Consider the following 55,659-nt stretch of genomic DNA (forward strand, 5'->3'; position numbering starts at 1 on the left):
GCGGGTTTTTGCCCGGGTCAGGATATCCTCCTGCTTTTCCGAGACCAGCAGATACTCCTCGTCACCACGGTCGTTCGTCTCTGTCAGCACCTTCCGATCCTCAAGGAGATCAAACAGCGCCGACTCCACGTCGTCCCGAACGGACTCGAACGACTCGTCAGTCGACTTGACCATCAACCGGGCGAGGTTCGCTGGCGTCGACGGCACTTCAGAACGAACCTGATTGAGGAGGTACAGCGCCTTCGCGACGCGGACAGAGAACGCATCCTCGTTGCCACTAGCCGAGGGGATGAGTTTGTTCTCGACCATTTCCTGCACCCACAGCGGGATATAGGTCGTCTCCTCAACGAGCAGATCGTACAGCTCGTCCCACGTGACGAGAGCACCGACTGGCTTCTCTCCCCATCCGAATCGGGTGAATAGTGACCGGACGAGGATGAGCAACGCCCGGCCCTGTACGTACTCCTCTTCAGTCACACGTCCTCGGGGCATTAACTGCTGAATCACCGTTCGTAAGAGCCCGAGATCGTATTCGCGGAAGGGGTACGACTCGACTGCGTCGGGATCGTCACCGGCAATGTCGGAGTATGTGTCGAGCGTCAGGTTGGGCATTACCTGGAGAGCAGACTCGACATCCTGTTCGCCATCGGTGTCCTTTTGCAGCCACCGTTTACGGACGATGATCTCGGTGTCCGCCCCCTCTAGCGGCTCTTGTGCTCCGTACCATGGCTGTTCTGTTACTTCCGTATCTTCGAACTCACCGTGAATACGTTCGATCGGGTACTGGCCAGTGCCAATTACGGGGGGATTTGGCCCAATTCCCAACTCAGTCAACGCCTCCATCGTCTCTTGGAACTCTCTGTAGCGATGTCGCCCATCCCCGATGAACAGCGCCACCTCGTCGAGCCCTATCAGCAATTCCGTCTCAGTCTCAGGGGAACTCAATGCCTCTTGAGCCGTCTCGATCCGATCGACCAGTTCGTCGGGATTGAACTCGTCTGGTTCGACATCATCGATGGCGTCGTCGATCGACTGTTTGACCTCCTCGCGGGATGCAAATGGGGAGTTATCGAGTGTCGGAACAACATCGTAGAGCCAACTTCGTAGCAAGGCCCGCTCGTCATACACCTCCTGAAACGTCTGTCCGTCGTGCTCGACATCCTGTAATTGCTCCCAACAGTCGTCGTGGTTCATATCGAGCTGCCACGCCCACTCCAGCAGCCAGTTCGGGTCAGTCGGATAGCCCAGCTCGCGACCGATGGCCTCGTAGATGAGGTACGGAAGCGGGGGCTCCTGCGACGCGTCACGGTTGAGGAGGTTCAGGAAAACGGGCTTCAACCGGTCGACGTGTGAGTTCGCGACGCTCTGGCGGAACGATTGGAAGCCCGGCCATCGACTCGCCAGTTCCTCGCCGAGGTCGACGAACTCTGACCCGGTATCGGCGGCAAACCCGATGAGTTTCAGGAGGTGCGTCTTTCCTGACCCGAACGTCGCGGAAATGTAGAGGAAGCGCGGTTCCTCGTGTGGGTACTTGTCGACGAGACTCCCCAGTGTGGTGAGCACGTCGCGAGCGCTATCTGTTTCGTAGAACTCGCGGACGTCGTTCTCCGCCTGCGCCCTGGAATTAACCTTCTGGACTTCCTCGAGTTCGCGGGTCGGTGACTGCTGGAAGATGTCGTGAATGTACGTATCGCTCATTGGAGATGCACCCCTTCAATCCGTCCCTCGATTTGGTGCGCAGGGTAGTAGTTGCGCGATTCCTCACCGAAGAAGCTCAATTTCCCACCGACGATGTCTCCGGGGAACGGGATGCCGATGGTGGACTGTACGTTACGGCGATCGAGTTCATCGAGAAGTTCTGAGGCACGCGTGAATGGATAGAGACTCCCGAGATGCGTGAGAAGGACGACGTGTCTCTGCTGACCAGGTGACTCGATCTCTTCGACCATCACTGCAACGAGTTCCTCTGCTAATCGGTCTTGCATGGTTTCGGTGATCGTCCCTGGTTCGCTGTTCTTTCCGAGATCGACTGCGAGCTCGAAGACATCGGTTTCGACGAACAGTTCGTCAAGTCGAAGCACTTGGACGGTTCCATCCTCCGGGAACCCCTCTGTTTGATTCGGATTTGTCGCCCACTCGGAGAGCCGATCGGCGACACGTCGCTCGTACTTGGGCTGTACGGGAACAATTACGAACGGGTTTCGGATACCGCGTCGACCGTCAGCGAACTGTGCGAGTCGCTCCGTGAAATCGTGGAAGGGACGCTTGCTGGTCATCGAACGATCACCCCCGTCTCAGTTTGCTCGATACTGAGGTCGTATCGCTCGACCAGTCGCTCCAGTTCTGCGTCCAGCGATTCTCTATCTGCCGGGAGAAGCCCGATCGCCGTGACGTCCGTGGGTGACTGTTCACCGACGAGCTCCTGTAACTCCTCGAACGTCTCGCGTAATGCGCCGACGTCGCTGCCGGCAACCACAGAGAGTTGCTCCCTGTCGAGAAGCGTGTTCGTGGCCCGGATGAAGTCGTCGGCGTCGGCGTTCGTCGTCCCACCCGTTACCGTGGAAACCGCTCCTGAGACATCATCGTACCACGACACAGCTCGGCGGAGCGGCATAATGTATTCGCTCTCGAAGGCCGGTCTGACATTCGATTCGAACTCACTCGCGGGCCGAATCCACGGATGCTCCTGTAACTCGTGGACGAACGCACCCACTTCGGTCGAGTCCTGGAACGAGTCCCACGCGTCCTCGATCGCGTCGTCGAGCGCCGGTGAGGTGTTTCGGACGTCGTTGAATCTGTCCCAGCCGTCATGTGTCCACCACTCGTCGTCGTACCCATCGATACTTTCACCGAGTGTCCTGCTTGCCGTCTCGCACTCGTCTGTCAGCCAGTTGAATGACTGCTGGACGAGAGTCTGTTGGGCGTCGAGTTGCGTGAGAGCGGGGAGTCGAAGGTTCCACACCTCTTTGGCGTCTTCGAACCAATCTTGGGTGTCGTTGGTCTTTTCGACGACTTTCTCCCAGTCAGTGTCTCGAGATTTAACTGCCTCTCTTCTATCAATAGCGTTCTGCTGTTCGGCTTCTAGAGTCTCTACGAACGATTCAAGGAGATCACGAACGACCTGCGTTTGGACGTCACTCTCCGAAACCAGTCTAACGTCTTCGACGAGGCTACCGAGTCGACCGGCGAGCGTGTCGTTCGCAGACTGAAGCCTGACGATTCCGTCAGGAATGGTTTCCGTCGAGTCGATGAATCCACCCTTCCGAAGAGTCCCTCGTACACCGCCGCTCCCTGCGATCTTGAGACGCGTTGTCGTTAGTTTGTTCAGGTCGATGACAGCGTCGAGTTCGAGAGAGTCTCCAGTTTCGTCGACGGGCAAGAAGTCTCCCTTCCGGCAGAGACCCCAGATGATCGCACACAGTGCGGGGCGGGCATTCTCGTAGATGGGCTTCTTTCCGACAATTCCGTCGAGGATAGTGGCCATCGCGAGGTTCCCGCCGCGATGCTTCAGTTGCTGACCGGTGAACGCACGGACGTTGTTTTGAATCGAGCCGCCGTGCGTCTCTGGATCTTCCGTGGCGACATCGATCTGCTGAGCCCACGCAGGTAGTGGGTCTTGTGCGGTGAGTCCCCGGAGTTCCTGTAAGTGGTCTTCCCCTACCTGTAGCATTACTGGATGGAAGTCGTCGGGGTAGTTGACGTCGAGATACTCCTCGACTGCTGAAACTAACCCGCCAATCTGATCGCCGCGATCCTTGACATCGAATGTTCCGCTCTTGAGGGCCTCGACGAGTTTACTTCTGACTCGAACTGCTCGGTCGGCAAGATCACGTTCTACAGACTGGGGGAGTGTATGGTCTCCGACGGCAGCTCTGAGCGACCACCATTCGATGAGGGTGTCGCGGAGGTCGTCGAGCCCGTCCTGGCCGATCGTCCATTCGAGCGGGTCTCCATCATAGTCAACGTCTGTCGCTGCGGGTGAAATCCCCTCGACGGCGACCTCGACATCGAGTGCATCCTCCGCATCGACCGTTGTATCGAGGCTGATCCCGTCGATGCTGAATTCGTAACGGACTGGGTATTGCTCGTCGGTATCGCCGTACTCCGCGGACGTCGGAAGTGAGAGGTCACGAAGGATGTCGTCCCACAGATACCCGTCAATAGCCTTGATGACGCCTTTCCAGTCCGGGTCGTTCACGTTCTGCTCGGACGCTTCGATTATCTCGCGCTCCTCTGGATGGGTGAACGCGTACTTCGGGCCAGTTTCGTCGTGCGTCGGGCGGATAAACTTCCGTAGCCGTTGGAGCGAGTCCTCGACGCGATTTTCCATTTGGAACTGGGTGGGGCCGTCGAGATCGCTCAAGACGGCGACAGCGAGGTTCCGCTCAGACATCGGAATGGTGTCGGGGATGTGTTGAAGGAGCAGTACTGCCTTCGCGACGTCCACGTCGATTTCCTCCAGTTCGCCAGCCTCGTGCCGCTCCTCGATCTCGTTGATAACCCCTACGTCTTGTGGGGTGATGTCGTCGAGTTCCGGTTCAATGAGATCATAAAAGTCGACGAGCGAAATGACGTCGGCCTCGTCGGTGGCTGCCATCCACTCCTCCAAGAGTCCGTGAACGAGAGCCAGAATCGCTCGTGCAGTACCCGAGAAGATCGACTTAGCCGGGTCGTGAGCTTCTTGCCGGAGATTCGAGAGGATCTCGAGGAACAGCGGCGGCTGATACGGGAGGAACGGGTAGAAGTCGATGAGCTGTTCGCGATCGATGTCGTCGAGCGGTGGCTCGGTGTTCTGTTCGATGCTTGAATAGACGAGGAGCGTCTCGGGCTCGTTGCTGGTTCGCTCAAAGACGCGTTTCGTATTTATCCGCCCGGTGTCCGTCTTTTTGAGCAATCGCTGTGTGGATATTTCGCCGACGTGCCGGCTCGGGAGGCCAAACCGATGCGGGAATCGATCCTTAACGATGCTAAAGTCGGCACCGCGGGCTGCAAACTGCGGTTGGACGTCTTCGATCTTGGCCTGTGCTGTCGCCACCAATTGGATGTCGCCATCGCCGATCTCGTCGACGCTCTCGGCGAGCGTCTGTAGCTCGGTGAGCCGGTCGAAGTCCGTGCCGATGAAGAGGCTGACCTCGTCGAGCAACAACACGAGTTTGACTGGCTGACCGAGTTCCTTTTCGCGGTCGCTCCGTATCTGTTCGAGCCGCTTGACCATCGCTTCGGGATCGAGGTCGGATGGCGTCAGGTCGTCGAGTCCGTCCGCTGTGCCGGTCTCCTGTTCGAAGAGTGCTGGTAGTACGACATCGGCGAGAGCCTTGTACTGTTGAACGTCCTGCCAGTCGTACTTTCCAGGATTGCCAACCGTCTTCTGTAGTGCTGATTGGATGTTCGTAGTTCGGTCGCTCCACGCGTCAGTCGTCCGGTACCAATCCTCGAAATACGCGACATTGAGTTGCGATGAGAGCCCCCCTTCGACGCCGGTAAGCCGTTCAGACGTATGAGCGCTCTGTAGGACGATCTCGCTGAAGCTCAGTTCCTTTTGACCCTGATGCTTCAGAAGATTCACCGAGATCGGGATGACCTCGTACTCCTCGTGGATCGACGACCACGTCGATTCGAGCGCCTCGAGCTCACGACCATCAGTAAGCTGTTCCCAGACAGCGTCTCGCTGTCGAAGCCACTCGCTGTCCATTAGGCCACGAAGCACGCTGAGGAGGTGGCTCTTTCCGCTGCCGTAGTAGCCGTATAGCCAGTAGTTCGCTCCCGACCGCATATCCTCAGAGCGCCCCAGTAGCCGCGAGAAGAAGTCGGATATGAAGTCCTCGGATTCCTCGGTTACGTGGTAGGTGTCGATCGATTCGAGCCGGTGATCGCGCCCATCGTCTTCTCGATCGATCCGCACCGACTCCTCGAAGTCGCTCCCGACGTCGGCAGCGAACCAGCTCTCGTCAGTCATAGCTCTCCCTCCCACGGTTCGGCCCAGTCGTACGTGTCGTCGACCGGTTGGAGTCTCACTTCACCGTGAATTCCGCTCGCTTCCCAATTCGGATGGTCGCTTAAACGTTCGGCCAAGGAGTCCCAGTACTGCTCCGGCTGGAAGAGGTAGAGCCAGCCGGTCGGCTGGGAGTGCCATTCATCGCCGTGGGTCTCCCACGAATAACCTGACGCAACGAGCAGCGGTGTTGTTCCGATATTGGGTATCTGTCCTTGTAGTGCCTGCTGTGTATCGAGAACGTCGATCTCTCGCATCACGGAGCGGAGTCCTTCTCCCCACCGACGCGTCGTCGATTCCGCGTAGTCAAACTCGCTTCCATCGTCGTAATGGAATTCGTCCAGAAGGCGTTCAACTGTGTCCTGCTCGAAGTCCAGCCCGTCGACGCCGGACTCCTGAAGCCGATTGACGTATCGGTGGACAGTATACTTCACGAGAGCATCGTCCTCCACTAAGTAGAAGTACAGTACCTGCGCCTTGTCGCGTTTCGTCTCGCATCGATCGAATACGGTAGGAAGTTGGACGATCGACGGGAGTTCGCTTCCAGCAGTCTTGAATCGCGAGCTGAGAGCGCGATAGATGCCCTTCGAACTACCGCGCGTACTACGCTCGTCAAACCGTTCTTCGAGCCACTGCTCTTCGACGACTGTCCAGTCCCGATGTCGGGCGTACAGCCGAGCGAGCGTCTCTGCCCGTTCCACGAGAAGCCCGCATCTAGTGAGCGCCATCGACACCTCTTCGCGAGAGAATGCCGAGTCAAGCGACGGTAGAGAAATCCCCCTCCCGTCAGTGCGGAGAGTCATACTAAATCCCGAACCATCCACACCACTTAGTTGATATGGATGGGATTGGGGAATTGAGGTGGCCGTAGAAAGTCTGAGGTGGAACGACAAACAGAGCCTCAAACACGTCGATGAGGAGCAGCACGCGAAAAAGCCGTACTATACTGCCGCCGAGGATTAGTCAATTTCATTTTTAAACGTTGTATGAGCCTGATACAGCAGATGCAGTTCGGGACGCACTATAGCTGTTTTCGCTCTCTCGTTGTACTCGATGACCCCCTCACAATCCTTACCATCAAGCTGAATGAGGTGGCTCTGAATTAGCGCTACGTAACATGCTGTACGGTCACCTCCACCGGTTGAGAGGTGATCTGCGATGTCTCGAACATCGACTTCTTGCCCGACATCGTATTGAGAGAGAAACTCGATGGTGCGTCGCCTACGAGTGTTTTTGAGGATGTCGTAGGCATAGTTAGGGTCAATCGTCACGCTAGACGAACGGTCGGTCGCTGGTGGCGATACTGTGTCTCGAATCGTTTTGAGCAGACGCATCAATTGCTTCTATACGCGTCTGCTCATGCGTCTAGTATAAGTGCTGAGACCAGCCCCGCTCTTACCAGTCGGACTCGACCATCGAGTCTGTCGCGCACACCGAACACACCGGTGCATCGACTGTGTCGACTTCACCATCATACCGAGGAGTTTGACCGCCAAGATGTGCCCAACCTTCTTGGGTTATATGTATGAATTCGTGTGCCATACCTGGCTGCACGACCATACTCAGCTCTTTCAAGTTTTTCAGCACGGTGCGATGTCTCTCGGTGTCATACTCTTCATCAAGACGCTCGTCGACGAGACGCTTGAGCTTATGATAGTCGACTGGATCGTAGTGGGCGACGATCTTGAGCATCACTAGTTCTGCCGGTTGAGGAGTCGAAGGCATAAACGCAGATTGTATCGATAGCGCATCTATACGATGGGTCTAAGCGTTAAACACAGATGGATTTCAATGTATAGAGTTGGTCTAAACATAGCGATCTATTGTTTTGTTCGAGTCTAGTTATACGGGAGGAGAGCAATACTCGATAGGATGTCCTCCGTAGTCGATATCCACCCAATACTACAGTTGGATCATACTGTCGAACGGAAAAACGAATCACAACAGCACTGGGCAATCAAAGCTGCAATCAGCGACAAACTTCATTCAGATCCTGCTTGCGTGGGGGCTATCGAGACCGAGAAGAAAACATCCGATTTGATTGGAGATATTCGCTGTCAACTTTCGGAGTCCCCTCCCGAAATGCCGCAGCAATTTGTCATCGAGATCGAGACTGCCGCGTCGGACAAGGATCGGCTGCGAGCTACTATTGACCATCTCCGATTTGGCTACGCCGTTTTCTGGATATTTACTGTGGATGCTCACAGAGGACGGCGGGAAACAGAGAATCTGTTGGACGAATTTATGACTTCGACGCCATCACTGGGAGTTGCTTCCCTTACCGACGGCGAACTTTCTTTAGGCAATCCAATTGTCTGGGATGAATTCTCTCCTCCAGACCCCTGGCTGGGGCAGCATGAATTGTATATTCCGACCTACAACCGATGGGTCGACTGCTTTGATCATGGCGACTTCGCGGTCGATGGTGACCGTGTGGCGGTCTTTCGCCAGCCGGGCAGCGGAGAACTGTATATGAGTCGGTATCTTGAAAACGGTCAGCAGACGCTTCCCGGATCTGCCCCCTGGAAAAAAGAACAATTCCAAGAGAGTATTCGAGAGGGCAAGACTGAACGGGTATCCCCGGTACGAGGCCCTCCATAAATCGCATCTCCTGCTTCATTGAGCGTTGTGTCTCAATTACTCAAAGAATTCCGGGTGAGTGAGGCGAACCTGCCTCCTCGGACGGTAGCGGGGCAACATTTGAGTCGGTGGGCTGCATACACCTGTATGCAGATGTCTAAAAGTATCAGGCTCTCCGAGGAGGCCTACGAGCGGTTGGAGGCCCACAAGAAGGAGGAAGAGACGTTCACTGACGTGGTTCTCCGACTCGCCGGCGAGCGCTCCCTCCTCGAACTAGCCGGGATCTTCACCGACGAGGAGACCGCGGCCCTAGAAGAGGCGATCGAGGAGCGACGAGAACGGCGCCGCGGCGAGTTAGAAGACGTCGCCGACGATATGCAGGGTGCATAGAGTGTTGCTGGACACGTCTTTTCTCATCGACCTGATGAACGGCGACGAAGACGCCATTGAGAAGGCTCGTGAGCTGGAGGCAAACCTCATCCAGCAGCGGCTGTCCTCAATGACGCTGTTCGAGCTCTACTACGGCATAGAGCGGTCGAATCAGTCCAAAGCGGAGCGAGAGAAGGTCGAGAACGTTCTCTCCTCGAAGCCAGTCCATCCAGCCGACACAGCAGTTATGCGGAAGGCCGGGCGACTGTCAGGGAAACTCGTGAACGAGGGCAACACCGTCGACGATGGTGACGTCATTATTGGTGCGACTGCCGATGTCGTCGATGAACCCGTGCTCACTCGGAACGTCGACGACTTCGACCGCCTCGGCGTCGACGTCGAAACCTACTAACTCTCAAAACTACTGAACTGCTCGTAACGTGACGGCCATCTTTCCCGCTCGAACCGCGAAAGAACGTCGAAACCACCGTCGCTCACCTGGTGGACTTGATGCCCGGCTCCTCGATTTCATACCATATTTCATATATTATTCTCCCGATGAAAGTCGGCCCCCGTTTTTTCTGTATAGTACCCATTACCTTGGTTCCATTTCGGCTATCATGCATCGCCGTTGAAGGAATATATTCGCTCTCTCGATGGTCTACAGCGAATATGTTGCTTGAACACCGTTATACGGAAATCGGAAACAAATGTAGCGGGCCGGGTCTCCGACCAAATGGGGGTTAGAGACAAAATGCAGCCAATATATGTTTTGTTTCGGGTGTTACTCTAGCGTCAGAACAACAGAGATTACGAATGTAGCGACGGATCTCCCGAGAAAGACCCTGAAACAGTCGTATCTGGAAGGATAACACCTCGAAAACCTCCTCACTTTGGTAGTGGCGAGAATCGGCTAATGACGAGAAGATACTGATACTAAACTATGCTGTCATATGCGCCACAGAAGGTGGCAACTCTCAGTTGCCATTGACGAAGCACAGTCGCCGACTCACAGTTCGCCGAGGTCACTCTCAGTCGGCGGTGTCCTCTGACTGCTGCTGGACGTGGCGGATGATCTCGATCAACTCTACCACCGCTTCTGTTGGGCGCACGAGGCCGTCGCCAGGGTTCCACTCAACCAACGCCGTGCTTCTCCAGAGCCGGCAGGTGCGACTGGTAGACCTCAACGAATACTGGTTTATAGCCGGCTGCGGACTCGCCGTCCGGCCCGGTGCTGTTCTCCTGGGTGGCGAGTCGGTCGGCCAGTTCGCTACGGTGAACCTCGTCGGCCTCGTGTTCGTCTAGAACGACCAGCAGCTGCCGCCGCCGGCGCGCTGCGAGGATGCGATAGATTTTCTCTGCTGCGAGGGACTGGGCGTGGGGAACGGTGCTGTTGCTTCGAAGAAGGTGTTGTAGGCCCATCAGAGGGCCACGAACGGAGCTGAGACGCCGCCGTTCTCCCCAGTTATATGCTTCTCAGACCGGTTTGCAGCCGTCTTCGGCCTCCATAATCGCCCCTTATCGCTGACAACGTGCTTGAGAGCGTTCTCGTTCTCGTCCATCGCGACGCCACGCTGCTCGAGCAGCTCAACCATGCGGCGAGCGTAGGCGAGCATACCTTCGGCGTCCGTCGGGACACTACCACCGCCAGTCGGAGGCTCACCGACGTCTGTAGTGGCCTCCTCGTCAGCTGTGTGCTGCCGTCCAGCGAAGTGTTGCCGCCGCCGTCGGCGGGCTCTGTGTGACTGACGTCCTGTCCGATGGATTCGAACTTGGTGTCCTCCTGGACGGGGAGTTCAAGTCTGCCATCGAACTCAGAGATGTCGACGTTCGTGAGTCTATAGTGGTCTCCGTCCTTGAGGGAAACGTCGCAGCCACTCGACTCCCAGACCACGAAGTGCAACTCGCCAGTCTCGTCGGCAGCGGTCGCCTTAACACGGCTGCGCAAATGTGGAGAAACAGCTCAAAAACTGCACGTCTCGAGGGTGAGGTCTCTTCGGCTGACTTCGCCTGCATCATTAGCTCGTTTCATGATTGCTTCCACTGTCCTTTGGAGACCGCTTGATTCCCCAGCCATTCCGTTAGAGACGATTTCATCGAATGCTTCGATAAGGAGCGCGGCGTTGACCTCCAGGTCGAACGTGTTTTGATTGCCTGACTTCTGGGTAGGCGTGAGACTGATGAGGTTTTGCTGTTCAAGACCTTTGAGCCGGTCGCTGAACCGGTTATATGACCGTGCAGAATGACCGTGTCTCGTTGCGATGGTTTCGTATGCTTCAAAGAGGTCGGAAGTTGGTACTTTATTCGACGAGTTCGACGGATCGATACTTTTGATGGCAACGGAGAGTAACGCCAGTCGCTCTTGGGTCGTAAGGCCTTTCAGAGAATTTTTCACGTTATCTTTGTCTATCTGGGTGTCGGCTTCACGGACATGCTCAACTGAGACGTTGTCGGCATTTTCATCATCCGCAATTTCACCCGATTTCTCCAAGAGTTTGAGGGCTTGCCGTGCACTGCCGCTGTCTCGAGCGGTGATGGCGGAGCAGAGTGGAATAACGTCATCGTTGAGGATACCGTCTACGAATGCTTCGTCTTTGCGGGCACCCAGGATGGCTTCGAGTTCAGTAGCTTTGTATGGGCTAAATTCGATGAATTCCTCGCAGAGACTGTCTTTGACAGTTGGGGAGAAATTTTTGATGCAGCTTGGGTCGTTAGTGATCCCGATGAGTCCGACGTCGGTGTCCATCGAGAGGTCTCCATTCGTGGTTGCACGCGAGATTTTATAGAGAATCTCGTCTTCACCGAGGCCATCGAGTTCGTCAAGAACGATGATGGTGGAATCCCCGGCGCTTTCGAGTTCGTCGAACATTTCCTCGTATAGTTCGCCTTGACTATAGCCGCCCCTGATTTTGTCGTAGCTGGACGGATTTCGTATTTTCCGGAGGGAGTTCGTGATTTCTCGGGTGGTATCGTAGCTGCTTTTGTCGTTGTGGGAGTCAGAACAGTTGACGTAGACAGTAGTGACGTTGATGCCCTTTTCGGCGCAATCCTCGGTAAGGGTCTCCAGGATGGATTTTGTTAGCGAGGTTTTGCCGGTGCCGTTCTTGCCGCGGAGAACGATGTTTTTGGGCGGTGAGCCTCGGTATACGCTTTTGAGGGCACTGACGAGTTCTTGTTCTTGAGTTTCACGTGCAAGGAATTCGTCTGGTGTGTATGAGTCGTGGCGGAGTACTTGGTCATTGTCGAAGATTCCGTTTGATTCGAATATAGACATGGTCGGGAAGTGTTTTGTTTGCGCCTGCGCATTCCAGTTGGTTGGTTGGTTGCATAAGTGTTTGGGTGAATGTGGGTAGTGTGGTGAGTGCCCCTGTTTGCTTTTATACTCGGGGACACCGTACAGTGAGTGCATCGTAAGAAAACGGGGGGAGGGATGGAGTTGGAGAAATTTTGTTAGTTGGTTGTATTTGAGAAAGATTTATTAGTATATGCATCATAGAACTCCGTAGTAGACCCAAGGGTAAATTGAGAGAGTACTGTGTACTCCGAGATAGACCCGCGCGACCCCCACCCCTCCTCTACTGGTTCCGCACTCACCGTGCGGTGTGCCGGGGGTATATATGAGATACTGAAAAGCAGCCTGCACATACCGCACCAACCGCACTTACCGCGGTGGTGGTAGCGGTACTGTCGCAGTCATTTCTGATGTCTTCTGCTGTGTTGGTGCGGTCTTGTTCCTGTTACTGTAGGTGCGCGCCAGCGTTTCATGAGATCGAGACCGAGAACATCCAGTCGGTGAGACACCCGTACGTTTACTGTGGGCAACTTAGATAATGCACCGATAGAAGTGTATACAGCTGGACACAGTCTGATGTGAACGTCGTATTCTAAACAGTTCTTCCGTCGCGTGAGCAAGGAATCCAGCCGGTCGAGAGAAGATGAAGAGATTCGAGTTGGGACAACTGAGGGCAACTATTATAAGTGTTGCAACTAAAGTTGTTCATAAGCAACGCCTGGAGGAGCAAAGACGGGCGTCACACCCTGGGTGTTGCACCGGAGAGACCATGAGCAACAACCCTCTAACTGCCGCGTCAGAAAACAGCGATATACAGGAGTGGCAATGTCCGTACTGTGACCAGACACGTCAGTCCCTCCAAGATATTCGAGAGCACATCACTGAATCTACTAAAGGGGAGCACCGTGGAATTGATGGGCTAAAACCAACGAGTGACATCATCGCCTACGGTACTGATGGTGAGGAAGTCGAGCGTGTCGAGGGAGTATCGACTGAGCCTGCCGACCCCCTCAGTTCCTACTCAAAACAGGAACTAATCATTAACAGTTGGTTGGCTGCCGACCGCGATCCAGACCGAGACGTTATTGAAGCGATTTCCGGTGCCAGCCAACAGTACGTCACTAGACTGTTGGACGAACTGGAGTCGGGTGAAATCCCGCGAGAAACATGGGTAGAAGCAATTGATTACGGCCTACGTGATGAGCTTGAGGAACGACTTGAAGAGCAAGAAGACGAGGATGGCCAAACCATGAGCACAGAACCACTTACTGCGAAAGACATCATCGAAGAGACGCCGAAAAAAGAGCTGATTATCGCTGCACACCACGTTGTTAGCGATAGTGCAGCAAAGAAGGACATCGCTGAAGCCTTAGATGCAAGCTACGAGTATGTCCGGCAAATTTTTAACGATATTGAAGATCGAGACCCTGAGAACTGGGCGAAGCTTCGTGTGGGAGATCTTGAAGAAGAGTCGTCAGAGAGTGTGAAGAACGCAGTTCGTGAGCGGCTTCGTCAGGCCGGTGTAGCCACAACAGACAGTGGGATGGACGAATTACGGGAAGCGGCTGTGTCGGAATCGCACTCGCCGACTAGCGGGACGGTGCCCGCGTCCGAGATCGAGAACGTCCTCGAGAAGCTCGAACTACTCGAAGAGCAAGCAGAGTACACCGGGCAGGGAGATGCCGAATTCGTAGCGAGGAAGACTATCGAGTGGCTGGACGACCTGCTTGAGCAAGCCGAGTAGCCCAGCTCTCTGAATCAGTTGTGAAGTAGTTGTGATTGTACAATCCTAGTCCATAGTTTTAATATAATTGGTTGTTTTTGGAGAAGTGGAGCAACCAACGAGGTTGCAGAGGCTGCTCGGAAGCGACGGTTACGTCCGTTGTGACGGTTGTTTCCGAATACGCAGTACAACGAGTAACAACCATAGATGACTATCTACCGCTCTCGCCGCCCCCGCGCCCACGGAGGTATCGACTACGAATGAGTACCGACACACCGACCACGCCCACGCACGCACCCGAACAAGACTCCAACGGTCACGATGACGAAGTCCACAGGGAGTCTGACAGAGAGCCTGCAACCATTGCAAGCGACCCGAACGGCGAGCGGCGGGGTGTGGCTATCTACTTGACTGCTGACGATCTTCGCCGGCTCGGCATCGCGCACGATGTCGATGCCGTTGTACCGTCTATTCTCAACGGTGCCGTGCTGATCAAGCCCGCCACGTAACCTTCAAAATCTATCGATGAGTGAACAAGTCGCGACGTACATTCCCGACGAAGAATACGAGGACTGGGTCGAACAGGCCGAGGAGATGGGAATGTCAACAAGCGACTGGATCAAATCCATGGTGCGCGCTGGCCAGAAAAAGTTCAACCGAGACGTGGAGCCCACCGAGTCACGCGACGACCTCCGGAGGCGACGGAACGACCTCCGCAGAGAACTTCAGCGCGCACGCGACCGCATCGAGGAATTAGAAGGGCAAGTTCACAGAAGCGAACGAGAAGAAGTTATTGATTACATCGACGAGAATCCCGGTGCAGAATACGAAGACATCGTACAGCACGTTGTTAACACCGCCAATTCCCGCGTGACGCGGATTTTGGACGACGTGGAGGGTGACAAGATCGAGATTGATGAACAAGGAAGAATGTATACACGATGATTGAAACGAACTACGACTACGACTCCGGATACCACGATGGATCGATTGTTGAACAGGATGCACTCGCGTTTCTGGGTGTTTTCAAAACGATTGAGGACGTGCCAGCACGGTACTACCTCGAAAACCACACATCCGAAGTGACCTCTGAAGGTGCCTGGAATGAGTATGATGCAGAAGAATTGGCGGGTTTGAGCGCGCACACGAGACGGTACGTGTACGGCAAAGCGTACCGTGAATGGCAGAGTTATTGCGACGAACACGACGTGCACCCGGCGCTCGCCGACCCGCAGGACATCGAAGAGCACCTGGCGGAGCAGAGAGACGACCTGGAGAAACTGAAGACAGTGCATGATGCCCGGTTCCGTCCGCTTTTCCGCTGGTATCGGTGGATGCAGTTCCACGCCGATTATCCACACCGGTACAATCCGGTCGTGATGGCTGTGCTGCTGCGTGGTGCGGTGCACGACATTTGGCAAACGCGGTTGTTCGACCGGAAGAACGTTCCACAAACACAGGAGGAGAATTAATGCAAAACCCAGAAGACGCAGTTGCTGAAGAGTTTGGCCTCGAGGGCGACCCGCTTGCGGAACTCAATCCGCAGATGAAGGCTATTGACGTGGATTGGTTTGAGTACTACTACAGCGAGTTTATCGACAACCAGGGCATCAAGGAGAAAACGAAAGGTCACTACCAAGTGTCGTTTCGGGACTGGACGCAGCATATGAGCCAGTACGATCGCCACCCGACACTGCCGACTGAGCGTCAAATTGAAGCGTTCGTTGATGCCTGTCTGCCCCGGATGAAGGGCACGCAAGTGCGGAAGAAGATCAACCATGTGAAGAAGGTGTATGAGTGGATGCAGCAGAATCCGAGGTTCCCACATCCGACGAGCTACAATCCGTTCCTCCGTGTCAAATCGAAGCGCGAGGATGCTCTGGAAAACGAAAGCCCGAACGATCATCCGAAAGTTGAACTTGAAGAGCTGAGTGAATTGGTGAAGAGCATCAAGCACGTCGGGGAGCGCGCAGTTACTGTCTTCCAACTAAAATCTGGGATTCGCTCCTCTGAGCTGGCGAACATTCGGATGGAAGATATCCACATTACAAATCCTGACGTGTTGAGTCACTACGAGGCGATGGGAACGCACGACCAGTTGGATGATGTCGCGAATGCGGTGTACATTCCGCCTGAAGATTCTAGGGATGGGAACAAGCGTGAGCGCCCTACGGTCATTCCCTTGGACGATGAGACGCGTCGCGTGCTTATTGACTGGTTATTGATTCGGCCAGACAACGATACTCCGTGGCTGTTTTTGACGCAGAAGGGGAAGCAGATGAAGAAGTCGAGTCTTGGTCACGTGTGGCGGAAGCACTGGTGGCCCGAGTACGAGTTCGATGCAGAAGAGGAGTTCCGGTCAATTACACCGCACTGGTCACGCCACTGGATGTCTACCTGGTTTCGGGCAAAGGCTGGGATGGCGGAACCGAAGGTACAGTATCTTCGTGGTGACACCATGGGCGGGGAACTTGATCACAGTCGGTCGGCATTCCATCGCTATGTGCACATGTACTATGATGACGTCGAGTCGGAGTATCGAGAAGGCGTGTTCAAGCTCGGTATTTGAACGCGCGATTCTGTTGGGGTTCTGCTTCGCTGACTTATACCCTATTTAAAGGACTTTCTGCAAGAACCACCATCACCGCTCCGTCTTGCGATTTACCGGTTTTGTCTTTGTTCTACCTTGTTCAGTTCGATCAACAGCCGGAAGATCGCTTTTACGAGGTTCGCGTCGACGTCGAACTGTTCGGCGTTCCGTCCGGCACGGTCCATCACCTGCTGTTCCTGCTGTTCGTCCGTCGTCGGGAGATCGCGCTCGTCTTTGACCTGCGCGATCGTATCCGCCACGTAGGTGCGCTGGGCGATCAGTTCGACGATCTCGCGATCGATCGTCTGGATCTCCTCGCGGAGTTCGTCGAGGCTCATTTCCTCAGGGGTGCGATCCGAGTCGCCGGTTCCGTTCGGTTGTGGGTCAGTCATGTCGTTCTCGTTCCGTCGGTTCGAGTGCGAAGTAATCGTGTCGTTCCGTCCCGGTCGTCCCAGCGATCGGCGACGGTCTCGAGCGTCGATCGATCGCCGACTGCGACGTAACTCGGACCGGTCCCCGACAGCGAAACGCCCGCGACGTCGGGGAGGGCGTCGATCATCGGCCCCGTCGAGAACCCGAGCGCCCCACAGAAGGCGAAGCCGTTGACGGTCATCGCCTCGCCGAACCGGCCGTCGAGCGCGAGTTCCGCGACCAGGTCGGCCATCGGGGCGATCCGTTCGCAGGCGGCGACGTCGGCGTCGGCGCTGAACGACTGCTCCGGGGGCGTGTAGACGAGCGCGTGCCAGTCGATCGGCTCGCGAGCGAGCAGTTCGTCGCTCGTGTTGTCGGTGACCGTGACGCCGCCGAGCATGCTCGCGCTGGCGTCGTCGAACGCGCCGGTCACCGTCACGCCGGCCTCGCGGGCCGCCCGGACGCCGAGTTTGCAGGCCGCTACGCGATCGACGTCGTCGGCGACGCCGAGCGCGTCGAGCGTCGCGAGCACGGTCGCGTTGGCCGCGGCGCTGGAACTCTTCAGGCCGGACGCCATCGGCACTTCGCTGTCCGTTCGAACCCGTGCGCCCGTCACGGCGGGGTCGACGCCTGCGGCGTCGGCGTACTCGGCGATCGTCAGCGCGGCACAGCGCTCGATGAGCGTCGCGTCTGCCGCGGGCCGATCGGCGATTTCGCCGGCGACCGCACCGGTGTCGGTGAGGTCGACCGTGGCTGTCGTCTCGAGGTCGATCGCGAACGCAGAACCGGTGCCGGTCGCGAGCGCGTTGAGGACCGTTCCGGCTGCGGGGGCGACGGCGCGGCCGTCCATATCGGAACGACTCAGGGCGCGTATTTACGGCTGACGGTCGCCGCGTATCTGGCCGGTGGCGTCCGGTTGGACGCGCCGAAACGGGTTCCTTTTCCCCGATCCGATCGAACGACGGCGTATGAGCGCGCGCAACAACGTCGCACCCAGTACGATCGGCGTCGACCTCGTCGAGGGCGGCGTCGTCGTCCAGTATCTCGACGGACGGGAGGTCTTCTACCACGGGCCGCCCGAACCCGTCGAGGGGGCGATCACGACGCCACCCGGCAAGGAGGTCCACGTCCTCGTCACCGATCCCGACGGCGTTGAGGGCGTCATGACCTACGTGAACGATCGGAACACCCACGACAACATCCTCGAGTCGACGGGGGTCGGCCGAGTGATGCTCGAACGCGAGGACGAGGAGGAACTGTTCCCGGGTGTCACGGTCGCGACCGAGGCCTATTCGATCCGCGTCGAGGCGGACCTGTCGGCCGTCGACGGGCGAGTCTTCGTCTTCGCCGAGGACGAGATGAGCGAGCACGCGTACGAACTCGTCGCATTGACGGCCGACGGGGACGCGAACTGAACCGATGCCGCTCCAGAAACCGTGGCGCGACCTCGATCGGGAGACCGTCGCGAGCGCGCCCGATCGGCCCGGCGTCTACGAACTCGGCGACGGCAGTGGCTCGGTGCAGTCGATCGGCCACGGGGTGTTGCGCGACGAACTCAAGACGGCGCTGGCCTACGGCGACGGCGAGCGGGTCCGTTGGACCGAAACGCACACCCTCGATCGGGCGCGGGAACTCGCCGCCGACCACCGCGATCGAATCGACTGACTTACTGGATGTACGACGGATCGGACCCGTCGCAGTGGGACTCGTGTTCGGCCGCGTCCGACCGGTCGTCGAACAGCAGGCCACAGGTTTCACACTCGTACCAGGTGGCGTCGTCGCGTTCGGTCTGGACCACCATACGGGCGCGTCCACACGGACACCCAAAGGCGTTTCTCCGGCACCGGCCGCCGGCCGCCCGGAACTCCGTGCGGGCCGGACGTGGCACGATCGGGCCGGCGCGACGGTTGCGACGGTCGTACAGCTACTGTAAAACACGCAAACATTCATTGCCGGCGACGTAGAAAGGAAGAACGCACACTGCAGTGTGACTGCGCGAGGGGCCACGCCACCACCGCCCTTCGCCTCTACGCCGACCCATCCACCGAACGGTGACCACGCTACCCGGATCGTCCAGCGGAAAGGGCTCACACCGATTGACAGGCGACGAGCTACTGCTCGTCGCTTTCGCGTTTCGCGTTCCGCGTTCAGTTCTCGAGCGAGCAGCATACGCTCCGAGCCGGCGGGGCAGGACAATTCTCAAGGCGACAGGGCGGCAATAACGCCCATATGAGTCAGTCGGACTCGGACGGCGTGACGCTCTCGGTCCGTGCGGCCGAGAAACGGGACGCCGGCCGTGGAGTCGCCCGCATCCCGGAACTCGTGCGACGGCAGCTGGGCGTGTTGAGCGGCGATACGATCGTCATCGAGGGGGAGCAACGAACGGTCGCCAAGATGTGGCCGGCGGACTCGTCCGTGCCCGAGAACGTCGTCCAGATCGACGCCGATACGCGCGCGAACGCGGGCGTTCACGTCGGAGACACCGTCACCGTCCGCGCGGCAGAACAGTCGGCTATCCGCGAGGCCGATCGCGTGACGCTGTCACCACCCCCATCGCTTCCCGAGGGCCAGCGGAAGGTCGCGGAACGCGAGGCGTCGAAACACCTCCGGAACCGCCCGGTTCGAGCCGGCGAACAGATCCGCGTCGACGGCGTCGGACAGGGGCCGTTCAGAGTCGTCGACACGACGCCCACCGGCGACGTCCGGATCACGAGTGCGACGACGGTGCGCGTCGTCGGCGTCGACTCGGCGACGGACTCGGCGTCGGGTTCAGCTTCGAGCGACGGCGACTCCGCCGACCAGTCGAGCGGGCGGACGGCGTCGGAGACGAGCGCCGATCGAACGCCTGCGTCGGGACCGACTTACGAGGACATCGGCGGACTGGACGAGGAACTGGAACTCGTCCGGGAGATGATCGAACTCCCGCTGTCGGAGCCGGAACTATTCCAGCGGCTGGGCGTCGAGCCACCCTCGGGCGTCCTGCTGTACGGCCCGCCCGGGACCGGCAAGACGTTGATCGCGCGCGCCGTCGCCAACGAGGTCGACGCCTACTTCGAGACGATCTCGGGGCCGGAGATCATGTCGAAGTACAAGGGCGAGTCCGAAGAACAGCTCCGGGAGACGTTCGAGCGGGCCCACGAGAACGCGCCGTCGATCGTCTTCTTCGACGAAATCGATTCGATCGCGGGGACCCGCGACGACGACGGCGACGCCGAGAACCGGATCGTCGGACAACTGCTGACCCTGATGGACGGGCTCGATCCCCGCGGCGAGGTGATCGTCATCGGCGCGACGAACCGCGTCGACGCGATCGATACCGCGCTCCGCCGGGGCGGCCGGTTCGATCGCGAGATCCAGATCGGCGTCCCCGACGAGGCCGGCCGGAAGGAGATCCTCGAGGTCCACACCCGCGGGATGCCGCTGGCGGAGGACGTCAGCATCGACGGGATCGCGAGGCGGACCCACGGATTCGTCGGTGCGGACCTGGACGCGGTCGCCAGCGAGGCCGCGATGGCCGCGATCCGGTCCCGGCCGACCGACGCGGACGAACGCGAGGCGTGGGACCGCGATCCGACGGTCACGAAAGCGCACTTCGACAGCGCGCTCGCGTCGGTCGAACCCTCCGCGATGCGCGAGTACGTCGCGGAGTCGCCGACGACCGACTTCTCCGACGTCGGCGGACTCGAGGACGCCAAGGCGACCCTCCAGGAGTCGGTCGAGTGGCCGCTGACCTACGATCGACTCTTCGAGGAGACCAACACCGATCCGCCCTCTGGCGTCCTCCTGTACGGCCCGCCCGGGACCGGCAAGACGTTGCTCGCGCGCGCACTCGCCGGCGAGACGGACGTCAACTTCGTTCGCGTCGACGGCCCGGAGATCGTCGATCGGTACGTCGGCGAGAGCGAGAAGGCCATTCGGAAGGTGTTCGAACGCGCCAGACAGGCCGCGCCGTCGATCGTCTTCTTCGACGAGATCGACGCCATCACGGCCGCCCGCGGCGAGGGTCACGAGGTGACCGAGCGCGTCGTCTCGCAGCTGCTGACGGAACTGGACGGGATGCGGGAGAACCCGAACCTCGTCGTGCTGGCCGCGACGAATCGCAAGGACCAGATCGATCCCGCCCTCTTGCGGCCCGGTCGCCTCGACACCCACGTGCTCGTCGGCGAACCCGATCGCGAGGCCCGCGAGAAGATCCTCGAGGTCCACACCCGCGGGAAGCCCCTCGCCGACGACGTCGAACTCGACTGGCTAGCCGCCGAACTCGAGGGCTACACGGGGGCCGACCTCGAGGCGCTCGTCAGGACCGCCTCGATGAACGCGATCCGCGAGGTCGCGACCGCATACGACCCCGAAGCGGCCAACGAGAAGGCCGACGAGGTGGTGATCGAGCGCCGTCACCTCGAGGACGCGCGAGAAGAGACGGGACGCGCGTAGTCTCGCGCGAAGACGGCGTTTTCCCGCCGACGTACTCCCGCATATCCGGCTCTGTTGAAATGCTTCAATCTTGCTAGGAACAGGGTGCTGAATACAGAGCGCAAATCGTTCATCGACTGGTCGTCTCGTGGCACGTCACACTTCTGTTCAACCGTTGCAGATTTTTCATGAGATGACTCTATGCGATTGCGTCACACAGAGTAAACGGGGAAAATCAATGGCCACCAGCTCAGACAGACAGGGATACGTAATCGCTGTTGATAAAGTAACTAACCTAGACCGATTTACGGAAGAATATCTTCCGATCGCCGCAGAGACCATCGATGCACACAATGGCGAGGTCCTCGTGGGTTCGTTTCGTCCGGACGTGATAGAAGGTGAGTGGGACCCCACCGGGACATTCGTCGTGGAATTCCCGTCGATCGAAGCTGCGAACGGATGGTATAACGATGACAGCTATCAAGACGCCGTGCCGGTTCGACACGAGACCTGCAGTTACACAAATTTGATAATCACGCCTGAATTCCGTCCCGAAGACCTCTAATAATCGATTTTCGTCGAAATCATCGATAATAATAACACAATAATACTTCCGTCTCGGAGAGATGGTAGTTATGCAGAGTAGCAGCTATCAGTGATTGATAAGTCAAAAAACGTGACACAGAGATACAAGGTTGGCCTGGTTGTGTCCATTTGCTGAATACCCTCTCTATTCAGCACAGTGGTCCGAATTTATCACTCTCCGAGGATTTCAACAGAGTCGCATGTCCCGCGTTCTACGGAATCTGAGCTACTCTTCCTGCCGGGCCGATCGCTCGAGACGTTCTGTGGCGCAAAAGGGCTCGCGTTGTTCGTTCACCGGCGGGCCCAGAGCGGCGTCCTATCTGCACAGAAACGGCATCGCTGTGGCGCTACAGAACGCCGTCACCGGCACTTCTACAGGCTGAGCAGGGCGAGTTCCTCGGGGTCGTTCGGAAGGTCTTCGATCTTCCGTGATGACGAGACGCCGAAGGCGTCTCGAACCACTTGACCCAGGGGTAAATCCGTCAAAGAATTCGTCAAATTACGTGACATAGCGAAATATAACGACCGCGAGGAATATTGAAGACCTCAATACGAAGCGGTCGTTCGGAGGTTTGGAAGTGCGGTTCTTCTCAAAACCTTCCACTGGCGGTAAGACGGGAGTCGTCGGGTCGTGGTGGAGCGACCGACCCTCACGGACACAACGCGGGTGTTCGGGCGTTAATTCCAACCGACCCCGACAGAAGAAGGTCGAGGGGAAGTAAATTCGCCTGCGGCCGTCCGCCCGTTTCTGGGCGACACGGACAAAACGGTGAAGCCTCGGGGACTGCCCCCGAGGTACTTTACGCGGCTTCGCTCCCTTCGGAACTGTCGTCCGCCCGATCGTCTTCAGCGTCGAGGTCGAGTTCGATGCCCGAAACGGTCGGCGACTCGAGAATTACCGACTCGCCGGCAGTCATCGAGTCGCCGACGTCCACCGCGACGTCCTCGAGTTCCACCGACGGCGGGAACAGCACGTCGACGCGGCTGCCGAACGCGATGTGGCCGATTCGCTGCCCTCGATCGAGTTGCTCCTCGGCCTCGACGTAGGGATGGATGCGCCGGGCGAACGCGCCCGCGATGAGCGTGACCGTTGCGTCGTGCGGCGGGATCGCCCCCGCCGGCGACTCGGACTCCGCTGTAGGTTCGCCGTCGTCGAGCGCGCCGGCCTCGGTCGCCACGCGAACGTGGACCCGCTCGTTCCGATCGGATTCCTTCGAGAACGCCGGCTTGTTCGCGCCCGAGACGTGTTCGACGTCGGCCACGGTTCCGTCGAACGGCGCCCGGACGACGTGGACGTGCCAGACGTTCATGAAGATGCCCAGTCGAACCCGGCCGTCCTCCTCACGGAGGACCGAGACGTTCCCGTCGCAGGGTGCGACGACGCCCGTCGGCGGCGGGGTCCGATCGGGGTCGCGGAAGAACGCGAGCGTGGCGGCACCGATCGCGGCCGTCACGAGACCGGCAGTCGCGCTGATGAACAGCGCGAAGGGTGCGGCGAGCAGAGGGACGCTGGCGTACTTCCAGGCCCCCGGCGCGAAGTTCATGTCCAAAACGACGACGAGGAATCGTATGGCCGTTACGGTGCTCGGATCGGGCCAGCGGGCGCCCCATCACCGATCCGTCACGACGCATCGATACCGATAGCGACAGCGCCGAAGGGGAGTGACGTGACGAAACGGGCCGCGGTGGCCCGAAAGAGGGTGAACGGTACGGAAGAGGTGAATACGTGGAACCGCACGTGATCGTCGGATCGCCGTCCGCGTAAGCGTGCTGGTACAGTGCTCGAACGCGGGAATTCGAGACAGGCTTATTAGGGGATCGGTTCAGTCCCAGAACGACTGGGTCCGCGCGTACTCGCGTTCCTGCGAGAGGATGTCCCGGTAGAAGTCGTCCTCGTTCTCCCGGAGTTTGCTGATGATCCGGGCGGCGTTGTGCGGGCCGACGCCGCGGGCGGCCATCGCGATCACCGCCTGCTTGCCGTGGCTCTGGACCAGGCTCGCGGCCCGGAAGGCGCGCTCGGTCATCCGCTCTTGCTCCTCGTCTTTCTCCTCGGCGCGAACCGCCTGGACCACCTCGTCTGCCCACGGGTTCAGCGACGCGATCCGGGTCGAACCGCACTCGGGACACTCCGGCTGGTCGGCCACGCGCTTGACCTTCGTCCGGGCCTTCCACTCCGTGCAGTGCGTACAGAGCAGGATGACCCGATCGTTCTGCAGGCGCTCCTTGACCGTCTCGATGACGCTCGCGTCGGCGTTCTCCGGCGCGAGCAGTTCCTTGCCCGAGGAACGGCCGCCCGTGCCGATCGGGGTTCGACCGCGCTCGGTGACCAGTTCCAGATCGCCGGACTGGAGCCGCTGGAGCACCCGCCGCGCGCCGTCGACGTCCAGATCCTCGTGGAACACCTCGCGGACGGCCTCCGCGTACATCGGGGTGTCCTCCAGCGCCGCGAGCAGGCGCTCGTTCGACATGCGACCCGACCCCTGCCAGCGTTTGAGCGCGCCGAACTTCACCGAGACCTGGGCGAGGCGAAAGGCGAGCGCGTCCGATCGCTTCAGCCCGAGTTCGACGATCGTCTCGACGTGGTCGGGGTCGGTGTCCTCGAGCACCTCGAGCACGTCGCTCGTGGCGATCGACGTCGGCACCTCGAGTTCGATCCGGTAGGGGTCGATCTCGAGGCCGACGGAACTGCCGGCGCGCTGGCCGAGAAGCGCCGAGAGGACCCGCCCGAGCGTCTCGTTGATCTTGTGGCCGAAGGGGGCGTTCAGGACCACCGATCGGCCCTGTCGCTCGAGGACGAGGCGATCCGCCGTCGGCATCGCGAGGTCGCCATCGACCTGGCGCTCGAGTTGCTCGCAGGCGTCGGTGATCGTGTACTCGTCGGCGGGGTACCGGCCCGAAAGTTCACGCCCGACGGCCGCGGCGTCGGCACCGGCCCGTAACTGCGGTTCCGCGACACCCCGGATCTCGCCGACTTCACCCGCGACCGCGGCCGGGACCGGGATCTCCTGACCGATCCAGGACGGTACCTCGCCGCCGGGATCCTCGATCGGGCTGACCTTCACCGTGGCTTCGTCGTCGTCGATCTCCGCGATCCGCCACATCTCGCCGCGCTGGATGAACACCTCGCCAGGCTGGGCGAAGTTGACGACGAACCGCTCGTCCAAGGTCCCGATCTGGGTGCTCGAGGCGATATCGTGGACCTCGTAGGTCTCCTCGTCGGGGATCATCGAGAGGTTCGCGTAGACGTACTGCCAGGTCCCGCCGGTGGTCTCGAACCGATCGGCGTCCTCGTCGACCCAGACGATCCGGTTGCGGTGCAGTTCCGAGCAGATCTCGCGGATCGTCTCCTCGGGAACGTCCCGGAAGGGATACGCTCGGGTGATCGTCTCCACGGCCTCGCGCACGTGCGTCGCGCCGCGGCTCTGGACGATCGCGGGCAACTGGTTCGCGACGACGTCGAGGCTGCCCTCGTGGATCGACGCGGGTTCGACCTCGCCGGCGCGAGCGCGGCGGGCGATCGCGACCGCCTCGAACGTATCGTCGGGGCGGGTGGTGACGATCGTTCCGCTCGAGACCGCGTCCTGGCGGTGGCCCGCACGGCCGATCCGCTGGAGCAGGCGCGTCACCTGTCGGGGACTCTGGTACTGCACCACGTGATCGACGCGCCCGACGTCGATCCCCAGTTCCATCGAGGACGTACAGAGCAGTCCGTCGAGTTCGCCCGCCTTGAAGCGGTCCTCGACGTCGATCCGGGCCGCCTTGGAAAGCGAGCCGTGGTGGACTCCGATCGGGAGGTCGAGTTCCGTGAACCGGGACCCGAGCGCTTCGGCGGTCTGGCGGGTGTTGACGAAGATCAGGGTCGACTCGTGCTCGGCCACGAGGTCCCGGATCAAGCGGACGTGGCTCGCCGTCGAGGCGTCCGTCACGAGTTTCCCGGACAGGGTCTGGTCCTCCTCGGTGATCTCGGGCCGACGAACCGTGACGTCGACGTTGCTCCCGACGTCGATCTCGCGAATCTCGCACGCACGCCCGCCGGTGAGGAAGTTCGCGACCTCCCGTGGCTCGCCGACGGTCGCCGAGAGGCCGATCCGCTGGAACTCGCCGGCGAGGTCGCGCAGGCGCTCGAGACCGATCGAGAGCTGGGCCCCGCGTTTCGACGCCGCGAGTTCGTGGACCTCGTCGATCACGACGTGGGAGACGTCCTGGAGGGCCTCGCGCAGTCGCTCGCCGGTGAGCATCGCCTGCAGGGTCTCCGGCGTCGTCACGAGGACGTCCGGCGGATCCTCGGCCTGTTTGCCCCGCTGGTACTGGGTCGTGTCGCCGTGGCGGACGTCGACCTCGAGGTCGAGATACTCGCCCCACCACTCGAGGCGTTCCCGCATATCGCGGTTGAGCGCCCGCAGCGGCGTCACGTAAAGCGCGCCGAACCCCTCGGGCGGGCCGTCGCCTGCGACGAGATGGTCGAAGACGGGCAGCATCGCCGTCTCGGTCTTGCCGCTCCCGGTGGGCGCGATCACGAGGGTGTTCTCGCCCGCGGCGAGCGGCGGAATCGCCAGTCGCTGTGGCGCGGTCGGCGTCGAAAACCCGCGTTCGGAGAGCGCCCCGCGAACCGTCGATCCGAGGTGCGTGAAGGCCGCGGCGTCCCCGTCGGTCATCGACGGCTCTAGGATCGAACGGCGGATAAGGGCCACGTTCCCGGCACGATCGCTCGGGATCGTCGAGGGCTCTCGCTCGCTGTTACGATCACGCGTCGTTCGATTCGTCGGTTTCCCCGTCCTCGGGGCCGTCGACCAGTTCGTCGGTAATCTCCTCGTCGACGGTCATCTCCCCCGGTTCCGCGGGCTCTTCCCCCACGTCGGACGCGGATCGGCCCTCGATTTCCTCGCTCGATCGCTCGTCCTCGGTCAGGTCGACGGCCGTCCCGTCGTCGTCGACGACCGCGTCTTCGGACGCGTCGGAATCCTCCGCCCGTGTGTCGTCCGATTCCGCACCCGATTCGTCCGCTTGCGAATCGTCCGGTTCCGACGGCACATCGTCGGGGCCGTCGCCGGTGGCGGGAACGTCGATCTGGATCGGTTCGCCGTCCGCCAGTTCGACGTCGTCAGGAACAGTTTCCTCGACGCGATCGGAGATCGCATCGGGGAGCGGGCGGCCGTTTTCGCGGGATTCGAGGTACCGGAGCACGACGTACGCGACGCCAGCGAGACCGGCGACCACTGCGGCGTCCCGAAGGTGCCGCCGGATCGAGGGTGCTGTCGACTCCCGGTTCGACGACGGCCGCTCATCACCACCTGTCAGAAGGGGCATTGCCGATGGTACGGTCGGCCGGGGGAAGTCGGTTCGGCGTGTGAAAGCAAGCCCTACCTCGATCTTCGCGGAGTGGTCAGCGGGTGGACACCGGTCTCGGCGCCGTTTTGCGTTCGACGGCGAAGCCGCACGAGTCCGCGGTCCCTACCGAGACATAGAGTGCCACTAAAGTGCCGTATTCGGCAGTTAGATGGTTTTTACGGTCCGGTACGCCGCTCATAGTATATATCGGTGCTCACGGACGTTCGGCCAGATGACCAGTCCACACGCACGACAGTCATCGTCACCGAACGATCGGACGGCGGTGACGCGAATCGAATCGCTCGCGGACGCAGACACGAGACGGTTACCCCCGATCTCGGCCGAATCGACTACCCGACTCGACGATCGGCGAGCGCCGCCCCGTGATGCCACGGGCGGGGAGGCGTAACCGTGGTGTGTTCGCCGCGTTTCGGGCCGACCGCCGGGCGCGCTCTCGCCGCTCTCGGCGCGGTTCTGCTCGGTGCGATCGTCGTCATGGGCGTCGTCTCGGGAACCGCGATCGTCGGTGCCGAGACGACCGCGACGATGCAGGAGAACGTCACCGAGGAGGAGTACGTCGAACCCGCACCCGAGGAGGGTGACGAATACTTCGAGGCAGTCGCGAACGACGACACCTGGATCAGCTACGTCAACCCCCGCGACGAGTACCGGGACCCCTACCTCGGAGACGGCTCCGGGAAAATCTGCGTGACGTTGCTCAACGAGGCCGGCGAGCCGATCGCCGGCGAGACCGTCCCGAACACGACCGTGACGATTCCGACAGGCGAGGAACTCGAGTGGCACCCCCACGCCGATCCGATGACCGTCGAGTACCCGGTGACCGACGGCTACGAGCAGCCGCTCGACGCCGACCAGTTCGGGACCAGCGACCTCCCGCAGGGCGACGGCTACATGGACACCCACTGCATCGAGATGCACGGCCAGCCCGAAAACGCCACGATCGAGTACGGCGAGGCCCAGATCGAGGGCGACCACGCCGACGACATCGAGGTCGTCGGCTACATCCAGCAGCAACCGGCCGGCGATGGCTGGGACAGCGACATCGATCCGATCGAGGCCGCCGAGCCCTACGAGGAAGTCGGCGGCGAGTGGACCTACCAGAGCGAAGACACCCACGGCCAGGTCGTGGTCGTCCTCCAGCTCGATCGCGATCCGTCCGAGTTCGATCCGGCCGACGGCAGTGACGATTCGGACGGCGAGAACGACGAGAACGGGTCGACGGACGACGCCGATGAAAACGGAACCGACGACGCGGACGTCGAGACCGACGGCTCCGATGACGTCGGTAGCGACGGGCTCCCCGGCTTCGGCGCGGTCGTCGCGATCGTCGCCCTGGCGGTCGCGGGACTCCTCGCGATGCGGCGGTGACGGCGCGACGCGTCGATGAAGACCCGCCGTTCGTCCCGGTGTGCGATCGCTGAAGCCGGCTCGACCTCCACGGGCGACCGGCACCGATCGCCCGAACCAGTGAGAATTTGAGGATCGACGCGAGAGGGTCGACCGATGACCCCGCCAGCCGACTCCGACGACAGCGAGCCAGCAGTGCCCATCCACTGTCCCGAGTGTGAGACGACGTCCCGCGTCCCGCTCGCGACGGTCGCCGACGCGGTCGATCGCCACAACGAGCAGCTCCACGACGGGGACGAGGTCGCGCGTGTCGATCCCGACGTCGCGGATCGGATCGCCGATCTGGCCGCCGAGGATCTCGGCCTTCTCGACGGGGCGTAGTCCGGGCGATCGCTGTCGCTGACGGTACCCCCGGGTTACCGTTTCAGGAACGCGATCAGCCGACCGACCAGCGATCGATCCGCCTCGTCGGCGGAAACGCGCGTGATGCGACCCTCCTCGTCCGGTTTCTCGTCCATCCGCACGTCCGGTCGTTTCGGATCCATACCCGCCGTCTTCCGCACGTCGGGGAACGAGCGTTACCCCCGCGATCGCACCCGATCGGGCGACGGCGCCTCCTCACCGAACGGGATCGTGGCCAGCCCGTTCGATTCGTCGAAGCCGCCTCGAGTCGATACACACACGGTTCTACGCACGAATGGCACCCACATGGAGGACGAAGTCGAGTGGATGAACTACGGGGACGATCAGATACTCGAACTGCTACAGTCGGAGGACGTCTTCGCCCCCGACCACGTCGCCGAAGAGGTCCCCCTGCGGGGCCCGGAAGTCGCCGTCCGGTGTCGCGAACTCGCCAAACACGGGCTGTTGACCAAACGCATGGCCGGGATGTACGAGGTCACCGACCTGGGCGATCGGTTCCTCGCGGGCGAGGTCGATCCGGAGGAACTGGCCGCCGATAGAGACGACGAAGACACGGAAACAGCGGACTAGGAGATCGAAGCCGGCGGTCGACGCCGCTCCGTTTCGGAGTCGTCGGCTCCGGAATCGTCCACGTCCGGGTCGGACGACCCGGAGACCGCCGACCACGCCGACCCCGACCCGATCGTTGCGGCGTCGCGTTCGTCCAGCAGCGCGTCGATCACGTCCGTCGCGGCGGGTGCGTACAGCGGCCGGTTGTCGTTGCCACAGCGATCGCTCATTAGGCACGCCGGACAGCCCTCGTCGCGCCCGCAGGGGCAGTCGACTATCAACTCGCGAGCGCGGCGGGCGACGGCCTCGTACTCGTCGTAGATACTCCGGGCGAAGCCGACGCCGCCCTCGATCGCGTCGTAGATGAACCAGCCGCTCGTGTCCGACGCGTCCGGGAGCCGGTTGGTCGCGAGACCGCCCAGGTCGGCCGCGTCGACGTTCAACTCGAGCGGCGCGACGGCGATCATCGCGTGCTCGATCGCGTGGATCCCGCCGAGGTAGCCGTGCAGTCGCGGCGGGATCTCCTCGCACTCGTCGTTGTGGTAGTCGCTGTGGGCGGTCCGGACCGCGCGTTCGACGTCGTCGGGAACTTCGGCCCAGCACAGTTGCGTACGCATCTCAAGCGGCGGGACGCCGGTCTCGAGTCCGACGGCGCGGACATCACCCGAGTCGATCTCCCGGCGCATGAACGTGCTGTAGTGGACCGTCACCGTCCCGTAGCCGTAGTTGAGCCGAAACGGGCCGACCGCGCGGGACTCGCGGACCTCGGTGTCGTAGATCCGGACCTGGCCCTGCGACTGGGTGTAGTAGTCCACGTCCACCCGTTCGAGTTCGACGACCGGCTGTGGCCGATCTTCACGGAGCGCGACGACCTCGTACTGGTCGCCCCGGAACCGGACGATCGCGCCCTCGTGATAGTCCCGGTAGGCGCGGTCGCGCCCGATCGGTTCGTGATCGATCGATCCCTCGCCGACGAGGCGGATCTCGAACGTGTTTCCGCCCGAGGCGTAGAGGCTCACCTCGTCCTGGGGCCGGTCGCGGTGCGCGTAGGTGACGCCGCCGTCGAGCGATCCCTCCAGATCGCCCAGCCGCCGACCGAACTCGACCGCGCGTTCGAGTCGCTCGCGCCCGCCGAACCGATCGGCGTCGGCCGCCGTGAGCGGGAGTTCCTGGGCGGCGCAGTTGACGTGTCGCCGGTAGACGGGATTGTTCTCGAGGTCAACCACGGCGTTCTCGTGATCCGCCTCGAGGACGTACTCGGGATGGTCCAGAATGTACCGATCGAGCGTCGCGTGACTCGGGACGAACACGGAGAGGGCGTCGCGCTCGTCGCGCCCGGAGCGACCGATCCGCTGCCAGAACGACTGCCGGGAGCCGGGATACCCCTGCAGGACGGTGCCGTCGACGCCTCCGACGTTGATCCCGACCTCGAGCGCGCTCGTCGTCGCCACCCCGTCGAGACGACCGTCTTTCAGGCGGTTCTCGGTCGCCCGCCGCGACTGCTTGCCGTGGCCGGCGTTGTACGGCGCGAGCGCGGCGGTTCCCTGGTAGGGCAAGCCGGCGTCCCCGAGGAACGACTCGGCCCGATCGACGGCCAGTTCGGTCCCCTTCCGGGAGCCACAGAACAGCAACGAGGGCACGTCGTGGTAGCAGAGGTGGGCCCACACCTCCGGCGCCTCGACGGTCGCGGGCCGTTTCGAGAGCGGTTCCCAGCCGCCGGGTTCCTCGGCCGGTCCGCCTGCGCCACTGCCGCCCGTCCCGCCGGTGGCCCCGCTTCCGCCCCCGTTCTTCGCGGGCGGATCCCAGAAGACGAGGTCGCGTTCGCCCCGCGGCGATCCGTCCTCGTCGACCACCGTCGCCGGTTCACCCGTGAGTGCCCGGACGTGGTCGGCGGGGTTGCCGATCGTCGCCGAGGTCAGGACGTACTGGGGGTCGCCGCCGTACCAGTCGACGATCCGCCGGGTGCGCCGGAGGATCCACGCGGCGTGCATCCCGCCGAGTCCCGTCCACGAGTGGGCCTCGTCGACCACGATCAGGTCGCAGTTGGCGTGGAACGTCGCCCAGCGGTGATGACCCTCGAGGTACTGGTTCAGCCCCGCGAAGTTAGTGATGACCGCGTTCGCCTCCTCGCGAATGCGGCGCTTCTCGTCGCTTCTCGTGTCGCCGTCGTAGACGCCGACCGTGACGTCCAGGTCGAGCGTCCCCCGGAGCAGGTCGTTCAGTTCGCGTTCCTGGTCCCGGCTGAGCGCCTTCGTGGGGTAGACGATCAGCGCCCGCGTCTCGGGATCCTCGAGGTAGCGCCGCGCGATCTGGAGAGCGTACACGTACGTCTTCCCGGACGAAGTCGAGGTCGCCACGCAGACGTTCTCGCCGTCCCCAAGCGCGTCCAGCGCCTCGGCCTGGTGGCTCCAGAGGTCGGCCCCGAACCGCGAGGCGAGGTCCGGGGGTAGCACCTCCGCGGCCGGGACGTGACTGGCCGCTCGCGCCGGGATCGTGATCCGCTCCTCGACCTGGCCACGATACCGCCGCGAGGGGTACGTCTCCCGCAACTCCTCGGCGGTCAGCGCGAGTCCGTCGTCAGCGGTCGATTCGTTCCGTCCGCGAGTCCAGTTCTCGTTGCCCATCGTCAGAAGTCACCCAGTCCGGTCTGTGTCGACTCGTCGCCGTTTGGCGAGTCGATCGACTCGTCGGCCGCCGGCTCGGCGGCCACGATCGCGTCGTAGACCGCCGCCAGTTCGCGCACGTCGCCCTCGCAGTACCGTCTAACCGCCTCCCAGTCGATCGCGATCGGGTCCGGCGACTCGATCGATCGGCGGAGTCGCCGGGCGAACGTCGCCCCGTCGATCGCGCCGGCGGCGGCCCCGCGGTCACACCCGATCGCCCTCGCGACGTCCTCGAGCCGGTTCGTTCGACCGGGCAGGTGCGCGTGGTCCTGCCGGACGGCCCAGTCGTACGGATCGTACCTGCGCACGTCCTCGCGCCAGAACTCGGCGAACGCCGGCGCGTAGCGGCTCACGAACCGATCGAGGTGTTTGTAGTCGAACTTGTACCCGTTCCAGGCGGCGATCGCGGGTCGATCGTACTCGGCGGCCAGCCACTCGAGGAACGCCCGCGTCGCCGCGCCGGGATACTCGCGGGACGGCTCCGTATCGACGAAGTCAACGTACGCGTCGCGGTCCGGGTCGTAGACGCCGATCAGCGGGATCACCGTCGGCGAGAGGCCGTCGGTCTCGATGTCGACAAACAGCGGCTCTCGCTCCGCCGGCGGAACGGGCTCCGACGAGCGGCGAACGACCCGTCCGTCGGCGAGCGCGCGGGCACTGGCCCGCATCGTTCGCGCCGTCGCGTCGCCGACGCCCCGGACCGATCGCAACTCTACTGGCGACGCGTCGGCCACGGCCGTCCGGGAGTCGAACCCCTCATCGCGGAGGCGGCGCGCCGTCGTCGGCCCGACCCCGTCGAGAGCCCGCAGACCGAACCGATCCGCCGGGACGGACGAGACCGAGACGGCACCGTCCGTGGCGCATCTGAGACAGGCCAGTTCCGGCGCGCCCGATCGCCGAATCGGCCCGAGCCCCCGAACGGGGAGTCGAACGTCCCGGCCGTCGGCGGTCGCCGTCCACACGTGCGCGTAATTCGCCGGGAGCGAACCGGTGAGGAACGTCGTCTCGGTCGCCGATCGGGCCTGGTAGCGGGCGATCGCGTCGCGACCCTCGAGGGTGGCTTCCATGGCGACCTCGTCGGCCCGCGTCTCGACGTCGTCACAGACGACGTAGTCGGCGTCCGCGGGGACCTCGGACTCCGTCGCAGTGGCCCCGTCCGGATCGGCGTCCGAGAGCGCGGCGAGTCGCGACGCGAACCCGATCGTGACGCCGCCGACGGTCGCCGATCGAACCGACGCGGCGCCGCCGGGATCGAGCACCGGGCCGTCGAACGCCCGGCGCAGTCGGCTGACCGTCCGGACGTCCATCCCCTCGCGGACGACGGCGACGATATCGGGGTCGAACACGGCGAGGACGTCGGCCAGTCGCTCCGCCGTGGGTGCGTCGCCGGACGGGCCGGCGAGCGCGTCACAGCGCACCGCGAGCACCGCCGCGCCCGCGTCGTGTTCGACGGTCATACTCCTACGGTGAGAGCGATCGCAGAAAAGCGTTTGCGGACCGGGCGACCGTGACTGACCGACGAACTCGCTCCGGGGCCGACGATCGTCACACGGGACGCAGGTCCCGGTCGTCGTCACTCCGGGATCGGTCGCCGCGTATCCACCACGCGCGCACCCCGTTCGGCGACGCGAATCTCCGCCCAGCCCGGCAGTTCGTCCGGGTCGATCGGGACGAGCATGAGCAGGGCACCGTCGCCGGTCCCGACGAGCCGTCGCTCCGGCGATCGCTGTCGAATGCACTCGGTCCAGTCCCCGGTTCTGAGTCGTCTCCGAACCTGCCACTCGGTATAGTATCGGCCGTTCGACCCCGCGAAGAGCGCGTCGACCGGCACGTTCACTGACACGCGCCGGACACCTCCAGCCGTTCCGTGGGCCGTCGCCTGCGTCGAAACACCATTCTCGGTCGAACGATGCGCGGTCGATCGGATCGGTGCTCGGGTTCACATACGTGACTTTTAAGATTCCGTGACTATCACGAGTGTCTGAACGGCACCCTTCTTCGGCATCCTGATCGGCGGCGTAAGCGTCGTCGGCTACACGGCCGTTCTCCCGTTCGACAGTGCGCTCCTCGGCGGCGTCGGCGTCGGGGGCGCGTATCTCGTCGCGATCGCGATTGGCGGCGCGTTGTACTCGACGTACTCAGTCGCGTTCTACCTGAATATCCCGTCCGACGACGGAGGCCCGGGGACTGACGGAATCCGGCCGGATATTCAGTCTCGCCGGTAGTACGCGACGACGGCGTCGAACAGTTTGGCCTCCGCGCGGCGTCGGTGCTCCTCCGCCGTCCGCCGATCGATCCCGACAGCGGCGGCCAGTTCCACCATCGACGTCTCCCGTGGCGACTGGTAGTACCCGCGCTCGACGGCCAGCGTGAACACCTCCCGTTGCCGGCGGGTGAGCGACGGCAGGACCCGTTCGAGGCCGAGGGGAGACTCGGCCGCGGCCCCGTCGACGCCCGGTTCGAGCGATCGCTTCTCGGCGACGGTCACGTCGAACTCGTCCTGGAGCGATCGGTAGAGGGCCGTGAGTCGATCGGCCGACAGCGCGAGGACGCGACACCACCGCGTTCCGTCCTCGTACCGCAACGGCGGGAGGAGGACGCAGCCGCTCGCGGCGAGGTGGGCGTCGACCGTCGGTTCGTCGGACCCGCGAACGCAGTCGTCCGTGACGACGACGGCGCGTCCCCCGTCGATCAGTGCCTCGTCGACGCCGGCGATGCCGTCGATCCGATCGTAGACCCGATCGACGTCGCCTGGCAACCCGCGGACGCGCAACAGGTCGGCGTGATCGTTACACCAGAGCGCGATCTCGACGGCGAGTCCATCGGTTATCGCGGCGTAGCCGTCCGTCCCGGACAGGCGAAACGTGGCCTCGTACACGGCCATAGATCGTCGTCCAGTTATAAAAGCACAGGCGTGCGCCCACCACACGGCCTTGGAAGTGAGTGACGAACACGAACGCATGCAGGAGTCCGATTCCCGCGACGCGGCGATCGGTGAACCGAGCGACCGGTGGCGCGAGCACCGGGGAGCACCGACCGGAACCGACCTGACGTGTCGCGATTGGCGACAGGAGGCCGCATTCCGGCTACTGAACAACAACCTCGATCCCGAGGTGGCCGAACGGCCCGAGGACCTGGTCGTCTACGGCGGCACCGGCCGGGCAGCCCGATCGTGGGACGCCTACGACGCGATTTGTGCGGAACTGCGCGACCTAGAGGACGAGGAGACACTGCTCGTCCAGTCCGGCAAGCCCGTTGGCCGGTTCGAAACCCACGAGCGCGCCCCGCGCGTGTTGATCGCCAACTCCAACCTCGTGGGCAAGTGGGACGACTGGGAGCACTTCCACGAACTCGAATCGAAGGGGCTGATCATGTACGGCCAGATGACCGCCGGTTCGTGGGCCTACATCGGTACGCAAGGGATCATCCAGGGGACCTACGAGACGCTCGCGGAGCTATCGACCCAGCACTACCCCGACACGGAGGGGTTGCAGGGCAAGATCGTCGTCACCGGTGGCCTCGGCGGCATGGGCGGCGCGCAACCGCTCGCGGTGACGATGAACGGTGGCGTCTGCATCGCCGCCGAGGTCGACGAAGCGCGGATCGATCGCCGCCTGGAGACGGACTACTGCCAGGAGAAGACCGACGACCTGGACGCGGCGATCGAGCGCGCCGAAGCCGCGGCCGCGGCCGGGGAACCCTACAGCGTCGGCGTCCACACGAACGCCGCGGACATGCTCGAAGCCATGCTCGATCGGGGGTTCGTCCCGGACGTGGTGACCGACCAGACGAGCGCTCACGACGAACTCGAAGGGTACTACCCGTCCGGCTACACCGTCCCGGAAGCCGATCGGCTCCGAGAGGACGATCCCGACGAGTACGTCGCGGAGAGTCTCGCGACGATGGAACGGCACGTCGACGCGATCCTCGAGATGCAGGACGCGGGCGCGATCGCGTTCGAGTACGGGAACAACATCCGGGGACAGGTCGCCGACCATTGCGATCACGACGCGGCGTTCGACTATCCCGGGTTCGTCCCCGCGTACATCCGGCCGCTGTTCTGCCGCGGGAAGGGGCCGTTCCGCTGGGTCGCACTGTCGGGCGATCCGGTCGACATCCACCGGACCGACGAGGCGGTCAAAGCGCTGTTCCCGGAGAAAGAGCACCTGCACCGCTGGATCGACCTCGCACAGGAACGCGTCGCGTTCCAGGGGCTGCCGGCGCGGGTGTGCTGGCTGGGATACCAGTCGGGTGATGATCGAGACGGCCTCACCGAGCGCGCACGCTTCGCGCTCCGGATCAACGACCTCGTCGCCGACGGGGAGATCTCCGCGCCGATCGTCGTCACGCGGGACCACCTCGACGCGGGGTCGGTCGCGAGTCCGAACCGGGAGACGGAAGCCATGCAAGACGGTTCCGACGCGGTGGCCGACTGGCCGATCCTGAACGCCCTGCTCAACTGTGCGGCGGGGGCGGACATCGTGAGCGTCCACGACGGCGGTGGGGTCGGGATCGGCAATGCGATCCACGCGAACAACCACGTGGTCCTCGACGGGAGCGACCTCGCCGCCGAGAAAGCCCGCCGCGTGTTCACGACGGACCCGGGGATGGGCGTCGTCCGCCACGCCGACGCCGGCTACGAGGACGCGATCAACGAGGCCCGCGAGTCGGTCGTCCACGTCCCGATGGAGGACCGCGAATGACGGCGGACGGGGCGACGTTCGCCACCAATCCCGACTGGGCCGACGCCGGCGGGTGGAACGGCGCGGCGCGATCGGCCGATCCGACCGACGAACTGTTCGGCCACGTCGTCGCGGAGGTGACGCTCGATCGACTCTCGGGGTCCGGCGTCGCGGCGGTGCTCGTCGGCGAACCCTACGACGGCGCCGTCATCGGCCGCCGGGGGGCCCGCGAGGCCCCCGTCGAGATCCGTCGCTCGCTCGCGCGGACGAAGACCCACCACGTCGACGGCGGGCCGGTCCGATCGATCGGCGACCTCGGGGACCTCCGTTCGCTGATCGCGGCTGGCGATCACGAACGCGGTGACGACGACCGGCCCGTCGACGCGGTCCAGACCGACGTACGAGAGGCGACCGATCGCGTCCACGACGCCGACTCGCTCCCGGTCTTCCTCGGCGGCGACAACTCGCTCACGTATCCCAACGTCGCGCCCCTGCTCGATCGAGGGTCGGTCGGCGTGGTCAGCCTCGACGCCCACTTCGACGTACGCGAGGTCAGGGACGACGCGGGCCCCACGAGCGGCACCCCCTACCGCCAGCTGTTCGAGGCGGGGCTCGATCGCTACGCCTGTCTCGGCGCGCGACACTTCGAGAATTCCACGGCGTACCACGAGTTCGTTCGCGACCGCGGCGGCGAAATCGTCACCGCCGAGGAAGTCGAAGACGATCCCGTAGCCGCCACAATACGGGCACTCGACGCGATGGCGGACGTCGATCGGCTCTACGTCAGCGTCGACTGCGACGTGCTCGACGCGAGCGCCGCGCCAGGGGTGAGCGCGCCGACGCCGGGCGGGATCACGTCCCGAGAACTGTTCCGCTGTCTCCGGGTCCTCGCCGGGGACGATCGGCTCGCCGGCATCGAGGTCGTCGAGTGCGCCCCGGCGCTCGATCGGGACGGACTGACCGTCGACGCCGCGGCGCGGGCAGTGGCCCACACCCTGGCCGGCTACGTGGAGGGACGACGATGAGCGGGGCCGACACGCCGTCGGGTGACGATTCGGCCGGCGACGGGACCTGCGTCGTCTACGATGCCGGCGAACTCGTCGTCGGTCCCGCCGCGGGCACCGACGAATCGCGGACGGGCGACAGTTCACGAGCGATCGGCGACCGGTCAGCCGACGGACCGCTGGAGATCCGCGAGGACGCCGCGTTCGCCGCGATCGACGGCGAGGTCGTCGCCGTCGGCCCGACCGACGAGATCACGCGCGAGTACCCGCCCGAGAGCGCCGCGACGGCGATCGACGCCGGCGGGAACGCGGTCGTCCCGGGGTTCGTCGACCCGCACACCCACGCCGTCTTCGCTGGCGATCGATCGGACGAGTTCGCGGCCAAACTCCGGGGGAAGAGCTACCAGGAGATCCTCGCGGAGGGCGGCGGCATCCTCCGGACGGTCCGTGCGACCCGGGCGGCCAGCGACGCGACTCTGCGCGAGAACCTGCGCGAACACCTCGAGGTCATGCTCGCCCACGGGACCACCACCGTCGAGGTCAAGTCGGGGTACGGCCTCGACACCGAGACCGAACTGCGGCTGCTCGAGGCGATCGATCGCGTCGCCGACGCGCACCCGATCGACGTCGTCCCGACCTTCATGGGTGCCCACGCGGTGCCGGCGGATCGGGAGCCCGACGCGTACGTCGATCGGGTGATCGAGGAACAGCTCCCGGCCGTCGCCGAGCAGGGGATCGCCGAGTTCTGCGACGTCTTCTGCGAGGCGGACGTCTTCGACGTCGCCCAGTCGCGGCGCGTGCTGGAGGCGGGCGAAGCGGCTGGCCTCACGCCCAAGATCCACGCCGAGGAGTTCACCCGGCTCGGCGGGTCGCAGCTGGCCGCCGACCTCGGGGCCGCGAGCGCGGATCACCTGCTTCACGCGACCGAGGAAGACGCGGCGGCGCTCGCGGCGGCCGACGTCGTTCCCGTGCTCCTGCCCGCGACGGCGTTCGGCCTCGGCGAGGCGTACGCCGACGCCCGGACCTTCCTCGATGCGGGCGCACCCGTCGCGCTCGCGACGGACTTCAACCCGAACTGTCACGCCCGTACGATGGAATTCGTCCAGACGCTCGCCACCGTCGGGATGGGGCTCACGCCGGCCGAGGCGCTCCGCGGGGCGACTCACGACGCGGCGCTCGCGATCGATCGCGAGGACGGGACCGGGACGCTCCGCGAGGGCGCGCCGGCGGACGCCGTGGTGCTCGAGGCCCCGTCGATCGTACACCTCGCGTACCGGTTCGATACCTCCGCCGTCGACACGGTCATCAAAGCGGGCGTGGAGGTGGACCCATGACCACCGTCACGCGATCGGCAGGACCCGTCCGACCGGACTGCCGGCAGAACGAGCGGACGAACCGAATTCCAGCAGGAGCGATCGGACGGCGAGGCGGAGCGGGTTCGGGACGGTCAGAACGTGATGATCTCGTAGCCGTCGCCGACGAGCGATCGGATGCTCGGATGGCCCTCGAACTCGTCGATCGGGGCGGCCTCGCTCGCGTCGACCTCGTCCTCGACCCCGTACGCGCCGGCACAGTAGTCACAGACCTGCGCGTGGTCGGCGACGGCCGCGTACAGCGCGTGGTAGTCGTGGTCCTCGTCCTCGAGTTCGCCGACCCACTGGGTCCCGGCGCCGTCGAAAATCAATTGGACGTCGTCGCCCGCCTCGTCGAACTCCTTCGTGACCTGGAGGGCGTTGACGACGCGTCCGAGGTCGGACGGCGCTTCGGTACCTGCGAGCACGACTATTGCTGCGTCTGGCATGTGGACGTCCCTTTCGAGACGATGAGTATGACCCTTCTGCGGTCGTGTGCGTGGAAGCCACGATCGACCACGACGCCACCTCGGACGGACGACGCGCGTGAATCGTCGCGGGGTGACGATCGATGACGACCGTCGAACTCGACGGCGAGAGCCTCACGCCGGACGCCCTCGTCGCCGTCGCTCGCGAAGACGCGACGGTCAGCGTCCCCGAGTCGGCCCGTGATCGGGTGCGCGAATCTCGGGAGCGAGTCGAATCGGTGATCGAGAGCGGCGACGCCGTCTACGGTCTCAACACCGGGTTCGGCGAACTGGTCGACGAACGAATCTCGCCGGCGGACCTCGAGCGGCTGCAGGTCAACCTGCTCCGGAGCCACGCCGCCGGCGCGGGGAGAGAACTCACGCGCGAGGAGGTCCGCGCGATGATGGTCGCCCGGATCAACGCCCTCGTCAAGGGCTACTCTGGCGTTCGCGAGCGGGTCGTCGACTCGCTCGTGGCGATGTGCAACGAAGGCGTCCATCCCGTCGTCAAGTCCCGCGGGAGCCTCGGCGCCAGCGGCGATCTCGCCCCGCTGGCGCACATGTCGCTGGTGCTGATCGGCGAGGGCGAGGCGATCGTCGACGCCGAAACCGCCGGGGACGGCGACGGGACGACACAGCGGGTTTCCGGTGACGAAGCGCTCGCGGCGATCGATCGGGACCCGCTCGAACTCGCGCCGAAGGAGGGACTGGCGCTTATCAACGGCACCCAGTTGACGACCGGCCTCGCCGCCATGGTCGTCGTGGACGGCGAACGGCTCGTCCGCGCCGCCGACGCCGCCGGCGCGCTGACGACCGAGACGACGCTGGCGACGACGGCGACGTCGGCCGCGGCGATCCAGGACGTGCGCCCACACGCCGGCCAGCGCGAGAGCGCCGAACTGATCCGACGGCTCACCGCGGGCAGCGAAGTCGTCGAGGCCCACCGCAACTGCGATCGGGTCCAGGACGCCTACGCGCTCCGGTGTCTGCCGCAGGTCCACGGCGCGGTCCGGGACGCACTGGCGCACCTCCGCGCCGGCGTCGAGACCGAACTGAACAGTGCGACCGACAACCCGCTCGTCTTTCCCGCGGACGCGGTCGACGATCGCGCCTCCGGCACCGATCGCGGCGCGATCCTCTCGGGTGGCAACTTCCACGGCGCGCCGCTCGCCCTGCGACTCGAGTACGCCCGCCTCGCGCTGACCGACCTCGCCGCGATCGCGGAGCGCCGGATCGATCGGCTCCTCAATCCGAATCTCCAGGAGGACCACCTCCCGTCGTTTCTCGCCGCGGACAGCGGCCTCGAATCGGGGTACATGATCGCCCAGTACACGGCCGCGGCGTTGCTCAACGAGATGCGATCGATCGGGGCCGCGTCGACGGACAACACGCCCGTCAGCGGAAACCAGGAGGACCACGTCAGCATGAGCGCACAGGCGGCACTCAACGCCCGAACCGCCGTCGAGAACGCCAGGACGATCGTCGCCGCCGAACTCGTCTGCGGGACGGAGGCGACCGAATACGTCGACGACGCCTTCGCGGCGGACGACCTCTCGCTCGGCGCCGGCACGAGCGCGGTCCGGGACCTGGTCCGGGACGTCGTTCCCCCACTGACGACGGACCGGCCGATCCACACGGACCTCGAGGCGGTCGCGGCGCTGGTCGATGCGGGCTGTCTCGACGATGCGTTCGATCGGGCGCTCGCGGGATTCGAAGCTACGTGACGCCAATCTGGTAGGTATGGGATAACTGCGTCCGGTGCGACCGCGAGCAGTCCTCCACTCCTCGAGTACCGACGTACGCCGATCGTATCAGTAGGTAACGTTTTCCGTGTCGAGTTCGTAGCCCGCTGTGCCTTCGACCGGACGAAGGCTGTCCGACGGCAGGGACGCCATTCGAACACACCACCTACCGTTCCCGCTCCCGTCGGACCTGCGATTTCTGGTGTTACAACGCCGCCGAGTCGTGCGACCGGCCGCTACTCGGTCCCGCTGCCTGTCTCGAAGAACTCCCCGAGCACCGTCTTCAGTCCCTTCCGGAGGTGCTGGTGCATCGTCGGCGGCGAGACGTCCATCGCATCGGCGATCTCCTCGCCGGTACTCTCGCGCGGCCAGTCGAAGAAGCCGCTGTAGTACGCCAGCCGCAACGTGGTCAACTGGCGATCGGTCAACTCGTCGAGGATCCGGGTTCGGCGCTCGGCGGCGGTCCGGACCGGGCGATCGACCTCCCGTCTGGCGACCAGATCGGTGTTCTCGTAGACGGCGGTCAGCGCCTCGGCGATCTCCCGGACGTCGGCGTCCTGTGAGACCTCGATCAGGAGGGAGCCGACGCCGTCCTCGACCGTCACGTCCCGGATCGTCGCCCCGTGATTCGCGAGGGTTCGGACGCCCGAGCGGGACAGTCGAAGTTCGATCGTACAGCGACGGGCCCCGTCGTGGATCAGTCGACACGACTCGACCGAGTCGTGATCGGTCGCCTCCTCGAGCACCGTCTCGCCGTCGAGTCCCTCGATCGTCACGAATTGGAACGAGCGGCCCCCCGCCGTCGTCCCGGCCCACTCGAGCGAACAGGTGCAGTCGTACGACTCGGAGAGATCGAACGAGAGCGTGTCGCCGCCGTGGATGTGAAATTCGAGTTCGACGACGGTGTCCGCGAAGAGCAGCTGGCGGTTCTTGACCGCCTGGATGGCGAACCCGATCGTCTCCCCGAGCAGGCGGAACTCGGCCTGTTCGCGCTCGCTGAAGGCGTCGTCCCTGCTCGCGAGGACGGTGAGGACCCCGTAGGTCGCGTCCTCGTGACTGATCGGGACGGCGATCAGGGACGCCACGTCGTCCTCGGCTGCAGCCTCTCGGAGCGGGTCGGCGAGTTCGTCGACCTCCGAGAGCCCGTTCGCCGTCTGGACCTCGCCGGTCGCGAGCGCCCGCTGGACCGGCGGCTGGCGATCGGCCGAGAGTTCGCGGGCCGTCTCGAGGACCGCGTCTGCACTCCCCGACCCGGTCCGGTAGGCGAGTTGCCGATCGGCGGTCCGTTCGGCGATCCACGAGCCACAGTACAGTTCCGAGTCGACGAGTTGATCGCAGACCTCGCGTTCGATCGCCTCCCGCGAGGGAGCCTCGACGAGCGTCTCGATCACCTCCCGGATCACCGCGTTGATTCGGTTGAGCGTCTCCAGCCGATCGCGCCGCGACTGCAGTTCGCGGACGCGACGGGCGCGTTCGGTAACGTCCTGTGCCAACCAGAGGACCGCGCTGGATTCGGAAATCTCGTCGCCGATCGGAACGACCTGCGCTTCGTAGCGGCGTCTCCCGTCGCTCGTATCGACGTCGTACTCGATCGATTGCGCTTCTCCGGAGCGAATCGTCCGATCGATACACGACTGAAGTCGTGCGGCGGTGGGACCGGAAAACGCCTCGTCGATGTTGCTCCCGACGAGTTCGTCGTGAGACAGCGTACACAACTTGGCGGCCTGTCGACGGACGCTCACGTCGAGATAGGTCCCGTCCTCGGCGATGATGAAGGCCTCGTCCGGAAGTTCGTCGGCGATACTGCGAAGGACCCGCCACCCGTCGGTCGATTCCGGTTCCGCGTCGTTCTCCCGGTCGGCGTCGCGCTCCGACCGGATCGTCTCGACGATCCGATCGAGCGTCTCCGTGCCGCTCTCGGCGGGGACGTATTCGGTTGCGCCGGCCCGAAGTGCGGCGGCCGCGACCCGTTCGGACCCGTTTCGTGGCGCGACGATCGTCGGGGCCGACGGGGACGCCTCGTGGACGCGTTCGAGCGCGGTCCGGAGCGACGCCGGCGAATCGATCGAGACGACGACGCCGGCCGGTTCCGCGGCGGTCGTTGCCACACCCGCACGAGAGGCCGACCCGACGGTGCGATCCCGATCGGGGCCGTCCGGATCGTCCGGGGGCGGATCGAGACAGGATTCGAAGTCGGCGTCGGGCGCCAGTGCAGTGACGGTCATCGATGTCTCGTCTCGAAGCGCCGACGCGAGTTGTCGCCGCCGCTCGTCCGATCCCGTAATCACGACGATCCAGTCGTCCCGGTTCGTGCCTGCCATAGAGTCCGCTCGATCGGGGGGTCGATGCAGTGATTCGACGGTCCGCTGGCCCACCGATCCCAGCGGACTCTCACTCTTTTATATTATCTATAGTAAAAAATAAAAACCTGATGGTACGACTCGACGTCTGTCGCTCGGTTCGCCCGTCGATGCCAGTGCGCCGCTATCCGGGCGGTAGACGGTGGTCGAGCGCCCCGGGTCGCGGGTCGACGACCGCAGAAGCGGTGCCTAGATTTCGCCCTGTTCTTTCAGGTCCTCGATGATGTCGTCGACGAACGTCTCGGGGTCGTCGTACGGGAAGTCGCCACCGGACGTCTTGGTGTTGAGTTCCATCGCGGTGATCGAGTAATCACCGGATTCGAACTTCGTTCCCGGCCCGTTCGGCAGTGCCGGAACGAGGTCCATCGGACTCGAGATGGGGTAGTCTGCGCCTTCGAACGCGTCGATCATCTGCTCGCGGAGTTCGGATTCGTCTGGCATTGCGTGTCACCGTTGTGCCCGATAAATAATAAATTTGCAGGTAGTTGCGGTCCCGTGCGCAGTTAGCCGGATGGGGACTCTAACCGGTTTCGAGTCCGTTATTCGTCATCTCGGCGACCAGTTCGCCGGTCGATTCGCGACGGGAAGAGACGAGGAATGACACGTCGCCGAAACAATAATGTGCCAGTAGCGTCAATTTGGATGACATGGCGAAGGATACCGTCCGGTACCCGGACGACGTCGTCGAGCAGATCGACGCGCTCGTCGAAGACGGTATGTTCGAGAGCAAATCCGAGTTCTATCGGTTCTCCGCGGAGTACGTACTGACGCTGATCAACTCCGATCACGAGGTCAAGACTTTCAACTTCGACGAGATTAAGGCCGAACTCGACATCAGCGAGGAGGACCACGCGAAAGCACTGGGTACCGACGGTGGCACCTTCTTCCTCGACGCCGTCATCACGGTCCGGAAACAGGGGCTCCGGGGCAACTACGAGGCCGCAGAACGGTTCATCGACACTCACTACGACGCGACCGACCAGGAGTGTATCATCCTCGAGGAACTGCTCGGGACCTACCGGGACGGCCCGACCTGACGAGTCGACGTATTACTGGTTCGAGAGGCCAAGCGCACCGAGATCGACGTTCTCACCGACGAGCGACGCCGCCCGATCGAACGGCGATTCGGCCGCGCCCCGCGCGTCGCCGTCGCCGGACACGTCCGTCGGCCGATCGATCCCCGCCGACGCGGCGACGGCGTCGAGGAAGGCCGTTCGGACGTTCGCGTTGTCGAAGACGCCGTGGAGATAGGTACCGAGGACGGTTTCCGCCGCGGCGCTGGAGTCGCCGAGCGGCCGATCGACGGGATCGATCGCCGTCGTCCGGCCCGCGTGGATCTCGTACCCCGAGGCGGTCCCGTCGGCACCGGCTAGGAGCGGGGACGCCGATCCGTCGACGGGGACCGTCGTCTGCTCGAGGTGTTTGTCGCCCTGGAAGCGCGTCTCGACGGGCAGGAGGCCGAATCCCGCTACCGTGTCGTCAGGCCCCGTTCCGACGGCGTCGTCCGTCTCGGTTCCGACGTCGCCACCGGTGCCCTCGAGAGACGCGTTCGCGATCCGGTTACCCAGCATCTGGTAGCCGCCACAGAGGCCCACGATCGGGCCGTCGAACGCCGCGAGCGCGTCGTCGTACCCGGCCGCCCGGAGCGCGAGCAGGTCGTCGACGGTGTTTTTCGTCCCCGGGAGGACGACCGCGTCCGCGTTCGCGAGTCGATCGGCCGGATCACCGCCGTCGGGGCCGACCGGCACGTACGCCACCGAAACGCCGGGTTCGGCCACGAGGGCCTCGATGTCCGTCGCGTTCGAGATGCGGGGCAGTCGCGGGACCGCGATCGTCACGCGGCGATCGGCTGGAACGCCGTCGTCGTCGCCGATCACGGCTCGCTCATCTGTCGCGGGGAGTCCGACGCTGTCCTCTTCGGGCAGGCCGGGGTCGTCGTACGGGAGGACGCCGAGGATCGGGACGCCGGTCCGGGATTCGATGTCCGCGATCCCCGACTCGAGAAGCGATGGGTCGCCGCGGAACTTGGTGATGACCGCGCCGACGATCCGCTCCCGGACGTCGTCGGGAAGCAGTTCGATCGTCCCGTAGAGGCTGGCGAACGCGCCGCCGCGTTCGATGTCGACCAGCAGGAGGATCTCGGCGTCCGCGAACCGGGCCAGTTCGACGTTCGCGAGGTCCCGATCGTGGAGGTTGATCTCGGCGATGCTGCCCGCGCCCTCGGCGACGATCACGTCGTGATCGGCCGCCAGCCGCCGGTAGGACGCTTCGGCCGCCGCTCGCGCGTCGGTCCAGTACTCCTCGTAGTAGGTGCCGGGCGGGACGTGCTCGTGGGCCCGTCCCTGGACGACGAGCTGACTCTCTCCCTCGCCGCGGGGCTTGAGCAGGACCGGGTTGCAATCGGTCGTCGGCGTCAGCCGCGCGGCGCGGGCCTGGACGAACTGGGAGACCCCGATCTCGCCCCACCGATCGCCGGCGTCGTCCGACGCTACCGCGTCCGGGCGGACGACGACCCGGGCGTTGTTACTCATGTTCTGTGCTTTGAACGGGGCGACCGAGACGTCCCGATCGGTCAGGAGACGACAGAGGCCGGCGGCGACCGTCGACTTGCCGACGTGACTCGCCGTCCCGGCGACGAGGAGGGTCCGTGTCATCCGCGTGCGCGCTACTCGCACGTCCGGAGATATCGTCCTATCGGTTCGACGTCCGTGAGACGCCTCGCGGTGACGCCGGATCGGACGGCCGATTCTCACCCCTGCCGATACCGCCGCTCCCAGCGCGGACCCGCGCGACTCGACAGCACCCATCCGATCGTCCCGACCCCGACCCCCGAGAGCGCGAGCGCGGCCCCGATCGGAGGCGTGGGTGGAACGACCACGAACCCCACCACGAGCGTCGGGACGAGCGGGACGGCCACGCCGACGGTGAACAGCGAGAACCGGACGGCGTCGAACAGGAACTCGTTCGGGTCGAAGCCGGCGAGAAAGACCGTGAGACCGTAGTAGTACACCGCGTAGCCCGCGAGCAGGATCGCGCCGACGGCGGCGTCGACGATCGTCGCCTCGAACCAGACGACGGCCGCGAGGTAGGGACCGGCGACGGCCGGGCCGCCGACGAGGACGAACGCGACGCGTTTCGCCCGGAACACGTCCGCGACGGAGACGGGATAGGCGAGGTACGATTCGACGGTGTCGAACTGGGTCAGCCAGTTGTACGTCGTGAACGCCGACAGGCCGAGCACGCCCCCGAAGAAGATCCCGGACGCGGGTTCGACGCCGGTGATCGAGTCGACGACGCCGACCAGCGCGGCGACGAGCGCGAGCAGAATTCCGGCCGAGACGACCGGCTTCCAGACGCCGCCGGACGATCGGGCCAGGTCGAGCAGGGTCTTCCTGACCAGCGGATCGGCCGCGACGCGCCGGTCGTCCGCCCGGGCGAACCGATCGCTGGCAGTGCGAGCGGGACGGCCGTACGTCGGATCGTAGGCCGCGAGTGCAGCAGTCGCGACGACCAGCGTCGTGATCGCGAGCGCACCGCCGATCGCCGGCGAGCCGAGCGGCACGAGGAGGGCCGAGATCACGTGGGCCAGGACCGTAAGCCACGCGGCGACGACCGCGCCGCCGATCGCGGCCACGATCGTCCACGCCGGAACGCCCCGCGTCCGGCAGGCGATCAGCGCGACGGTGACGGCCATCCCCGCGGCGAAGACGATCGAGAGGGATAGCCACAGCGCAAGGACAGAGAGCGGCGTCGCCGCTGTCGTCCCGAGCAGCGGCCCGGCCGCGATCGCCATCGGGAGAACGAACACGACGCCGTAGAAGAGCGCGTCTTTCAGCAGGAAGAGCGCGAGCAGGTGCCGCCGGCCGATCGGGAGCGTCGTCGACGACGAGAGGACGAGCGAGAGATCCCCGAAGACGTTCTCCAGCATGTCGGAGCCGACGAAGCCGGCCGTCCCGCTGTAGAGTCCGAACCCGAGCGCGAGGACGTGCAGGCCGGCCACGACCGTCGATCTCGCCGTCCCGTTCGCGAGGAGCGCGACCCCGCCGAGTCCGGCCAGGACGGCGACCACGACTGGGAAGAGCACGAACCGCCAGCCGCCGAACAGCCGAGTGTGGAGTCGCCACTCTTCGCGGGCGAGGACGCGAAACAGCGTCCAGCTGAACCGCCACGACGGGGTTGTCGATCGGCTCATACTGGTTTCCGCGTGGGGAGGTCTCGAGCCGCCTCGTCGGTGACCCGATCGAGGAACAGTTCCAGGAGCGACGGGTCACCGGCCCCGTCGAGCGATCGCTCGGCGACGAGCCGGCCGTCGGCGACGATTCCGACCCGCGTACAGATCTCTTCGGCCACGTCGATGTCGTGGGTCGAGACGAAGACCGCGTTGTCCTCGGCCGCGTAGGCGACGAGGAACTCCTTGACCTGCTCCTGGACGAGCGGATCGAGGTTCGCGAGCGGTTCGTCGATGAAGACGACGTCGGGTTCGTGGACGAACGCCTGGGCGATCATCACCTTCTGTTGCTGGCCCCGCGAGAGGTCGGTGGTGAGCGTGTCGAGTTTGCTCCGGAAGCCGAGTCGTTCCGCCCACAGGTCGGTCCGTTCGGCCACCCGGTCCGGGTCGAGGTCGCGGACCTCGCCGACGAACTCGAGGTACTCCCGCGGCGTGAGGAAACTCGGCGGCGACCCCTGTTCCGGAAGGATGCCCACCCGACGGCGCGTTTCGATCGGTTCGGCCGCCGGATCGGTATCGAGCACCCGGACCGCCCCGTCGTCCGGTTCGATCTGGCCGGTCAGGATCCGGATCGTCGAGGTCTTTCCGGCCCCGTTGGGACCGAGAAAGCCGAACAGTTCGCCCCGCTCGATCGCGAACGACAGTCCGTTCAGCGCGTCCACGGAGCCGTAGGACTTCCGCAGCCCCGTCGCGTTGACGACACCCATCAGTGATCGCGACTTTCGATCGATCTGTAATAACTGTGCTGGCGGTCGATCGGGTTCCGGTACGGGGAGTCCGGGAGAGTCGTCGGCCGACGTCGATGGCGCACGCCTCGATCGGCATCCGAGCGTCGCCCCCGCCGATCGCTCGACGGCCCGTCAGAATTCGGTTCCCCGTCGCGCCCGCTGCCCCTCGTCGATCGGGTGTTTCACCTTGCGGACGTTCGTGATCAGGTCGGCCGCTTCCGAGAGATAGTCGGGTTCGGCGTGGCTCCCCGAGAGGACGAGTTCGAGTCCGTCGGGTTTCGCGTCGATCAGGTCGAGCACGTCGGCCTCGCCGACGAGTCCCCGATCGGCGGCGTACAGTATCTCGTCGAGCACGAGCATGTGCATCCCGGCCTCCGGATCGGCGTCGAGCGGGATCGGTTCGTCGAGGTCGGCCGTCCGGGCCGCCGCGAGCAATTCCTGGGCGCGCTCGAGGCCGGCCTGGGCCTCCGCCTCGTGATCCGCCTCGTCGGTTCCGTCGGCCATCCCGTGCCAGCCGTAGTGGCCGACGTTCTCGTAACTGATCCCCGGCAGGGCCGCGATCGCGTTGTACTCGCCGCGCACGGCGTCGACGCTCGACGCGCCGCCTTTCATGAACTGGAGCAGGTGCACGCGGTAGCCGTGGCCGGCCGCCCGCATCCCCAGCCCCAGCGTCGCCGTCGTCTTCCCCTTGCCGTCGCCCCACCACACCTGGACGAGGCCGAACTCCGCTGGGGCAGCCGGTTCGATCGGTTCCGCCTCGGGCGATCGACCCTCGCCGGGCGTGTCGGCGACCCCCGATTCCGGTGACTGGTCCTCGCTCATACGGGAGTCGTCGAACCCGCCGTATTTGTAGCTACGGCATCGACGACAGCCCGCTCGAGTTTGCACGTGCTACCATACCACAATCAAACGTGTCTTTAGGCTCCGGTCCTAACGTTGTCGCGTCCGATGCCACTCGAGTTCTCCGCGTCCGACGAAGCGCCTCCGTTCCGTGACGTCATCACCGTCCTGGACGACGAGGACTGTCGGACGATCATCTCCGTGCTCGACGAACCGATGACGGTGCCGGAGATTGCCGAGGCAGCGGATCTCCCCCTCTCGTCGACCTATCGCAAACTCGATCTCCTGACCGAAGCACAACTCGCGAGCGAGACCACCGGCGTTCGACACGGTCGCCATCACAAGTCACGGTACATCGTGGACTTCGATCGCATCTCGGTCGATCTCGACGACGAACTGGAGTTTCGCGTCGACATCGATCGTTCGAATCCCGCTCTCGGCCTCTGGTCCGACGTGACGCAGGAGTTCTGACGCGCCGGACCACCGGCCGTTCGAAGGCCGATTCACGTTACATACATACGACACGGTGCCCTATCGGATCGTATGAGCGAGAGCGCGACGTTCGGCGGCGGGTGCTTCTGGTGTATCGAGGCGGCGTTCAAGGAACTCGACGGCGTCGAGTCCGTCACGTCCGGCTACGCCGGCGGCCACACCGACGATCCATCCTACCGGGAGGTCTGTTCCGGGACGACCGGCCACGCCGAGGTCGTCCGCGTAACCTACGATCCGGAAGCGATCGGGTACGACGACCTCCTGGAAGTGTTCTTCGCGGTTCACGACCCGACACAGCTCAACCGGCAGGGGCCCGACGTCGGCACGCAGTACCGATCGATCGTGCTCTACGAGTCGGACACCCAGCGCGAGCAGGCCGAGGCGTACGTCGAGGCGCTCGACGAGGAGTACGACGACGACGTCGTCACCGAACTGGAACCGCTGGAGACCTTCTACCGCGCCGAAGAGAAACACCAGGACTACTTCGAGAAGAACCCCCAGGACGCCTACTGCCGGATGCACGCCGCGCCGAAGGTCGAGAAAGTCCGCGAGAAGTTCGACGCGAAACTCGAGCAGGCCTGACACGGCGGCTGTCCGTCAGGTCCTGTCGCTCTAAGTCTCTACCTGCCACGTCAACAGCGCACCGTCGTCGAGTCGATCGACCGACTCGAGTTCGAGCGTGGGGAACTCCTCGACGAAGCCGTCGCCGTCGGCCAGCGTGGGCGCGTCGCGACCGCCGATCACCGTCGGCCCGACGAACACCCGGAGTTCGTCGACCAGACCCGCCGCGAACAGCGAGAAGATGATTTCGCCGCCGCCCTCGACCATGACCCGATCGAGCCCCTGGTCCTCCAGCGCGGCGAACGCCCGCAGAAGGTCGACCCGATCGTCCCCCGCAGTGACCAGCGTCGCGTGATCGGCGAGGGCCGCGCGCCGATCGACCGGCGCGGCCTCGGTCACGCAGACGTAGGTGGGTGCCGCGTCGTCGAGAATCGCGGCGTCGGGCGGCGTTCGCGCGGTCGAGTCGACGACGACGCGGGCCGGGTTGGCCGATCGACCCGCCTCGCGGCGCTTCGCCCGGAGGGTGTCGTCTTTCACTGTCAGGTGCGGATCGTCGGCGAGGACGGTGCCGACGCCGACGACGACGGCGTCGCTGTCGGCCCGGAGTCGATCGACCCGGGCGAAGTCCTCGTCGCCGCTGATGGCGATCTGCTCGCGGCGACGCGAGGAGAGTTTGCCGTCCGCGCTCGTGGCGGCGTTGACGACGACGTGCATATACCCACACTGGGAGCGTGGGCCTAAAGAAGACACCGAGGCCGGGGCGGCCGGGACCGCGATCGATAGCGGTTCGGGTCGCGATCGAACTCAGACATCGATCCGGCAGTAGGCCGCCGCACACGAGACGCTCGCGGATCGATTGTGGCTCGATCGGGAGGACGATCCAGCCTCGTCGACGAACCACGGGACGATCACGTCGGCCAGTCGATCGTGGGCCGTGTCGTACTCGAGGCCGCTCGATTCGTCGCCGGACTGTCCCCGGTAGCTCCCGAACTGCGAGTGATTCAGCGGGAGTTCCCGGACCGTCGCGTCCGCGGGGAGATTCCCGCGGTTCGCATCGTACGCGTCGCGATCGAGGACCGTATCCGCGCTCCCGGTCACGCTCAGGACGTCGAGGTCGGTCCCCGAGACGTCCCTGTCGCAGTACGACGCGAAGAGGACGACGCCGTCGACGTGCTCCGGGTTGGCCGCCGCGTACCGACAGGCCATCGCGCCGCCCAGCGAGTGGCCGCCGACGTACCAGGTCTCGATCGACGATTCCGAGACGTATTTCGAGGCCGCACCCTGGTCGAGGACGGCGAGGTTCAGCGGCATCTTCGGAACGACGACGGTCGCGTCGCCCTCGCTGGCGAGCGGTGCGAGCGAGGCGAGGTAGGCGTCCGGGTGGATGCGCCCGCCCGGGTAGAAGACGAGGCCGACCGCCGAATCGCCCCCTGCCGTCGAACCGTCTTCGGTCGCCACATCGCCCGACGGTTCGAGGACGTAGGTTTCGCCCCGCTGCGTGACCGTCACGTCCGGATTCTCCTGCACGCTCGCGATACTGGCGTCCGTCCCGTGATACGGCGTTCCGAAGTAGACCACCGCGCCCGCGACGGCGACGATCCCGAGAGCGACGAGCCAGACCACCAGTCGCTTGGCCTGGCTCCGGAGGCGATCGCGATTCATCGTCGGGCGTTCGCACCACCCGGACAAAGGTCCTCGTCAGACGCGTCCACGGATCTCCGCTTCACTTCCGCCGCGCTGCGGGAACGCTTTTTAAGCCCCCGGACGAATCCCCGGTGATGGAACTCGATGATCATGCCGAGGATCTCGCCTCCGACCTCGGTGTCGACAAAGAGGAGGTCAAAGCAGACCTGCAGAACCTGGTGGAGTACAGCGTCCCGATCGACGAGGCCAAAGGAAGCCTGCGCCGGAAGTACGGCGACGGGGACGGTGGCGGGAGCGCCACGCCGTCCGCGAAAGACGTCGGCGAGATCACGCCCGACGACAGCAACGTGACCGTCACCGGCGTGGTCCTCACCGCGGGCGAGCGATCGATCCGCTACCAGGGCGACGATCACGTCATCGTCGAGGGGCGACTCGCCGACGAGACGGGCGTCATCGACTACACCGCGTGGGAGGACTTCGGCCTCTCGCCCGGCGACACGATCACCGCGGGTAACGCTGGCGTCCGCGAGTGGGACGGCGATCCGGAACTCAACCTCGGCGAGAGCACGTCGCTGTCGTTCGTCGAGGAGTCGATCGACGTCCCCTACGAGATCGGCGGTGAGGCGCAACTGGCCGACCTCCAGACGGGCGATCGCGCCGTGACCGTCGAGGTCGACGTCGTCGAGTGCGAGCGCCGGACGATCGACGGCCGGGACGGCGAGACGGAGATCCTGAGCGGCGTCTTCGGCGACGAGAGCGGCCGCCTGCCGTTCACGAACTGGGATCCGGCCCCGGCGATCGAGGAGGGCGGCTCCGTCCGCATCGAGAACGCCTACGTCCAGGAGTTCCGCGGGGTCCCCGAGGTCAACGTCTCGGCGTTCTCGACCGTCACCCCGATCGATCGCGAGATCGAGGTCGGCGCGGACGCGACGACGATGGCGATCGGCGAAGCCGTCCGAACCGGCGGCATCTACGACGTCGAACTCGTCGGGAACGTGCTCGCGGTGCGTGACGGGTCAGGGCTGATCCAGCGCTGTCCGGAGTGTTACCGCGTCATCCAGAAGGGGCAGTGTCGCACCCACGGCGACGTCGACGGCGTCGACGACCTGCGCGTGAAGGCGATCTTAGACGACGGCACCGGCACCGTCACCGTCGTCCTCGACGACGAGTTGACCGAGCAGGTCTACGACGGCACCCTGGAAGACGCTCTCGAGCAGGCCCGCGAGGCGATGGATCAGGAGGTCGTCGCGGACACGATCCGCGAGCGCATCGTCGGCCGCGAGTACCGCGTCCGGGGCCACCTCTCGGTCGACGAGTACGGTGCGAACCTCGACGCCGAGTCCTTCGCGGAGAGCGACGACGATCCGGCGGCCCGTGCGACGGCCTTCCTCGAGGAGGTGGACGCATGAGCGCGAGCGACGACGGCGACGAGATTCCGGGCCGCGAGATCGCCTACCGGGTCTTCGCCGCGGAGTACGACGACGCAGACCTGTCCTACGCGGAGAGCGACGAGGAACGCGCGCCGAACTACGTGATCACACCGACCGGGGCGCGTCTCAACCGCCTGTTCGCGGTCGGGACGCTCACCGAGGTGACGTCGGTCAACGACGAGATGGTTCGGGCCCGGGTCGTCGACCCGACCGGCGCGTTCGTCGTCTACGCCGGGCAGTACCAGCCCGACGCGCTGGCCACCCTCGAACGGCTCGACCCGCCGGCGTTCGTCGCCGTGACGGGGAAGGCACGGACCTTCCAGCCGGAGGATTCGGACCAGGTGTACACCTCGATCCGGCCAGAGACCATCGCGACGATCGACGCGGACACCCGCGATCGCTGGGTCGTCAGCGCCGCCGAACGGACCCTCGAGCGCATCGGCACCTTCGCCGCCGCGGCGCAGAGCGACGCCAGCGGCGAGGCGCTCGAACGCGCCCTCGAGCAGGCCGGCGTGGAGAACGGGTTCGTGTCCGGCCTCCCGATCGCGCTGGATCACTACGGAACCACGGCCGACTACCTCGCGGCCCTGCGCGACCGCGCAGTCGAGGCCGTCGAGGTCGTCGCTGACGAGCGAGAGCAGGTCAGTCCACTCGACATCGCCCCCCAGGGAACGAGCGCCGACGGCGAGGCCTCGTTCGCCGACCTCGCGTCCCTCGCCGACGTCGACCTCTCTGCGATCGACTCGATCGAGACCGACGCGGCCGACGCAGACGTAGCGATCGGCGCCGCAGGAGCCGAGTCGACCGCCGGGGCCGACACGGGGACCGAGCCAGAATCGACCGGGACGGACGACGTCGGAACCGGCTCCGCCGCCGGAACGGCAAGTGCGCGAGTGGAGTCGGACGAGCGCACCGGGAGCGCCGACGCGAGCGCAACGTCCGAGTCCGACGCCGACGACGAGGCGACGGTGACGGCGAGCACGTCGGGAACAGCCGTCGAGGCGGAAAGCGGTACGTCGGAGGTTGATACGACCACGGAGCCGGAGACAGCCACGGAGACGGACGCGACCGCGGAGACGGGCTCGGACGCTGAATCGGACGACCTCGGGGACTTCGACGCCGGCGGCTCGACCGCGGGCGAGAGCGAAATCGACGCCGAATCGGACGGCGACGAGGAGGCGATCGGCGTCGACGACGACGACCTCGGGGACTTCGACGCCGGCGACGAAATGTACGAGATGGACCAGGAGGAGCGCGAGCAGATCGAGGAGGAGTTCGGTACCGAGTTCACGACGGGCGCGGACGTCGAGGACCCCGGCGAGTCGGACATCGACGTCCCCGCGACCGACGAGGTCGCAGACGACGCCGACCAGCGCGAGGCCGGTGAAGCGGCGTCCGACACCGCGCCGATGGACGACGGTTCCGACGACACCGCGGACTCGGCCGACGAGACTGCTGACGCAGCCGACGAGACGGACGAAGATGCGGTCGAACGCGCGGACGGCGCGGACGAGGATACGGACACCGACGAGGACGCGGACCAACCCGCCGGAGACGTCGACCTCGAGGCGTACGTCGTCGACACGATGACGGAACTGGACGACGGAGACGGTGCCGATCGGACGACCCTCGTCGAGACGGTCGCCGACGAGACCGGCGCCGACGAGAGCGAGGTCGAAGACGCCATCCAGGACGCGCTGATGGGCGGCCAGTGTTACGAACCCGACGACGAGACGCTGAAGCCGATCTGACGGCGATGGCCGACGACTCGCGTCGATCGACGCCGGCCCACGTCGAGCCCGTTCCCGGGGAACCGGCCGCGACCGCGACGATCGCGGGGGAG

General features: G+C 64.1%; 54 protein-coding genes (2 of these 54 only partly in view). 25 read left to right on the forward strand and 29 right to left on the reverse strand.

What is annotated here, in order from left to right; translation table 11 throughout:
* From AC6I6X_RS03110 to AC6I6X_RS03135, 6 genes are all read right to left on the reverse strand, one after another.
* Nucleotides 1-1,698, reverse strand: partial view of a hypothetical protein gene (locus AC6I6X_RS03110; RefSeq protein ID WP_497929035.1) — the beginning only. The gene continues 2,145 nt to the left of window position 1, outside the view; the window shows 1,698 of its 3,843 coding nt (coding positions 1-1,698); the start codon lies at nt 1,696-1,698; its stop codon lies off the left edge, out of view.
* Nucleotides 1,695-2,276, reverse strand: a complete 582-nt coding sequence (locus AC6I6X_RS03115; protein ID WP_497929036.1) for a BREX protein BrxB domain-containing protein — start codon at nt 2,274-2,276, stop codon at nt 1,695-1,697. The genes AC6I6X_RS03110 and AC6I6X_RS03115 overlap by 4 nt, the downstream gene beginning before the upstream one ends.
* Entirely contained in the window at nt 2,273-5,956 is a 3,684-nt protein-coding gene (locus AC6I6X_RS03120; RefSeq protein ID WP_497929037.1) for a DUF6079 family protein, read from the reverse strand. Before AC6I6X_RS03120 ends, AC6I6X_RS03115 begins: the two co-directional genes overlap by 4 nt.
* On the reverse strand, nt 5,953-6,795 hold the full coding sequence (locus tag AC6I6X_RS03125) for a hypothetical protein (RefSeq protein ID WP_497929038.1): 843 nt from the start codon (nt 6,793-6,795) through the stop codon (nt 5,953-5,955). Before AC6I6X_RS03125 ends, AC6I6X_RS03120 begins: the two co-directional genes overlap by 4 nt.
* Before the next feature lie 156 nt (nt 6,796-6,951).
* Nucleotides 6,952-7,326: a DUF7344 domain-containing protein gene (locus AC6I6X_RS03130; RefSeq protein ID WP_497929039.1), complete on the reverse strand. Its 375-nt coding sequence runs from the start codon at nt 7,324-7,326 to the stop codon at nt 6,952-6,954.
* 61 nt (nt 7,327-7,387) lie between these two features.
* Entirely contained in the window at nt 7,388-7,684 is a 297-nt protein-coding gene (locus AC6I6X_RS03135) for a hypothetical protein (RefSeq protein WP_497929040.1), read from the reverse strand.
* A gap of 180 nt (nt 7,685-7,864) precedes the next feature.
* Between AC6I6X_RS03135 and AC6I6X_RS03140 the strand changes: the two genes are divergently transcribed.
* The 3 genes from AC6I6X_RS03140 (at nt 7,865) to AC6I6X_RS03150 (ending at nt 9,353) form a co-directional block, all read left to right on the forward strand.
* Complete coding sequence (locus tag AC6I6X_RS03140) at nt 7,865-8,593, forward strand: hypothetical protein (protein WP_497929041.1); 729 nt, start codon at nt 7,865-7,867, stop codon at nt 8,591-8,593.
* A 132-nt stretch (nt 8,594-8,725) separates the two neighbouring features.
* On the forward strand, nt 8,726-8,962 hold the full coding sequence (locus AC6I6X_RS03145) for an antitoxin VapB family protein (protein ID WP_497929640.1): 237 nt from the start codon (nt 8,726-8,728) through the stop codon (nt 8,960-8,962).
* 1 nt (nt 8,963) lies between these two features.
* Nucleotides 8,964-9,353: a type II toxin-antitoxin system VapC family toxin gene (locus AC6I6X_RS03150; protein ID WP_497929042.1), complete on the forward strand. Its 390-nt coding sequence runs from the start codon at nt 8,964-8,966 to the stop codon at nt 9,351-9,353.
* Nucleotides 9,354-10,075: 722 nt separating this feature from the next.
* Here the strand turns inward: AC6I6X_RS03150 and AC6I6X_RS03155 are convergent.
* The 3 genes from AC6I6X_RS03155 to AC6I6X_RS03165 form a co-directional block, all read right to left on the reverse strand.
* Nucleotides 10,076-10,363 carry a DUF7344 domain-containing protein gene (locus AC6I6X_RS03155; RefSeq protein ID WP_497929043.1) on the reverse strand — a complete coding sequence of 96 codons (288 nt, stop codon included), beginning with the start codon at nt 10,361-10,363 and terminating at the stop codon, nt 10,076-10,078.
* On the reverse strand, nt 10,363-10,557 hold the full coding sequence (locus AC6I6X_RS03160) for a hypothetical protein (RefSeq protein ID WP_497929044.1): 195 nt from the start codon (nt 10,555-10,557) through the stop codon (nt 10,363-10,365). The genes AC6I6X_RS03155 and AC6I6X_RS03160 overlap by 1 nt, the downstream gene beginning before the upstream one ends.
* A gap of 347 nt (nt 10,558-10,904) precedes the next feature.
* Complete coding sequence (locus AC6I6X_RS03165; RefSeq protein WP_497929045.1) at nt 10,905-12,350, reverse strand: Cdc6/Cdc18 family protein; 1,446 nt, start codon at nt 12,348-12,350, stop codon at nt 10,905-10,907.
* A 652-nt stretch (nt 12,351-13,002) separates the two neighbouring features.
* Between AC6I6X_RS03165 and AC6I6X_RS03170 the strand changes: the two genes are divergently transcribed.
* From AC6I6X_RS03170 to AC6I6X_RS03190, 5 genes are all read left to right on the forward strand, one after another.
* On the forward strand, nt 13,003-13,977 hold the full coding sequence (locus AC6I6X_RS03170; protein ID WP_497929046.1) for a hypothetical protein: 975 nt from the start codon (nt 13,003-13,005) through the stop codon (nt 13,975-13,977).
* Nucleotides 13,978-14,216: 239 nt separating this feature from the next.
* Nucleotides 14,217-14,465, forward strand: coding sequence for a hypothetical protein (locus tag AC6I6X_RS03175; RefSeq protein WP_497929047.1), 249 nt, complete (start codon nt 14,217-14,219; stop codon nt 14,463-14,465).
* Nucleotides 14,466-14,481: 16 nt separating this feature from the next.
* Nucleotides 14,482-14,901, forward strand: a complete 420-nt coding sequence (locus AC6I6X_RS03180; RefSeq protein ID WP_497929048.1) for a hypothetical protein — start codon at nt 14,482-14,484, stop codon at nt 14,899-14,901.
* On the forward strand, nt 14,898-15,428 hold the full coding sequence (locus AC6I6X_RS03185; RefSeq protein ID WP_497929049.1) for a hypothetical protein: 531 nt from the start codon (nt 14,898-14,900) through the stop codon (nt 15,426-15,428). Before AC6I6X_RS03180 ends, AC6I6X_RS03185 begins: the two co-directional genes overlap by 4 nt.
* Nucleotides 15,428-16,525 (forward strand): tyrosine-type recombinase/integrase, encoded by a 1,098-nt coding sequence (locus AC6I6X_RS03190; RefSeq protein ID WP_497929050.1) that lies wholly within the window; start codon nt 15,428-15,430, stop codon nt 16,523-16,525. Before AC6I6X_RS03185 ends, AC6I6X_RS03190 begins: the two co-directional genes overlap by 1 nt.
* Before the next feature lie 92 nt (nt 16,526-16,617).
* Here AC6I6X_RS03190 and AC6I6X_RS03195 read toward each other — a convergent pair whose 3' ends face one another.
* Together AC6I6X_RS03195 and AC6I6X_RS03200 are read right to left on the reverse strand one after the other, a co-directional pair.
* Entirely contained in the window at nt 16,618-16,938 is a 321-nt protein-coding gene (locus AC6I6X_RS03195; RefSeq protein ID WP_497929051.1) for a chorismate mutase, read from the reverse strand.
* Complete coding sequence (locus AC6I6X_RS03200; protein ID WP_497929052.1) at nt 16,935-17,807, reverse strand: shikimate kinase; 873 nt, start codon at nt 17,805-17,807, stop codon at nt 16,935-16,937. The genes AC6I6X_RS03195 and AC6I6X_RS03200 overlap by 4 nt, the downstream gene beginning before the upstream one ends.
* A gap of 118 nt (nt 17,808-17,925) precedes the next feature.
* Between AC6I6X_RS03200 and AC6I6X_RS03205 the strand changes: the two genes are divergently transcribed.
* Nucleotides 17,926-18,372, forward strand: coding sequence for a DUF5796 family protein (locus AC6I6X_RS03205; RefSeq protein WP_497929053.1), 447 nt, complete (start codon nt 17,926-17,928; stop codon nt 18,370-18,372).
* A 4-nt stretch (nt 18,373-18,376) separates the two neighbouring features.
* Entirely contained in the window at nt 18,377-18,622 is a 246-nt protein-coding gene (locus tag AC6I6X_RS03210) for a DUF7508 domain-containing protein (protein ID WP_497929054.1), read from the forward strand.
* Nucleotide 18,623: 1 nt separating this feature from the next.
* Here the strand turns inward: AC6I6X_RS03210 and AC6I6X_RS03215 are convergent, their stop codons facing one another.
* Complete coding sequence (locus AC6I6X_RS03215) at nt 18,624-18,758, reverse strand: DUF7128 family protein (protein WP_497929055.1); 135 nt, start codon at nt 18,756-18,758, stop codon at nt 18,624-18,626.
* Nucleotides 18,759-19,186: 428 nt separating this feature from the next.
* Between AC6I6X_RS03215 and AC6I6X_RS03220 the strand changes: the two genes are divergently transcribed.
* Together AC6I6X_RS03220 and AC6I6X_RS03225 are read left to right on the forward strand one after the other, a co-directional pair.
* The gene (locus tag AC6I6X_RS03220) at nt 19,187-21,391 is read left to right on the forward strand and encodes an AAA family ATPase (protein WP_497929056.1); all 2,205 of its coding nucleotides are present in this window, start codon (nt 19,187-19,189) and stop codon (nt 21,389-21,391) included.
* 217 nt (nt 21,392-21,608) lie between these two features.
* On the forward strand, nt 21,609-21,935 hold the full coding sequence (locus tag AC6I6X_RS03225; RefSeq protein WP_497929057.1) for a DUF1330 domain-containing protein: 327 nt from the start codon (nt 21,609-21,611) through the stop codon (nt 21,933-21,935).
* Nucleotides 21,936-22,755: 820 nt separating this feature from the next.
* Here AC6I6X_RS03225 and AC6I6X_RS03230 read toward each other — a convergent pair.
* The 3 genes from AC6I6X_RS03230 to AC6I6X_RS03240 form a co-directional block, all read right to left on the reverse strand.
* Entirely contained in the window at nt 22,756-23,499 is a 744-nt protein-coding gene (locus tag AC6I6X_RS03230) for a protein sorting system archaetidylserine decarboxylase (RefSeq protein ID WP_497929058.1), read from the reverse strand.
* 279 nt (nt 23,500-23,778) lie between these two features.
* The gene (locus AC6I6X_RS03235) at nt 23,779-26,610 is read right to left on the reverse strand and encodes a DEAD/DEAH box helicase (protein ID WP_497929059.1); all 2,832 of its coding nucleotides are present in this window, start codon (nt 26,608-26,610) and stop codon (nt 23,779-23,781) included.
* 88 nt (nt 26,611-26,698) lie between these two features.
* Nucleotides 26,699-27,262 (reverse strand): hypothetical protein, encoded by a 564-nt coding sequence (locus AC6I6X_RS03240; protein WP_497929060.1) that lies wholly within the window; start codon nt 27,260-27,262, stop codon nt 26,699-26,701.
* Nucleotides 27,263-27,778: 516 nt separating this feature from the next.
* On the opposite strand from AC6I6X_RS03240, the gene AC6I6X_RS03245 reads away from it, so the two are divergent.
* On the forward strand, nt 27,779-28,672 hold the full coding sequence (locus AC6I6X_RS03245) for a PGF-CTERM sorting domain-containing protein (RefSeq protein WP_497929641.1): 894 nt from the start codon (nt 27,779-27,781) through the stop codon (nt 28,670-28,672).
* Nucleotides 28,673-28,807: 135 nt separating this feature from the next.
* Nucleotides 28,808-29,032 (forward strand): DUF8149 family protein, encoded by a 225-nt coding sequence (locus tag AC6I6X_RS03250; RefSeq protein WP_497929061.1) that lies wholly within the window; start codon nt 28,808-28,810, stop codon nt 29,030-29,032.
* Between the two features lie 35 nt (nt 29,033-29,067).
* On the opposite strand, the gene AC6I6X_RS03255 is transcribed toward AC6I6X_RS03250, so the two are convergent.
* Complete coding sequence (locus AC6I6X_RS03255) at nt 29,068-29,196, reverse strand: hypothetical protein (protein ID WP_497929062.1); 129 nt, start codon at nt 29,194-29,196, stop codon at nt 29,068-29,070.
* Nucleotides 29,197-29,359: 163 nt separating this feature from the next.
* On the opposite strand from AC6I6X_RS03255, the gene AC6I6X_RS03260 reads away from it, so the two are divergent.
* Nucleotides 29,360-29,644 carry a winged helix-turn-helix domain-containing protein gene (locus tag AC6I6X_RS03260; RefSeq protein WP_497929063.1) on the forward strand — a complete coding sequence of 95 codons (285 nt, stop codon included), beginning with the start codon at nt 29,360-29,362 and terminating at the stop codon, nt 29,642-29,644.
* Here the strand turns inward: AC6I6X_RS03260 and AC6I6X_RS03265 are convergent.
* The 4 genes from AC6I6X_RS03265 to AC6I6X_RS03280 all read right to left on the reverse strand — a co-directional run bounded on the left by AC6I6X_RS03265 (nt 29,641) and on the right by AC6I6X_RS03280 (nt 35,170).
* Entirely contained in the window at nt 29,641-32,247 is a 2,607-nt protein-coding gene (locus AC6I6X_RS03265; protein WP_497929064.1) for a DEAD/DEAH box helicase, read from the reverse strand. The genes AC6I6X_RS03260 and AC6I6X_RS03265 overlap by 4 nt on opposite strands.
* Nucleotides 32,248-32,249: 2 nt before the next feature.
* Entirely contained in the window at nt 32,250-33,743 is a 1,494-nt protein-coding gene (locus tag AC6I6X_RS03270; protein WP_497929066.1) for a ribonuclease H-like domain-containing protein, read from the reverse strand.
* Between the two features lie 116 nt (nt 33,744-33,859).
* Nucleotides 33,860-34,129 carry a hypothetical protein gene (locus tag AC6I6X_RS03275; RefSeq protein ID WP_497929067.1) on the reverse strand — a complete coding sequence of 90 codons (270 nt, stop codon included), beginning with the start codon at nt 34,127-34,129 and terminating at the stop codon, nt 33,860-33,862.
* Between the two features lie 366 nt (nt 34,130-34,495).
* Nucleotides 34,496-35,170 carry a helix-turn-helix domain-containing protein gene (locus AC6I6X_RS03280; protein ID WP_497929068.1) on the reverse strand — a complete coding sequence of 225 codons (675 nt, stop codon included), beginning with the start codon at nt 35,168-35,170 and terminating at the stop codon, nt 34,496-34,498.
* Between the two features lie 76 nt (nt 35,171-35,246).
* On the opposite strand from AC6I6X_RS03280, the gene hutU reads away from it, so the two are divergent.
* Genes hutU through hutI form a run of 3 tightly spaced genes read left to right on the forward strand, consistent with a single transcriptional unit; the run spans nt 35,247 to nt 39,306 of the window.
* Nucleotides 35,247-36,989: a urocanate hydratase gene (gene hutU / locus AC6I6X_RS03285; protein WP_497929069.1), complete on the forward strand. Its 1,743-nt coding sequence runs from the start codon at nt 35,247-35,249 to the stop codon at nt 36,987-36,989.
* On the forward strand, nt 36,986-37,993 hold the full coding sequence (gene hutG / locus AC6I6X_RS03290; protein WP_497929071.1) for a formimidoylglutamase: 1,008 nt from the start codon (nt 36,986-36,988) through the stop codon (nt 37,991-37,993). Before hutU ends, hutG begins: the two co-directional genes overlap by 4 nt.
* Nucleotides 37,990-39,306 carry an imidazolonepropionase gene (gene hutI / locus AC6I6X_RS03295; protein ID WP_497929072.1) on the forward strand — a complete coding sequence of 439 codons (1,317 nt, stop codon included), beginning with the start codon at nt 37,990-37,992 and terminating at the stop codon, nt 39,304-39,306. The genes hutG and hutI overlap by 4 nt, the downstream gene beginning before the upstream one ends.
* Before the next feature lie 113 nt (nt 39,307-39,419).
* Here hutI and AC6I6X_RS03300 read toward each other — a convergent pair whose 3' ends face one another.
* Nucleotides 39,420-39,773, reverse strand: coding sequence for a DsrE family protein (locus tag AC6I6X_RS03300; protein ID WP_497929073.1), 354 nt, complete (start codon nt 39,771-39,773; stop codon nt 39,420-39,422).
* Between the two features lie 122 nt (nt 39,774-39,895).
* Here AC6I6X_RS03300 and hutH point away from each other — a divergent pair, with 122 nt between their 5' ends.
* Complete coding sequence (gene hutH / locus AC6I6X_RS03305; RefSeq protein WP_497929074.1) at nt 39,896-41,515, forward strand: histidine ammonia-lyase; 1,620 nt, start codon at nt 39,896-39,898, stop codon at nt 41,513-41,515.
* Between the two features lie 254 nt (nt 41,516-41,769).
* Here hutH and AC6I6X_RS03310 read toward each other — a convergent pair whose 3' ends face one another.
* Together AC6I6X_RS03310 and AC6I6X_RS03315 are read right to left on the reverse strand one after the other, a co-directional pair.
* A complete protein-coding gene (locus tag AC6I6X_RS03310) occupies nt 41,770-43,854 on the reverse strand; it encodes a bacterio-opsin activator domain-containing protein (RefSeq protein ID WP_497929075.1) in 2,085 nt (694 codons plus the stop codon).
* Nucleotides 43,855-44,082: 228 nt separating this feature from the next.
* Nucleotides 44,083-44,334 carry an MTH865 family protein gene (locus AC6I6X_RS03315; RefSeq protein ID WP_497929076.1) on the reverse strand — a complete coding sequence of 84 codons (252 nt, stop codon included), beginning with the start codon at nt 44,332-44,334 and terminating at the stop codon, nt 44,083-44,085.
* A 206-nt stretch (nt 44,335-44,540) separates the two neighbouring features.
* Here AC6I6X_RS03315 and AC6I6X_RS03320 point away from each other — a divergent pair, with 206 nt between their 5' ends.
* On the forward strand, nt 44,541-44,930 hold the full coding sequence (locus AC6I6X_RS03320) for a ribbon-helix-helix domain-containing protein (RefSeq protein ID WP_497929077.1): 390 nt from the start codon (nt 44,541-44,543) through the stop codon (nt 44,928-44,930).
* A 12-nt stretch (nt 44,931-44,942) separates the two neighbouring features.
* Here AC6I6X_RS03320 and AC6I6X_RS03325 read toward each other — a convergent pair whose 3' ends face one another.
* From AC6I6X_RS03325 to AC6I6X_RS03340, 4 genes are all read right to left on the reverse strand, one after another.
* Nucleotides 44,943-46,547, reverse strand: coding sequence for a cobyric acid synthase (locus tag AC6I6X_RS03325; protein ID WP_497929078.1), 1,605 nt, complete (start codon nt 46,545-46,547; stop codon nt 44,943-44,945).
* A gap of 95 nt (nt 46,548-46,642) precedes the next feature.
* On the reverse strand, nt 46,643-48,085 hold the full coding sequence (locus tag AC6I6X_RS03330; RefSeq protein ID WP_497929079.1) for a hypothetical protein: 1,443 nt from the start codon (nt 48,083-48,085) through the stop codon (nt 46,643-46,645).
* Nucleotides 48,082-48,828, reverse strand: a complete 747-nt coding sequence (locus AC6I6X_RS03335) for an ABC transporter ATP-binding protein (RefSeq protein ID WP_497929080.1) — start codon at nt 48,826-48,828, stop codon at nt 48,082-48,084. Before AC6I6X_RS03335 ends, AC6I6X_RS03330 begins: the two co-directional genes overlap by 4 nt.
* Before the next feature lie 153 nt (nt 48,829-48,981).
* Nucleotides 48,982-49,671: a cob(I)yrinic acid a,c-diamide adenosyltransferase gene (locus tag AC6I6X_RS03340; protein WP_497929081.1), complete on the reverse strand. Its 690-nt coding sequence runs from the start codon at nt 49,669-49,671 to the stop codon at nt 48,982-48,984.
* A 126-nt stretch (nt 49,672-49,797) separates the two neighbouring features.
* Between AC6I6X_RS03340 and AC6I6X_RS03345 the strand changes: the two genes are divergently transcribed.
* On the forward strand, nt 49,798-50,160 hold the full coding sequence (locus AC6I6X_RS03345; protein ID WP_497929082.1) for a helix-turn-helix domain-containing protein: 363 nt from the start codon (nt 49,798-49,800) through the stop codon (nt 50,158-50,160).
* Nucleotides 50,161-50,232: 72 nt separating this feature from the next.
* On the forward strand, nt 50,233-50,763 hold the full coding sequence (gene msrA, locus AC6I6X_RS03350; RefSeq protein WP_497929083.1) for a peptide-methionine (S)-S-oxide reductase MsrA: 531 nt from the start codon (nt 50,233-50,235) through the stop codon (nt 50,761-50,763).
* A 30-nt stretch (nt 50,764-50,793) separates the two neighbouring features.
* Here the strand turns inward: msrA and AC6I6X_RS03355 are convergent, their stop codons facing one another.
* Both AC6I6X_RS03355 and AC6I6X_RS03360 read right to left on the reverse strand, forming a co-directional pair.
* Nucleotides 50,794-51,456 carry a 2,5-diamino-6-(ribosylamino)-4(3H)-pyrimidinone 5'-phosphate reductase gene (locus AC6I6X_RS03355; protein ID WP_497929084.1) on the reverse strand — a complete coding sequence of 221 codons (663 nt, stop codon included), beginning with the start codon at nt 51,454-51,456 and terminating at the stop codon, nt 50,794-50,796.
* 90 nt (nt 51,457-51,546) lie between these two features.
* A complete protein-coding gene (locus AC6I6X_RS03360; RefSeq protein ID WP_497929085.1) occupies nt 51,547-52,404 on the reverse strand; it encodes an alpha/beta fold hydrolase in 858 nt (285 codons plus the stop codon).
* A gap of 116 nt (nt 52,405-52,520) precedes the next feature.
* Here AC6I6X_RS03360 and AC6I6X_RS03365 point away from each other — a divergent pair, with 116 nt between their 5' ends.
* The 3 genes in view from AC6I6X_RS03365 to AC6I6X_RS03375 are tightly spaced (at most 5 nt apart) and all read left to right on the forward strand, a layout consistent with a single transcriptional unit that may run on beyond the window.
* Nucleotides 52,521-53,795: a Single-stranded DNA binding protein gene (locus tag AC6I6X_RS03365; RefSeq protein WP_497929086.1), complete on the forward strand. Its 1,275-nt coding sequence runs from the start codon at nt 52,521-52,523 to the stop codon at nt 53,793-53,795.
* Nucleotides 53,792-55,567, forward strand: coding sequence for an RPA family protein (locus AC6I6X_RS03370; protein ID WP_497929087.1), 1,776 nt, complete (start codon nt 53,792-53,794; stop codon nt 55,565-55,567). Before AC6I6X_RS03365 ends, AC6I6X_RS03370 begins: the two co-directional genes overlap by 4 nt.
* Before the next feature lie 5 nt (nt 55,568-55,572).
* Nucleotides 55,573-55,659, forward strand: the beginning of a protein-coding gene (locus AC6I6X_RS03375) for a metallophosphoesterase (RefSeq protein WP_497929088.1). 714 nt of this gene lie beyond the right edge of the window; the window shows 87 of its 801 coding nt (coding positions 1-87); its start codon is at nt 55,573-55,575; its stop codon lies beyond the right edge, outside the window.

It is taken from the genome of Halosolutus sp. YCN4 (assembly GCF_059736495.1).

Excerpts from the sequence above, each read along its gene's own strand:
- AC6I6X_RS03265 (WP_497929064.1), bottom strand. The coding sequence starts at position 32,247 with ATGGGCAACGAGAACTGGACTCGCGGACGGAACGAATCGACCGCTGAC.
- AC6I6X_RS03145 (WP_497929640.1), top strand. The coding sequence starts at position 8,726 with ATGTCTAAAAGTATCAGGCTCTCCGAGGAGGCCTACGAGCGGTTGGAG.
- AC6I6X_RS03155 (WP_497929043.1), bottom strand. The coding sequence starts at position 10,363 with ATGGGCCTACAACACCTTCTTCGAAGCAACAGCACCGTTCCCCACGCC.
- AC6I6X_RS03200 (WP_497929052.1), bottom strand. The coding sequence starts at position 17,807 with ATGGACGGCCGCGCCGTCGCCCCCGCAGCCGGAACGGTCCTCAACGCG.
- AC6I6X_RS03270 (WP_497929066.1), bottom strand. The coding sequence starts at position 33,743 with ATGACCGTCGAACACGACGCGGGCGCGGCGGTGCTCGCGGTGCGCTGT.
- AC6I6X_RS03260 (WP_497929063.1), top strand. The coding sequence starts at position 29,360 with ATGGAGGACGAAGTCGAGTGGATGAACTACGGGGACGATCAGATACTC.
- AC6I6X_RS03175 (WP_497929047.1), top strand. The coding sequence starts at position 14,217 with ATGAGTACCGACACACCGACCACGCCCACGCACGCACCCGAACAAGAC.
- AC6I6X_RS03315 (WP_497929076.1), bottom strand. The coding sequence starts at position 44,334 with ATGCCAGACGAATCCGAACTCCGCGAGCAGATGATCGACGCGTTCGAA.
- AC6I6X_RS03220 (WP_497929056.1), top strand. The coding sequence starts at position 19,187 with ATGAGTCAGTCGGACTCGGACGGCGTGACGCTCTCGGTCCGTGCGGCC.
- AC6I6X_RS03340 (WP_497929081.1), bottom strand. The coding sequence starts at position 49,671 with ATGAGCGAGGACCAGTCACCGGAATCGGGGGTCGCCGACACGCCCGGC.
- AC6I6X_RS03335 (WP_497929080.1), bottom strand. The coding sequence starts at position 48,828 with ATGGGTGTCGTCAACGCGACGGGGCTGCGGAAGTCCTACGGCTCCGTG.
- AC6I6X_RS03115 (WP_497929036.1), bottom strand. The coding sequence starts at position 2,276 with ATGACCAGCAAGCGTCCCTTCCACGATTTCACGGAGCGACTCGCACAG.
- AC6I6X_RS03345 (WP_497929082.1), top strand. The coding sequence starts at position 49,798 with ATGCCACTCGAGTTCTCCGCGTCCGACGAAGCGCCTCCGTTCCGTGAC.
- msrA (WP_497929083.1), top strand. The coding sequence starts at position 50,233 with ATGAGCGAGAGCGCGACGTTCGGCGGCGGGTGCTTCTGGTGTATCGAG.
- AC6I6X_RS03245 (WP_497929641.1), top strand. The coding sequence starts at position 27,779 with ATGGGCGTCGTCTCGGGAACCGCGATCGTCGGTGCCGAGACGACCGCG.
- AC6I6X_RS03330 (WP_497929079.1), bottom strand. The coding sequence starts at position 48,085 with ATGAGCCGATCGACAACCCCGTCGTGGCGGTTCAGCTGGACGCTGTTT.
- AC6I6X_RS03170 (WP_497929046.1), top strand. The coding sequence starts at position 13,003 with ATGAGCAACAACCCTCTAACTGCCGCGTCAGAAAACAGCGATATACAG.
- AC6I6X_RS03240 (WP_497929060.1), bottom strand. The coding sequence starts at position 27,262 with ATGCCCCTTCTGACAGGTGGTGATGAGCGGCCGTCGTCGAACCGGGAG.
- AC6I6X_RS03135 (WP_497929040.1), bottom strand. The coding sequence starts at position 7,684 with ATGCTCAAGATCGTCGCCCACTACGATCCAGTCGACTATCATAAGCTC.
- AC6I6X_RS03365 (WP_497929086.1), top strand. The coding sequence starts at position 52,521 with ATGGAACTCGATGATCATGCCGAGGATCTCGCCTCCGACCTCGGTGTC.
- AC6I6X_RS03130 (WP_497929039.1), bottom strand. The coding sequence starts at position 7,326 with ATGCGTCTGCTCAAAACGATTCGAGACACAGTATCGCCACCAGCGACC.
- AC6I6X_RS03360 (WP_497929085.1), bottom strand. The coding sequence starts at position 52,404 with ATGAATCGCGATCGCCTCCGGAGCCAGGCCAAGCGACTGGTGGTCTGG.
- hutI (WP_497929072.1), top strand. The coding sequence starts at position 37,990 with ATGAGCGGGGCCGACACGCCGTCGGGTGACGATTCGGCCGGCGACGGG.
- AC6I6X_RS03120 (WP_497929037.1), bottom strand. The coding sequence starts at position 5,956 with ATGACTGACGAGAGCTGGTTCGCTGCCGACGTCGGGAGCGACTTCGAG.
- AC6I6X_RS03190 (WP_497929050.1), top strand. The coding sequence starts at position 15,428 with ATGCAAAACCCAGAAGACGCAGTTGCTGAAGAGTTTGGCCTCGAGGGC.
- AC6I6X_RS03185 (WP_497929049.1), top strand. The coding sequence starts at position 14,898 with ATGATTGAAACGAACTACGACTACGACTCCGGATACCACGATGGATCG.
- AC6I6X_RS03310 (WP_497929075.1), bottom strand. The coding sequence starts at position 43,854 with ATGGCAGGCACGAACCGGGACGACTGGATCGTCGTGATTACGGGATCG.
- hutG (WP_497929071.1), top strand. The coding sequence starts at position 36,986 with ATGACGGCGGACGGGGCGACGTTCGCCACCAATCCCGACTGGGCCGAC.
- AC6I6X_RS03210 (WP_497929054.1), top strand. The coding sequence starts at position 18,377 with ATGCCGCTCCAGAAACCGTGGCGCGACCTCGATCGGGAGACCGTCGCG.
- AC6I6X_RS03355 (WP_497929084.1), bottom strand. The coding sequence starts at position 51,456 with ATGCACGTCGTCGTCAACGCCGCCACGAGCGCGGACGGCAAACTCTCC.
- AC6I6X_RS03180 (WP_497929048.1), top strand. The coding sequence starts at position 14,482 with ATGAGTGAACAAGTCGCGACGTACATTCCCGACGAAGAATACGAGGAC.
- AC6I6X_RS03320 (WP_497929077.1), top strand. The coding sequence starts at position 44,541 with ATGGCGAAGGATACCGTCCGGTACCCGGACGACGTCGTCGAGCAGATC.
- AC6I6X_RS03250 (WP_497929061.1), top strand. The coding sequence starts at position 28,808 with ATGACCCCGCCAGCCGACTCCGACGACAGCGAGCCAGCAGTGCCCATC.
- AC6I6X_RS03230 (WP_497929058.1), bottom strand. The coding sequence starts at position 23,499 with ATGAACTTCGCGCCGGGGGCCTGGAAGTACGCCAGCGTCCCTCTGCTC.
- AC6I6X_RS03225 (WP_497929057.1), top strand. The coding sequence starts at position 21,609 with ATGGCCACCAGCTCAGACAGACAGGGATACGTAATCGCTGTTGATAAA.
- AC6I6X_RS03235 (WP_497929059.1), bottom strand. The coding sequence starts at position 26,610 with ATGACCGACGGGGACGCCGCGGCCTTCACGCACCTCGGATCGACGGTT.
- AC6I6X_RS03205 (WP_497929053.1), top strand. The coding sequence starts at position 17,926 with ATGAGCGCGCGCAACAACGTCGCACCCAGTACGATCGGCGTCGACCTC.
- AC6I6X_RS03280 (WP_497929068.1), bottom strand. The coding sequence starts at position 35,170 with ATGGCCGTGTACGAGGCCACGTTTCGCCTGTCCGGGACGGACGGCTAC.
- AC6I6X_RS03300 (WP_497929073.1), bottom strand. The coding sequence starts at position 39,773 with ATGCCAGACGCAGCAATAGTCGTGCTCGCAGGTACCGAAGCGCCGTCC.
- AC6I6X_RS03370 (WP_497929087.1), top strand. The coding sequence starts at position 53,792 with ATGAGCGCGAGCGACGACGGCGACGAGATTCCGGGCCGCGAGATCGCC.
- AC6I6X_RS03160 (WP_497929044.1), bottom strand. The coding sequence starts at position 10,557 with ATGCTCGCCTACGCTCGCCGCATGGTTGAGCTGCTCGAGCAGCGTGGC.
- hutH (WP_497929074.1), top strand. The coding sequence starts at position 39,896 with ATGACGACCGTCGAACTCGACGGCGAGAGCCTCACGCCGGACGCCCTC.
- AC6I6X_RS03255 (WP_497929062.1), bottom strand. The coding sequence starts at position 29,196 with ATGGATCCGAAACGACCGGACGTGCGGATGGACGAGAAACCGGACGAG.
- AC6I6X_RS03215 (WP_497929055.1), bottom strand. The coding sequence starts at position 18,758 with ATGGTGGTCCAGACCGAACGCGACGACGCCACCTGGTACGAGTGTGAA.
- AC6I6X_RS03125 (WP_497929038.1), bottom strand. The coding sequence starts at position 6,795 with ATGACTCTCCGCACTGACGGGAGGGGGATTTCTCTACCGTCGCTTGAC.
- AC6I6X_RS03140 (WP_497929041.1), top strand. The coding sequence starts at position 7,865 with ATGTCCTCCGTAGTCGATATCCACCCAATACTACAGTTGGATCATACT.
- AC6I6X_RS03165 (WP_497929045.1), bottom strand. The coding sequence starts at position 12,350 with ATGCACTCACTGTACGGTGTCCCCGAGTATAAAAGCAAACAGGGGCAC.
- hutU (WP_497929069.1), top strand. The coding sequence starts at position 35,247 with ATGCAGGAGTCCGATTCCCGCGACGCGGCGATCGGTGAACCGAGCGAC.
- AC6I6X_RS03195 (WP_497929051.1), bottom strand. The coding sequence starts at position 16,938 with ATGACTGACCCACAACCGAACGGAACCGGCGACTCGGATCGCACCCCT.
- AC6I6X_RS03325 (WP_497929078.1), bottom strand. The coding sequence starts at position 46,547 with ATGACACGGACCCTCCTCGTCGCCGGGACGGCGAGTCACGTCGGCAAG.